Origin of the sequence: Streptosporangium sp. NPDC020072, from assembly GCF_040631445.1 — a bacterium.
GTDB lineage: Bacteria > Actinomycetota > Actinomycetes > Streptosporangiales > Streptosporangiaceae > Streptosporangium.
In genome coordinates, this window is sequence record NZ_JBEYAB010000021.1 from 115,344 (window position 1) to 160,409 (window position 45,066).

The window sequence follows — 45,066 nt, forward strand, 5'->3', positions numbered from 1 at the left end:
GGATAACGGGCAAGGAACTGCGGGTGATGAGCCTCGCCGGCGACCGGGAGGCGTCGCAGCGTGACCTGTGCGGACTGTCCGGCCTCGACCGCACGACGATGGTCGCGGTAATCGACAAGCTGGAGCGGCTCGGCTACGCCCGGCGGGCCCGCAGCGCGGCCGACCGGCGCAAACAGCTCGTCCTGCTGACCGAGGAGGGCAGACAGGCCGTCGAGGAGGCCGTGACGCGGATGACCGAGGTGGAGGCCGACTTCCTCTCGCCCCTCGACCCGGCCGAACGCGAGCTGCTCAACGAGATGGTCGCCCGGCTCTACACGGTCCACAGCACCTCGTGAGATTACTGACCGTTTTGGTGTGACTACATAGGGAAATGGTTCCTTATGTGGATAGCGGGGGCGGCCCCTGGACTGAAGATCGACTGGGCCAGGATGCCCACCTACAACACGATCATGGCGGTCGCGGCGGGTGTGGGGCTGGTCCTGGTGGTCGCACTCGGGCACAAGGTGCTGCGCGGCAGGATCAACGACCACTTCGAGGGCTGGGCGCTGGCCTTCGGGGTGCTCGGCCTGATCCTCACGACGACCGGCCTGCACATGACGCTCACCTGGCCGCTCGCCGGGCAGGGCTTCCCCTTCGACAACATCGTCTTCGGGGAGCCCGCACTGGCCTTCGGGGCGCTGCTGTTGTTCGCGGCCTTCTACCTGTGGCGCAAGGGCGTGCTGCTGGCCGCCGCGCTGGACCGCCCCGCCCTGCTCGCCCGCACGGCGGGCCCCGTCTCCCTGTTCGTCGCGGGCATGGGGCTCGGGTGCTTCGGCATCGCGGCGGCCGGATGGACCTACACCCTGTTCGCCGCCCCGCCCCAGGAGCCCATCTCCGGGGCCTTCGCCGACATGCCGTTGCTTGAGGCGACGTTCATCTCCGGCCTCTACGTCCTGGTCGGCCTGGGCGCGGTGCTCTTCCCGCTGGCGCTGCGGGCCAAAGGGGGAGGGCTCACGACCGTCGTCGGGGTGTGCTGGGGGGTGGCCGGAATCGCCTTCACCCTGTTCGGGGCGCTGAACTACTTCACCCACATCGGCCTGATCGTCAACACCATGTAGGCCGGGGTCAGGCCAGGGCCCGGGACAGTTCGACGGCCGAGGCGGCCACCCGGGGGCCGACGACCTCGGGGTCCAGCGGGGTGAAGGAGACCACGCCGACCGACGCCTCAAGCCACGGCAATCCGGGCACGGGCGCCGCGATACCCCTGGCCCCCTCCTGGAGGTGCCCCTCGGTGACCACATGGCCCGTACGGCCTTCGCGCAGGGCGAGCACGGCCAGTCCTGCGGCCCCCTTGGACAGCGGGTGACGCGACCCCTCGCGGTAGGCGACGTGCATGTCCGTCCACGACGGTTCGACGACCGCGACGGCCAGCCCGTCCTCCCCCTCGGCGACCGTGAGGTGCGCGGTCGCCCCGACCTCCTCGGCGAGCCGCCGCAGGGCGGGCAGGGCGCCCTCACGCAGCAACGGCTGTACGGCCCTGGCCAGGACGAGGACGCCGAAGCCCAGATGGAGACGGCCCTCACCGTCCCGCCTGACGAACCCCTCGTTCTGCAGGGTGGTGAGCAGGCGGTAGACCGCCGGGCGGCTCAGCCCCAGCTCCGCGGCCAGTTCGGTCGGGGTCCGGCCGGGCCTGCCGTCGGAGAGCAGGCGCAGCAGGCGCAGACCGCGCTCAAGGGTCTGCGAGGACTCCGCGGCCATCAGGGCGTCCACAGGGCTGGGAACATGCCCCGATTATCCGTGGTGTCCCAATGTGATGTCCGCGCGGCCTCCGCCGTACGGGACCGTCGGTATGGCATTTCGGTATGGCCAAGCTGAGCTGACTGGGATATGGCGGGTTTCTGGCTATTTCCTGACTAAGCCTGTTGAGGGATCGGAGATCTGTATAGGGTGCGAAACGATCGTTTTGACTGGATCACCGGGAGTTCGGGACATGCGAATCAACCTGCGACGGACTCTTGCCGTCGGCGCGGCCGTCGCGGTCATCGGAGCGCTGGCGCCGGCTGCGGCGGCCTTCTCACAGGACGACGATCGCAGCTGTAACGATCTGATGGGTGACGACGCCCCCGCCTTCATCGTGTGCCGCTGGCTGGCCAAGCCGGACGAGGCATACGACATCGTGAAGTTCTGGAGCGCGAACGACAACGCCAACCTCAAGTCCGCCACCGCCACCGACGGCCAGTTCATCGACTGCTCGGCCCCGGGAAGCTCCTGTCCTCAGCTTGAGGGCGACGGCACCGTGGGCGACGAGAACACCCCGCTCCCCGAGGGCGCGGACGCCGACGGCGCGCCCGAGTGCGAGGCGGGCCAGGAGTGCGCGGTCGGCGGCTACCAGGAGGGCGGCGACGGCACGCAGAGCGCGCCCGAGCAGAGCAGCGGCCTCAAGCCCACCGGCCAGGCGAACACCGCCCAGAACGCCACGGCCCAGACCGCCCAGCAGGCGGCCGCCACGGTCCCGACCCCGCAGGAGGTCACCGCCGCCGCGCAGGGTCCCGTCGGCCAGGTGATCACCACCGCCAAGGGCACCGGCCTGCGCGTCTGGATCGACACCGAGCTGGCCGACGACTGGAAGGCGGGGGCGCAGAACTTCTCCGCCGCCGTCAAGCGGGTCGCCGCCCTGGCCGCCCGCCCCGAGGTCGCCGGAATCCGGTTCAGCTCCCAGCTCGGCTACAACTCGACCTTCAAGACCGACGACGAGGTGCTGGCCTTCGTCACGGCCGCCTCCGCCGCGCTGCGCCAGGCCGCGCCGGGCAAGCGTCTCGGCGTCCACACGGTCGTCCCCGAGCTGGCCTGCGGCGGTGACGAGGCCTGCAAGACCGAGATGCGCAAGCGCTACCCGCTGCTGGCCCCCGAGCGGGTCGAGTCGCACCTGATCTCCGGCCGGGTCGACCAGCTCTCCCTCGACAACGGCCTGACCTACGGCGGCTACACCGCCTGGAAGATCACCCCGGAGCAGGCCCAGGCCAACCAGTGGATCCAGGTCCGCGCCCGCGCCTGGGACGCCCTGGGCCAGGTCGCCGCCGAGGAGACCGGCCTGGTCGGCCAGGTCACCGCGGAGCAGATCGCGGCCAGGGTCTCCAAGCCCGTCCTGGACGGCTCCGCCCAGCAGGTGAACGTCTGGACCCGGGTCCAGGACGCCAAGGGCACCGTCACCCGGCTGACCGCCTGGGACGAGTTGAAGAAGCTCGCCCCGATCCAGCGTCGCATGGCCGCCGTCTACACCCCGGCGACCCCCGAGGTGGACACGGCGACCGACCTCAAGAAGATCGCCGAAACCTTCAGCCAGGTCTACCTGACGATCGCCTGACCCTCCCAGGCCGAACGCGGAAACCCCAGCCCACGACCCGAACCGTGGGACTGGGGTTTCGTGTTTCCACCGAACGGAGGAGCGCCCTGGGGCCGGTCAGAAGACCGGGCGCCAGGAGCTGCCCACGCCCTTCTCCGCCTCGAAGGCGGGTCTGGCCGTCACCGTGTCGTAGATGATGTGCAGCGCCGTGACGCGCCCGTCGTCGGCCAGTTCGAGGACGTCGACGCACTCGAAGTTCGCCGGTTGCCCCGAGGGCAGGGTCCAGTCGAAGCGGAACCAGATGGTCACCAGCGGGGCTCCGGTGACGGTCCTGCCCTGCGTCGTGCCGAGCAGCAGCAGTTTGGCGCGGCCCGTGTCGGCGAACAGCGCGGGGTAGAACTCCGCCGCGGGCATGGGGCCGTACAGGGGGGAGTGGACGATCCCTCCCTCCTGGTACAGGCCGAGCACGGCGTCGAGGTCGCCGCGTTCGAGCCCGTCAAGGTAGGCGTGAGCGAGTTCTTCCGGGGTCACGGTCTTTCACCTTCTCTGAGATCGTCGCTGTTCGGGGTCGTGAGGCGTTCGAGGATGTCGAGGTCGAGCTCCATGGCGCTGGTTCCCGGCGGCAGGTCCATGGCGCCGACCGTGTCGGGACTCAGCTGCCCGGCGTGGCCGAGCACGGTGGGACCCGCGAGCAGCGCGACACAGCGTCCGGGCAGCCACGGCGGAGGACCTCCCTCCCGGGTGGTCAGCCGCAGGCCGTCTCCTGAGGCGCCCGCGACCGTGCGGGCCGCGTCGACCAGCTCAGCCCAGCGGGGTTCTCCCGCCAGCGCGGCCGCCAGGTGGTACGGCTGCGCGGGGACGAGGTCCCGCAGCGCCCGCAGGTCGGCCTCGCCGGGCCGCGCCCCGGTGGGCACGCGGGGCGCCCGAGCCATGAGGACCGGGGAGGTGAAGACCGTGCCCTGCTCGAACAGGCCGAGGTTCGTCCGGCCGCGTGCGACGTCCCGGCGCAACGCGCCCAGCAGGCCGGGCAGCAGCGTGGTGCGCAGCTCGGGTTCGCCGGCGTCGAGCGGGTTGACGAGCGTGAGGGTGCGTCTGCGCGGGTCGTCGGCGGCCAGGCCGAGGGCGTCCCAGGTGGCGGTTCCGACGAAGGGGGAGGTCACGGTCTCGACGTATCCGGCCGAGGCCAGCGCCCTCCCGGCCGCCCGCCTGACGGTTCCGGGGCGGGGCGGACCGGGCGGCTCCTCGGGCAGCGGCGTCTCACCGAGGGCGCGGATGTCGTCGAGGCCGTGTTTGAGCATCAACGTGCGCTCCACACCCACGCCGAAGGCGAATCCGCCGTACTCGGCCGGGTCGACACCGCAGGTCGCCAGCACCCTGGGGTGGACCATCCCGCAGCCGCCCCACTCGACCCATCCCGCTCCCGAGCAGGTACGGCACGCCCGTTCGGGAACGCCGCGGCAGACGGCGCACACCACGTCGATCTCGGCGGACGGCTCGGTGTAGGCGAACCAGTGGGGCCGCAGCCTGGTCACCACGCCGTGGCCGAACACCGCCGACGCGAAGTGGTCGAGCGTGCCCGCCAGGTCGGCCATGGTCAGGCCGCGGTCCACGACCAGCCCCTCGACCTGGGTGAAGACCGGGCTGTGGGTGGCGTCGGGCGGGTCGGGGCGGAAGACACGCCCGGTGCAGATCATCCGGATCGGCGGAGGGGAGGAGAGCATGCGCCTGATCTGCACCGGGGAGGTGTGTCCCCGCAGCACCAGGCCACAGCCGCGTCCGTTGTCCGACGGGTCGGCGACGTAGAAGGTGTGGTCCCGGTCGCGGGCGAAGTGGCCCTTGTCCATGTTGAGGGCGTCGAAGGCGAACCACTCGGCCTCCACCTCGGGCCCGTCGGCGACCCGGTAGCCCAGGTCGGCGAAGACGTCCACGATCCGTTCGGACATCACGGTCACCGGATGTCGGGCGCCGGGCGGGGCGCAGGAGACGTACGGCGAGGCCGTACCGGTGTGGGGGGCGGGAACACGCCCCCCGGTCGCGGCTATCATCATCCGTCCTTCAGGGTCCAGGCGGCGATGCGCTCGTGGACCAGGTCCATCTGGTCCCACGCCCGCCTGCAGGTCTCGGCGAGCGCGGGAAAGGCCGAGGGGGGCAGGGCCGTCAGGTGGGCCCTGCCGACGTTCCTGTGGTCGTCGTCCGCCTGGGCGTGCAGGGCGAAGTAGCCGCCCTCCTCCTGGAAGATCTCCGAGGTGGTGAGACCGAACAGGTGGCCGCTCGACTCGACGACCATGTGCACGAGCACGATCCGCTGGGCCTCGTCCATCTGGTACATCTGGGCGACGAACCAGCTTCCCGCCGCTTCGAGGATCGGGTCGTAGACGTCGGTGCCCGCGTCGTACTGTTCGAGCAGCAGGCGGTCGTGACCGAGCTCCTCGCGCAGATGCTCGCCGTACTCCGCGCGCAGACGCTCCTCGGAGCAGGTGGCCTGGCGGGCGTGGAGCATCCGCTGGAAGTAGGTCGCCCACACGTAGAGAGCGGCCAGGAAACGCGCCCGAAGCACCGGTTCCCTGGTCAGCCTGCCGCTGTCGAACAGGGTGAACAGCGCGTTGCCCCGGTGGCGCAGGAGCAGCGTCTCGTTCAGGCGTTCGAGCTCGGCCAGCGCCTCCCCGGAGCCGCCGAAGCTCGCTCTCGGCGTGTGCCCGTCCTCGTAGAGACCGGCCCCCTCGAACTGCACGGACAGACCGTGGAACTCCTCACCGGGACGGGTGCGGAAACCGTGGTCGCTCTCCGGAGGCACACACACGACGTCCCCCTCGGACAGTTCGCGTTCGTCGGAGCCGAGCAGCAGCACCGAGCCGCTGCAGACCAGGATCATGGACTTGGTCGGATGCCGGTGCACGGCCAGGCTCTCCCCGTCGCGCAGCCGTACCCAGGCGAAGGACGGTCTGCCCGCCTCGGGCAGGAAAGCGGCCAGGGCGTCGTTGCGGCGGAAGTCGCGTTGCTGGCCGAGCTGGTGGATGTCGCCGTCGATCCTGACCGAGGTAATGGCGCGGATGTCGTGACGGGCGACGGTCGTCACGGACAGCGCCGTGGTCGTCTCGGTGCTCATGCCTGGAGTCCTCTCCCCCGGATCGCGGCGATCCCGCCGCGTGCCATGCGGAACGTCGTTTTCCTCACACCGACCGAGGGCTCCTGCGCCGTACCGGCGGTCCCCTTGAGTACGGCGAGCAGCCGGGTGTTGTCCATGGGCCGTCCCACGGAGACGCGCACGTGCCCAGGCCAGCCCATCGGCTCGGGCAGCGTGTCGAAGCCGGCTCGCCAGAGTTCGTCGGCGAGGGCGTGTTCCCCCTCGACCGTGACGAAGCCCGCCTCGGCGAAGACGCGCCCGACTCCCGGGCATCCGGCGAGCCCGACCGCCAGCCGGTCGCGCTCCCCGGTGAACGCCGCGATCCGTTCGCGCAGCCGCGTCGGCCGTGACAGCTCGGCGACGGCCCGCGCCGCCACCGGTCCCGGCAGGGCGTACGGCAGCCGCGTCTTGCGCAGCGCCGTGAGCAGGTCGGGATGGGCGAACACGGCGCCGAGACGCAGAGCCGCGAGGCCGAGCGCCTTGGACATCGACCGCACGACCACGAGGTTGGGGTGCTCGGGGATCAGGTGCCGGTACGACACACGCCCCGAGCACTCGACGTAGGCCTCGTCGATCACGACCAGGCCGTGGAAGGACCCAAGGAGCGCCAGGACGTCCCGCCGGTCCAGGCAGGTGCCGGTCGGGTTGCCCGGGTCGCACAGGATGACGCCCTTGACCGGGAGTGAGGCGAGCCGCTCGACGTCGAGCCGGTCGAGCCGCTCTCCCCGTAACGGGACGGGCAGGCGGGCGATCCGGTAGACCGTGGCCAGTTCGTCGAAGAGCGCGAAACTGGGCGGGGTCACGGCGACCGCGTCCGAGGCGGGTTCGAAGAACGTCCTGAAGACCAGGTCGAGGCCGTCGGCCGCGCCTCGTGTGATCAGGACGCTTTCCGGCCCCCACCGCCACCTGGGGCGGGTGAGGCCGTCGGGCACGGGCTCGACGACGTCGAGCGCGCGGGTGTAGGCGGCGACCAGGTCGTCGTTCCCGTTGTCGGGATAGTGGCGGTGCGGTCCGCCGAAGGGATTCTCGTTGTCTCTCAGATTGACCAGGTCGTGGCGTTCCCGGCGGGGCGCCGTGGGGAACGTCGGTCGCATCGACCGGATCACTTCACGTGCGAGACCTCCGGCCATGTCTCACCTCCTGCGGAGAAAGCCGGATGGAGGACCCTGGAGACCGATCGGTCGTATGCCTGGGAATCTCCGGCTGGCTCCGCGCTGTCGCGGTGAGTCGGCGGGAGGTCGGCGAGGGGACGACCGATCCGCTGCGCAGGATTGGGGTCAGCTCACGCTGGAAAGCTGAACCGGGTGTGCGTGTGGGAGTCTTTCGTGGTGCGTACGGTGCTCGGAAAAGGCGTTCAGGGGGGCGTTTCCGGGGGCACGGTGCTCATGGGCCGTGCCGTGAGCGGGCGGACGACGTGACCGTGTGACGCATTGAACCTCACCTCATCGCTACATTATGAAGCTCATTGGCTACTTTAAGTTATTAGGTCGTGAATGGAGAGTCAATAGCCCGCAAGGGCAGGAGCGAATGCTTTGCCATATCGCCGATGCACCACCGAATTTCAGCTATTCAGGCGGCGTATTAGTGGATAAATCCACTTGAAGTGGTAAATGTCCGGCGACTATGGCGGAAGGCCGGGCGGGGGGCCGTCCCGGCCCCCACGGCCCTCGATGAGGAGAAACGGGGGAAATCAGCCGAGATATCCGGCGAATTCCTCCAGGGAGATGAGGCCGTCGCCGTCCTGGTCGATCCTGGCCACGGCCTCGGCCGCCCCCTGAGGGGTGAGCGGCTGACCGAGCACCTCCATCAGCCGTGCGAGCTCGGGCGCCGAGATGAGGCCGTCGCCGTCCACATCGATGATCCTGAACGTCGTCGCGTAGTCTTCCGCCACGGTGTGTCTGCCTTCCAGAGGTCGGGGGGAACCGGATTCCCAGCACATTAGCGGCCCGTCCCCTCCCCGAGGAGGGGCCCGCCGAACCTTGGCGCGGGCCCCGCCCCGGGCGTCCTGAGAAGGCTCAGAGGACCGCTCCCGACCCCTCCCTCGTACGGCTCCGCGTGGCCTTGGGACGCGGCGGCGCCGCCTTGCCACGCCGCTCGAACTCGATCGCCAGCGGCGCCGCGACCAGCGCCGAGGACAGCGTGCCGACGACGATGCCGATCAGCAGCGCGACCGCGAAGTCGGTCAGCGAGTCACCCCCGAGCACGGCCAGCGCGCCGAGGATGAACAGCGCGCCGAGACCCGTGTTCACCGTACGGGGCACGGTCTGCAGGATGGCGGTGTTGACCACCTCGGCGAACGGCGCCTTGCGCCGCGCCCCCCACAGTTCGCGGACCCGGTCGAAGACCACGACCTTGTCGTTGACCGAGTAACCGATCACGGTGAGCATCGAGGCCAGGAAGACCCCGTCGATCGGCTTGCCCAGCCAGGCGAACGCGCCGATCACGGCCGCGGCGTCCACGACCAGGGCGAGCACCGTCGCCAGACCGAACGTCCAGCGGAACCGGAAGGCCAGATAGGCCAGCTGCGCGGCGAGCGCGACACCGAGCGCGATCATGGCGTTCCTGCGCAGCTCCTCGCCCAGGCTGGGGCCGATGAGCTCGTCACGCTGCTTGGTGACCGTACCGCCCCCGCCTTCCAGCGCCGTCTCGATACGCGCCTGCTCGGCCTCGCCGATCCGGCCGGTCCGCACCGAGACGCCCTCGTCCGAGGACTGCACGACCGCGTTCGGGAACCCGGCCTCGGAGACCAGTTCGCGGGCGGCGTCGGCGCTCAGCGGCTTGGTCGTGGAGTACTCCATCAGCCTGCCGCCGGTGAACTCGACGCCGAAGTCCAGCCCCCTGACCGTGATCCCGCCGATCGCCGCGACCATCAGCGCCGCGGTGACCAGGAAGTACGGCATCCGCCTGCGCATCAGGGCGGGCTGACGCTCGGTCAGCCACCTGCGGACCCGGCCGACGTCCGCCAGACCGGTCAGCTTGGGCCGCCTGGCGACCGGGGACAGGTTCACCGCCCACTGGGCCAGCACCCGGGTGACGACCATCGCGGTGAACAGCGAGGCCACGACGCCGATGACCAGCGTGACGCCGAAGCCCCGCACCGGCCCCGAGGCCAGGAAGAACAGCAGGCCGGCGGCCAGCAGCGTCGTGATGTTGGAGTCGGCGACCGCGCTCCACGCGTTGCGGAAGCCCTTGTCGAGCGCGGGCCGCAGCCGGGGCTTGACGGCGTACTCCTCCCTGGCGCGCTCGAAGACCAGCACGTTCGCGTCGACGGCCATGCCGATCGCGAGCACGAAACCCGCCAGACCGGGCAGGGTGAGCGTGGCGCCGAGCGCGACCAGCGCGGCGTAGGAGATCAACGCGTAGCAGAGCAGGGCGATGGTGGCGATCGCCCCCGCCAGGCGGTAGGTCACCACGATGAACAGCGCGGTGAGCAGCACGCCGATGACGGCGGCCTGGGCGCTGGCCAGGATGGCCGCGGCGCCGAGCGTCGGGCCGACGGTCCGCTGTTCGACGATCTCGACGGGCACGGGCAGCGAACCGCCCTTGATCAGCGCGGCCAGGTCCTGCGCCTCCTCGACGCTGAAGGAGCCGGTGATCTGCGTCGAACCGCCCGTCAGTCCGACCCGGCAGCCGACGCCCTCGTTGACCTGCGGAGAGATGAGGACCTTGTCGTCGAGCACGATGGCGACCCTGCGCTTGGGGTCGCCGGGGGCGTTGCAGGCGGCCTCGCCGGTCAGCTTCGCCCACTCCTCGCCGCCCTTGTCGCGGAAGTCCAGTGTGACGAACCAGCCGCCGCCGCTCTGCGGGTCCGTCCCCGCCTCGGCGCCGCTGACGCCGTCCCCGGTGAGCCTGGCGGGGCCGACGAGCAGCTTGGCGCCGTCCTCGTCGGGGATGACGAGCTGGCCCTTGCCGGGAGTCGTCTTCTCGTCCGCCATGCCCTCGACGGCGTGGAAGGTCAGCTGCGCGGTCTTGCCGATGACCTCGGCGGCCCTGGCCGGGTCCTGCACACCGGGCAGTTCGACGATGATGCGCCGCTCGCCGGAACGCGACAGCGGGGCGTCCGCGACACCGAGCGCGTCGGCCCTGCGCCGCAGCACCTCAAGGGTGCGGTCGGTGGCCTCGGCGTCGGCCTTGGCGGTCGGGGAGTCCCTGGTCTCCAGCACGATCTGGGTACCGCCGCGCAGGTCGAGACCGAGGCGTGGCGTCATGGTGAACGCCACGAAGAGTGAGATGGCGATGACGGCGAGCGCCGTCACCGCGCGCACCACGGGGGCACGCGACATGGAAGCCTCCACAGGCTTGGAAGAAGTCCTTGGGTTACGGCCCGCGGGTGCGCCGGAGCGCCGTTGAGGCATGACCAGGGCATGAGCAAAGGCACTGGCAAAGGCACTGGTCAGGGTGCCGGCAGGGCATCCGCGGGCGCGCCGGGACGTTCGCGGGTACGGCGAAGCCCGGAAAGGTGTTCCGGGACGTCCCAGGCGGTTCGACCGTCAGGGAACGGGCCGGACGGCGCCGTCACTCCGGACGTGCCGGGGTGCTTCGCCGTCCTGAACGTCCCGGACGGTGTCGTCCGCCCGGCGTGTGGCCGGGCGGTCAGGTGGCGCTCAGGCGCCTGTGGAGGTGGCCGGAGGGGCCCTGGCGGGGCCGGTCCCCGGTGCCGGGGGTGGGAAGGGCGCCTCGCCCGTGGCGCGGGGCCGTGGCCCGGTCGGCAGCAGGGCGGGCGTGAAGTCCGCCTGCGGGACGACGGCCGGGTGACCGCCGCTTCCCGCCGGTCCGGCCAGGAGCGAGAGCAGGGCGGAGGTGAGGGTCCCCGGGATGTGCGGGCGCTCTCCCGCCGACGACTCCTGGGAGAGCGGGCGCCGCTCCGCGATGATCGCGAAGTGCCGGGGGGCGGCGGCCGTACCGGTGAGCGAGGCCGGGGAGGGGAAGGCGCCGGGGCCGGCCGCGACGAGCAGCGGGAACAGCAGGCTGAGCAGCCACCCGAAGGGTGCGCCGTGCCTGAGCTGCCGCATGGTCCCCTCCACAGTCCGGCCTCCACCGTAGCCGTACCGGCGCCATAAGGGGAACGATCACTACTTAATACCCCCATAAACGGGTAAAGCCCGGGTAGTGCGGGCGCATGCGACTGACCCACACTGCTGATCTGTGGTGGAAGAACGCCGTCGTCTACTGCCTCGACGTCGAGACGTACAAGGACGGCAACGGCGACGGCGTCGGAGACTTCAGGGGACTCACCCAGCAGATCGACCATCTCGACCGTCTCGGGGTGACGTGCATCTGGCTGATGCCCTTCTTCCCCACCCCCGGCCGCGACGACGGCTACGACATCACCGACTTCTACTCGGTCGACCCCCGCCTGGGCACCCTCGGCGACTTCGTGGAGTTCATGCGGACCGCCAGGGACCGGGGCATCCGGGTGATCGCCGACCTGGTGGTCAACCACACCTCCGACGAGCATCCGTGGTTCCGGGAGTCCAGGTCGGGCCGGGACTCGCCGAAGCGCGACTGGTACGTCTGGCGGGACGAGCCAGGACCTTTCGACCCGAAGGCGATCGTCTTCCCCGACAAGGAGGACAGCATCTGGGAACTCGACGAGGGGAGTGGCCAGTACTACCTGCACAGCTTCTACCGCTTCCAGCCCGACCTGAACGTGGGCAACCCCGAGGTCCGCGACGAGATCGCCCGCATCCTCGGCTTCTGGATGGAGCTGGGCCTCTCCGGCTTCCGGGTCGACGCGGTGCCGTTCCTGATCGAGGGGGCCGGCGGTGACCCGCACTCCTTCCTGGCGGACCTGCGCGCCTTCATGAACCGCCGCGACGGTGGCGCGATCCTGCTGGGCGAGGTCAACCTGCCCTACCCGGACCTGATGGCCTACTTCGGTGACGGCAACGGCAACGAGGTCACCATGTGCTTCGACTTCATCGGGATGCAGCGTCTGCACCTGTCGATGGCCCGGGGTCGTCCCGCCGCCCTGGCCGAGGCCCTGCGCGAGCGGCCCGCCCCGCCGAAGGACTGCCAGTGGGCCACCTTCATCCGCAACCACGACGAACTGACCCTGGACAAGCTCACCGACGCCGAGCGTCAGGAGGTCTTCGACGCCTTCGCCCCCGAGAAGGACATGCAGGTCTTCGGCCGGGGAGTACGGCGGCGCCTGCCACCGATGCTCGACGGCGACCGGCGGCGGCTCGCGCTGGCCTACAGCGTGATGTTCTCCCTGCCCGGCACGCCGGTGCTCTTCTACGGTGAGGAGATCGGCCTCGGCGAGAACCCGGAGGGGGAGGGCCGGATGGCGGTCAGGGTCCCCATGCAGTGGACGTCCTCGGGAGGGTTCTCACCCGTCGCCGAGCGGACCCCCGTCTCCACCCCGGCAGGGCCGTACGGCCCGCGCGAGGTCAACGTCGAGGCCCAGCGCCGCGACCCCGACTCGCTGCTGCACTGGATCACCCTGCTGATCGAGCGTTACCGGGAGTCTCCGGAGCTGGCCTGGGGCGCCTACCGGGTCCTGGAGACGGCGGACGAGGCGGTGCTGGTCCACCGGGCCGACGCCGAGGGCGGCACCGTGGTCGCCGTCCACAACTTCGCCGACCGCGAGGCGAGGGCCGAGTTCGTCCTGGACGGCCTGGACGAGGGGCAGGTGCTGACCGACCTGCTGGTCGACGGCACGCTCGACCTGCCTCCCGACGGAAGGGTGAGCCTCACGCTTGAGCCGTACGGCACGCGCTGGCTGCGGGTGTCGGCGCCCGACGAGCCCCTTGAGGACGCCTCGGCCAAGGGGAGCTGACCGCCGTGGGAGGCGGCCGTCGTGGGCCGGGTGCGGGGCCACCCGTGGGACCGCATATGCTTCGCATGGCCAGATTTATGGATTTAGTGGGACTTAAAGGGAGAAATTGACCGTGTACAAGGAGTTCGCCGTCGAAGCCGTGGTGTGGCTGATCCCCGTCGTCGTCCTGCTGGGCCTGGCCTTCATGATCACCGCCTGACCGATCTCCGCTGGCGGCTGCTCCGAACTTCGGCTTTGATGACCACATGTTCGGAAAAGCCCGGGAACAGCCGCTGAACGGCCACTGGATTCGCCTGAATCGGATCACCGGCGGGGTCGCCGTGACCCCTCCGCACCTCTTCCCGCTCGTCGTGCCGCCGGCCATGACGGCGGCGGTCCTGGCCGGGCGCCGGGCGCCCACGGGGAGCCGAGGACGACCTCGGCTCCCGGCCAGGACGCTCAACCACGCCACGGCCAGGCGGGGACGCCTCAGCGTTCGGCCAGGACGATCACCGAGTCACCCTCCCCGAGGGTGACCGGGCGGGACTTGTCGGGGTTGAGGACGACGCCGAAGTGCGGCGCCTCGTTCGCCCGCTCCGCCAGCCGGTAGCCGATCGCCGTCTCACCCCGGCGTCTGGCCGACTCGATCACCGTGGCGAAGCCGACCGGCGTGTCCTTACGGACGTACCGGGTCGCCGGGCGCGGGTAGATCTCCGACCCCCTGGAGTCGAAGAGGTAGCCGAACACCTCCGCCAGGTGCCGGTTCTCGGCGAGCTGGGCGAGCAGCAGGCCGATGACCGTGTCGCTGATCACGATGTCGTCGGCCTCGGTGACCTCGGCCAGGCTCCGGTTGTTCTCGTCGTGCATCTCGCTGACGATCGAGTACCGCTCGCCGAGCGCGGTCTGCATGTCCCTCAGCTGCAACAGCGTCATCAGGGTGCGGGTGTCGGCGTGCTCGGCGGGGTAGCGGTCGTCGGAGAGCACGATCACGTGCTGGTAGACGCCCAGGCCCAGCGATTCGAGCGCGTAGCGGTCGGTGGTCTCGCACTCCTTGGCGTTGACCGTCAGGTTGGCCAGCCCCTCGAAGGGGATCGCGGCGTCCGGATGGTCGGATGCGATGTCCAGCGCGGAACCGGGTGCCACGTAGCCGTCGAGGTAGTGGACGACCTGGCGGCCCCTGCCGTTCCAGTTGAGCACGAGCGTCCGCTCGGGGCCGGGCCTGACGTGCGGGGCCTCGACGATCGCCTCCTCGTCGGCCTCGGCGCCGCCCTCGGCGAGGTGGATCAGCGAGTCGTCCTGGGCGATCACGATGACCTCGTCCCGCGCCGTGATCACCGTGTCCGCCGGCGGGTTCAGCATGACGCCGCCGGGGCCCCGCAGCCCGATGACCGTGGCCGTCCGGTAGGCCGGGAGCGCCTGGCCGTACGTCAGGCCGGTGAGGTCGGGGTCGGAGCGCAGGTAGATCTCTCCGGCGTCGAAGTTGAGCAGGTCCATGCAGACGACCGACATGCCCGACTGCCTGGACGACTGCACGATGAGCCGGGAGGCGGTGTCGTCGGAGTCCACCAGGTGGACGTCGGGGCCGCCCGCGAGCCGGGCGGCGGCCATGTTCGCGGTGCGGGCGATCGCGGCGACCACGGGAGGGTGGTCGCCCGCCCGCTTGGCCAGCGCGAGCAGCGTCTTGATGACGTGCGCGTCCGGGTCGTCGCCCTGCGGGGACAGGACGACCACCGAGCGGGCGGCGTCGAGGTTCATCAGGTCGAGGTCGGTGGGCTCGGTCGGCCGCCCGGTCCTGCAGACCAGCTTGGTCCTGCCGAGGTCTCCCACGTGGCGGCGGATCTCGTCCTCCATCCGGGACTTGTCCCGGTCGGCGAGGACCGTGATGACCGACCCTCTGCCGCTCGCGTGCGCCTGGATCAGCTCGGTGACGATCGTGAAGACCTGCTCGGACCAGCCGAGAACCACGATGTGGCCGTTCTCGATGATCCGGGACCTGCCCTCACGCAGCTGCTCGAACTTGGTCTTGAGCCCGTTGGAGAGCACGCCGACCAGGGCGCTGACGATGAACAGGCCACCCATGGAGGCGATGAACATCAGGGCGACGAACAGGATGCTTCCGGTGTCGCTGGCGACCTTGCCGGGACTCAGCGTGCGCATCAGCGAGACCCACAGCATGCCGGGCAGACCGCTGTTGCGCGCGGCGTCCTTGGGGGTCAGCCACAGGCTGAGCAGGCTGACCAGCACGATCAGCCCCAGCGAGATGAGGGCCAGCCAGCCGATCAACGCCACCGTGCCCCGCGACATGGTGTTGTCGAACCAGTACCGCAACCGCTCCCGGACCGTCGGCCTTGACACGGACCCCTCCCCGTAGGTGAACACCGGACCAACAATCGCACAAAAGTTGCATGTCGCTCTGGTGTTCGCAAATTCATGAAATATAGCGCGTTTTCCGTGTTTCTCGTGCCGTGCCGGGGCGGGGCCGGAGCTTTACGGCCGCCGGGCCGGCAGCACGACGATCCGCCGCAGGTCGACGTGCCGGGGGCGGCTCGTCGCGCAGGCGATCAGGCCGGCGCCGTCCTCGGCCGAGAGCGCGCCGACGGCCTCGAACGTCCGGCCGAGCCGGCCGTCGAGGACCGGCTCCGGGCCGCCGGTGCGCACGACCGTGCCGGGCTCGGAGCCGGCGGGTGAACTCGCCCTGACCACGCGGGGCGCGTCCCTCAGCCGGTCGTGAGCTTCGTCCACGGCCCCGGGGGATGGTCGTCCCTGGGCAGCCACAGCGAGGGCTGCAGGTCACGCAGCCGGGGCGTCGCCTGGGCGTCCCAGGGGAACAGGCCCGCCCTGTCCGGCCAGACGACCTCCATGAAGGACAGCGGGGGCCTGCGGTAGAAACGCAGCGCCACACCGAACAGCGAGCGGTACCAGCTGTGGTCGACCGTACGCGTGACGACCGGGTAGTTCCTGATGACGTCGTCCCGCTCCTGGCCGTCCGCCATCAGGTGACCGGCCGCGACCCGGTCGGCGAGGGTGTTCAGGCAGCGGCGCATCACCTCGACGTCCAGCCCGAACATGGCCGCCTCCGGCGACCTGAAGGTGTGCCACAGCCCGACGGTGAACGCCCACCCGGGGCCGTCCTCGTCCTCGGGGACCATGACCACGGCCCACCCGTCCCGCTCGACCCTCCGTACGGTGCCGCGGTCGAACTCGTCGAGTTCCTCGTCGTGCGCGGCGCAGAGCGGACATTGGCAGATGAGCCGGTCGAACATGCCTCTGAGCGTAGTGGTCAGGTGGTCTGCCGCATTTGAGGGGCTTGCCAAGGTTGCGTGTGGGGGTGTCCCGGCCTCGCGAAACTGTCGGTGGCGGCCCCTAACCTGTCGGAGCAGGGTTCCCGCCGGGCCCCGCTGGACGACCCGAAGGGCCCACGCCGTGACGACCCACAACGACACCCTCACCGGTGAGCGCGCCGACCTGCTGGAGACGCTGAGCGTGCACCGGGCCTTCCTGCGGGGCACGGTCGCCGGTCTCACCGACGAGCAGGCCGCGACGCGCACCACCGTGAGCGAGCTGTGCCTGGGCGGGCTCATCAAGCACGTGGCGAACGTCGAGGCCCGCTGGATGCGCTTCGCGACCGGTGACCCCGAGGCGATGACGACGAACGAGACCGACTGGACCGGCCAGTTCCGCATGCTCGACGGCGAGACGCTCGAAAGCCTGCTCGCCGCCTACGAGGAGGTCGCCCGCACGACCGACGAGCTGGTCGCGACGCTCGACCTGGACGTCTCGTATCCCCTGCCGCAGGCCCCGTGGTTCCCGCCGAACGCGCGCAGGTCGGTGCGCCGGGTCCTGCTCCACCTCATCGCCGAGACCTCCCAGCACGCGGGCCACGCCGACATCATCCGCGAGTCCCTCGACGGCGCCAAGAGCATGGGCTGACCCCTCGCGGGTCCCGTTCCCGGGCTCTTTCGGCGGCGGTCCACCTGCCCGGTGGGCCGCCCGGCTCAGTCTGAGGACACACCTTCACCGCACGGCACGCCGCCCTCCGGGCCCTTCGGAGCCGCCCCCTGCGGGGTCCCGGCCTCGGCCGCCTCGAAGAGGCCCACGAGGGTCCGCAGCCCCTCCAGGATCTCGGCTCCGGTCGGCGCCTGCTCCGGGTCGGCCAGCCACTGCATCATCACGCCGGACAGCAGGGCCAGCTGCACCGAGCCGAGGGTGCGCGTCGTGCCCTCCTGGAGCGCGTCCTCCTCCACTCCCAGCAGGATCGAGGCCAGCCCCCGGCGGCCCTCCCGCTGGCCGTCGGCGAGATACCTCCGCAGCTCCGGTGAGTGCTCGGCCTGCACCAGCGCCTCGACGCTGGCCGCCCACAGTTTCCTGTGGGTGCCGAACGACTTCGACAGCCGTGTCCACAGGGCCTCGTACCGCTCCTCGGGGGTCGCGGTGAGGTCGTCGTAGACGGCGGAGGCCGTCTGCCCGGTCTCCAGGCCCCACTCGTCGATCGCCTGGATGAGCGCCGCGTTCAGCAGCGCCTCCCGCGAGCCGAAGTGGTAGCCGATGGCCGCCATGCTCACCCCGGCCGCCGCCGCGATGTCGCGCACGGTCGTTCGCGCCCACCCCTTCTCCTCCAGGCAGCGCCTCGCCCCGGCGAGCAGGTCCTCGCGATTTCCCATAGCGGGATGCTACTCGCCCTGTTCACGGCGCCACGCTCTCTTGCGCAAATGCATTAGGCATATGCATTGCGCAAATGCCCAAATCGCCGGTACCTTCATGACAGGCGAGAGAGCGGGCCGTACCGGCACCCGCTCGCGAAGCCGTACGGAAGCCGAGTTGAGGAGAGAGCCATGAACCATGTCATCGCGCCGACGGTGGCCCCGGTGCGGGCGGAGCTGGACATCGCGGGCCGCCGCCTGTCCTACGTCGACTTCGGCGGGCCGGGGCGTCCGCTGCTCGCCCTGCACGGGCACCTGTCGGAGGGGACGAGCTTCGCCGCCGTCGCCGCCGGGCTGGCCCCCGAGTGGCGGGTCATCGCACCCGACCAGCGGGGGCACGGCGAGTCCGACCGGGCCGCCGACTACTCCCGCGAGGGCTACCTCGCCGACATCCTCGCCCTGCTCGACCACCTCGGCCTCGACCGGGTGGCGGTGATGGGCCACTCACTGGGCGGCATCAACGCCTACCACCTCGCCGCCCGTCACCCCGAGCGGGTCACCGCCCTCGTCAACGCGGACGCGCCGGTCGTCCTCGGCATCGACGGGGAGCCCAACCCGCTGGCGTTCCTGGAAAGCCTGCCTTACCAGGCGCCCACCCGTGAGGGGCTGGTCGAGGCGCTCGGCGAGGCCGCCCCCTACTTCACCGAGACCCTGCGGGAGAACCCCGACGGCACCTGGCGCCTGCCCTTCCACCCCCAGGACATGCTCGCCTCCGAGGAGCTCAACCGGGGTGACCACTGGGCCGCCTGGCTCGCCACCACCTGCCCCGCCCTCGTTATCCGGGGCACGAAGGGCAGCGTCATCCCCGCCGACCAGGTCCAGGCCATGATCGACCGCCGTCCGAACACCCGCCTCGCCGAACTGGCCACCGACCACTTCGTCTACGCCGGCGACCCCGAGGGCTTCACCGCGGCCGTCCGTGAGTTCCTCGGCTCCCTGGCCTAGGGTCCCGGGGTCAACCCCCCGAGGCGTTCGGCCTTCGAGCGCAGGTAGCGCTGCTCGGGGATGCTGGCCGTGTGCCGGGCGGCCAGGAGGTACTCCTCGTGGGCCGCGCGCGGGTCGTCGGCCATCTCCAGCAGGTGGGCGCGCACCGCGCGGAAACGATGGTGCCTGGCCATCCGGTCGTCGCCCTCCAACTCCTCAAGGAGCAGCAGACCGGCCCTCGGTCCCTCGGTCATGGCGACGGCGACGGCCCGGTTGAGCGTGACCATCGGGTTGGGCGTGAGCCGTTCGAGGATCTTGTAGAGGATCGCGATCTGCGTCCAGTCGGTGTCCTCGGGGTCGGCCGCCTCGGCGTGCACGGCCGCGATGGCGGCCTGGAGCTGGTACGGGCCCAGACCGGAGCGCGACATGGCCCCGGTGACCAGCGCCGTGCCCTCCGCGATCGCGGCGGCGTCCCAGCGAGACCTGTCCTGCTCGGCAAGGGGAATCAACGCGCCGTCGGCACCGGTCCTCGCGGGTCGCCGCGCCTCGGTCAGCAGCATGAGCGCCAGCAGCCCGGCCACCTCACCGTCTTCGGGAAGCCGCCGCAGCACCGCGCGCGTCAGCCGTACGGCCTCGCGGGTCAGGTCGGTCCGGTGCAGGTCGGGGCCGCAGGTGGCGGTGTAACCCTCGTTGAAGATCAGATAGAGCACCTGGAGGACCACGCGCAGCCGTTCGGCCCGCTCGTGCTCCGGCGGCTCCTCGAAACGCGCGCCCGCGGCCCTGATGCGCTGCTTGGCCCGGCTGATGCGGGGCGCCATGGTGGCCTCGGGGACGAGAAAGGCACGGGCGATCTCCGCGGCGGTGAGCCCGCCGACCGCGCGCAGGGTCAGCGCCACCTGGGAGCCCGGGGTCAGCGCGGGGTGGCAGCACAGGAACAGCAGGGTCAGGGTGTCGTCCCGGTCACCCCACGAGTGCTCGTCGGGCCCCGGCGCGACCTCGGGGAGCTGCGCCGCGACGGTGGCCTCGCGGCGGCGCCTGGCCTGCTCGGCGCGGAGCAGGTCGACCAGGCGGCGGGAGGCGACGGTCGTCATCCACCCGCGCGGGTTGTCGGGGACCCCTTCGACCGGCCACTGCTGCGCCGCGGCCAGCAGCGCCTCCTGGACGGCGTCCTCGCAGAGCCCGAAGTCGTCGTACCTGCGGGCGAGCGTGCCGAGAACCTGCGGCGCGAGCGAGCGCAGCAAGTCCTCGAATCCGTTCGCGGCTGTCATGCCCCTCCGCTCACCTCAGGGCGGTCCGGCCTCCAGTGTCACACCGGGCTTCCCGCGGAGAACATGATGGGCCGGACCTCGATGCCGATGCCGGGTACGGAGGCGTCCGGGATCATCGCGGCCAGTTCGAACGCGCGCTCCCTGCTCTCGCAGTCGATCATGTAGAAGCCCGCGAGGTACTCCTTGGTCTCCAGGTAGGGGCCGTCGGAGACCACCGGGACACCGCCGTTCACCCGGACGACGGCGCTGGTCGAGGGGCCTTCGAGCACCTGGTGACCGACCAGCTCGCCGGACTCCTCGACCGCTTTGATGAACGGCTGGTGGCCGTTCATGATCTCCTTGCGTTCCTCCTCGGTCAGCGAGTCCCAGATCTCGGGGTTCATGTGCATGATCAGCAGGAACTTCACGGGGTTCTCCTCTCGGCCCGTACCGGCTTTCCACGGTGAGGTCGGAGACGGCGTCGAATTCTTGACTCCCCGGCGCAAGATCTGAGAACCCGTTCCGACCTCTCAGTGAGAGGTAACCCTATCTGTCACCTCCTCACCAACGGGACGCATCCACGAAGAGGAGCCCAATATGTCCGTCAGTAATACGGAGGAGACCGAGCCAAAGGCGACAGGCCGCACCTGGATGGGGCTGGCGGTGCTGGCGCTGCCCACGCTGCTGGTCGCGCTGGACATGAACGTGCTGTTCCTGGCGTTGCCGAGGCTGACCGCCGAGCTGGGCGCCGACAGCGTCGAACAGCTGTGGATCACCGACGCCTACGGGTTCATGGTCGCCGGACTGGTGATCACGATGGGCACGCTCGGCGACCGGATCGGGCGGCGCAAGTTGCTGCTGACCGGGGCGGTGTTCTTCGCGATCGCCTCACTGGCCAGCGCCTACGCGCCCAACCCGACGGTGCTGATCGCGGCCAGGACGGTGCTGGGCATCGCGGGCGCGACGGTGATGCCGTCCACCCTGGCCCTGATCACCAACATGTTCCGCGACGGCCAGGAGCGTGGCAAGGCCATCGCCGTGTGGGCCACCTGCAACTTCACCGGCGCCGCGCTCGGCCCGGTGGTCGGCGGCATCCTGCTCGACCACTTCTGGTGGGGGTCGGTGTTCCTGATGGCCCTGCCGATCATGGTGGTCGTGCTCATCGCCGGGCCGCTGGTGCTGCCGGAGTTCCGCCCGCCGCAGGCCGGACGGCTCGACCTCACCAGCGTCCTGCTGTCCATGCTGGCGATCCTGCCGATCGTGTACGGGATCAAGACCCTCGCCACCGGGAACGGCACGGCCACCGTGTCCGTCGTGGCGATCCTGGTCGGCCTGGTGTTCGCGATCGTCTTCGTCCGCCGCCAGCTCCGCCTGGAGAACCCGCTGCTCGACCTGCGTCTGTTCACCCGGCGCTCGTTCGCCCTGGTCGTGCTCGCGCTCTCGCTGGCCGGGATCGTGATGGCCGGCGTCGGCCTGCTGGTCACCCAGTTCCTGCAGAGCGTGCTCGGCTACTCCCCGCTGGTCTCGGCCCTGTGGTTCGCGCCGATGGGCCTTGCGGTCGCGGTCGGCACGATGGTCACCCCGGCCTTCACCAAGTCCCTCAAGCCCAGCGTCGCCATCGCCGGTGGCCTGGCGGTCTCCACGCTCGGCGCCGCCGTACTGATCGTGGTGAACTCGACGTGGGGGCCGGTGCCGGTCGTGATCGGCATCGCGATCCTGGCGGTGGGCACCGGGCCGCTCTTCACGATCGGCACCGGGCTGGTCGTCGGTTCGGTCCCGCCCGAGCGCGCGGGCTCAGCGGCGGCCATGTCGGAGACCGCGAACTTCCTCGGTGGCGCGCTCGGTCTGGCCCTGCTCGGCACGATCGGGGCGGCCGTCTACCAGCACCAGATGACCGGGGCCGTCCCCGAAGGGGTGCCCGCGGCGGCGGCGGAAACCGCCCGCGAGACCGTCGCGGGGGCCTCCTCCGTCGCGGCGAGCCTGCCCGCCGACCAGGCCGGCGAACTGCTGCGGCAGGCGCACGGCGCCTTCACCGCGGGCCTCAACGCGGCCGGTGTGCTCTCCACCGTCATCTTCGGTCTCTTCGCCGTTCTGGCCGCGGTCTTCTTCCGCAGGGCGGGCGGTGAGCAGAGCTGACCACGCCCCGAGTCCCCGGTCCGCCGTGTCGGGCGGACCGGGGCCCGGACAGCCGTCTCACACCGGCGCGCCCACCTGACCACCGCCGGGCCTGGCCCGCCGGGCGCCGCCCGCCGTACCGAACCGGCGCATGACGGGTCCCTCGAACAGGCGGAACGTCAGCCACGACACCAGAAGCGTCACGGCGAACAGCAGCGCGCTGACGGCGAGGGCGACCGGGGTCGGCCACGCCTCACCCGCGCCGAGCAGGTCGTGACCGGTGATCAGGATCAGCCGGTGCCACATGTAGAAGGCGAAGGACACCTCGCCGAGCCACACCCACACCCGCCCGGAAAGACCGGTGCGCCTGCCGTCGCGGTCGGCGACGGCGCCGTTGGCGATGACCAGCCCGAGCGGGACGCACAACGCCGCGACGAAGGCGTAGGTCGGCGGGATCAGCGGGGTCAGCGCGTAGACGACCACGCTGAGCAGCACGGACCCGGTGTAGCCGAGGGGGATCCTCCTGCCGGTCAGCACCATCTGGGCGAGGAGGATGCCGAAGACGAAGTCCAGCATCCGCACCGGCGGGAAGTGGTAGATGAACCAGGTCTCCCACTCGGTCACCCCGAGGATCGGGTACGGCTGCTGCGCGGGCAGCAGGCCGGAGGCGAGCGGGACCAGGAAGATCACCGCCACCACGCCGACGGCCCACATCCACAGCCGTTCCGGCCTGATCCTGCGCACGAGGCCGAGCAGGAAGGGGAAGCACAGGTAGAAGAACGCCTCACAGGAGAGCGACCACGCCACCGGGTTGACGCCGGTGATGGTCCGCGCCTGCGGGAAGAACGCCTGCAGCAGGAACAGGTTGCGTACGGCGTCCGCCAGGCCGACGGCGTTTCCCACCAGCAGGGTGATGACCAGGACCGCGGCGAGGAAGGTCAGCACGTGGTTCGGATATATCTTGAAGAAACGCCGCCGCCAGAACCTCCGCGGCGTGTCGTCGGGGCGCGCCGACCAGGTCAGCACGAATCCACTGAGCACGAAGAAGAAACCGACACCCGCTCCTCCGCCGAGGGCGAGCATTTTGAAGAGCATCGGGTGAGAGGCGCCGGAGGCGAAAATCCCCTCGACCATCACGTGCAGGGCGAAGACCATGGTTGCGGCGACGAATCGCATTCCCGTGAGTGAGGGAAGACGAGACGGAAGTCCGGTTGGGCGGGGTTCTGACAGGCTCGACGACTCGACCATGTGGCGCGACTCCAAACAGGCCCCCTCCCGTTCGGCGGGGGAGAGCCGGTGTGCGGTTGGTGCGAACTCTCCGTGCCGTTCCGACGGCCGGGCGGGGTTTTTCGAGTGCGAGGTCCGGTTACCGACGGCAGGGCTCTGAGCAGGGACTTCTCTCAGGTCTTCCAATCCGGTACGGCATGGTGACGCCTCCTCATGGCCTTCTCCGTGGCTCCTTCGCGGCCCTTTCGCGGCTCTTTCCGTGTGCGGGCGCTCGGTGGCCCGGCACACCCGTCGCGGCACCCGTCCCCGATCCGGGCCGTCCGCGAGGAGCCGTCCTCACGGATATGTCGGAGCCGGGGTCGCGTTCTTGACGTCCGCCGTCGTTCTTTTCGGGCTTCACAGCATTTTCAAAGAAATCGGGCCGGAGAAGTTGTGGCACTGTCAAGGAACCGCGGTCGGTTCCGACCTTTGAGCGGGAGGAAATCTCCGCCGGGAGACCGGGGCCCGCCCCGGCCCGTCGACTTTCGGGAGAGTGACCGCCGATGACCGCCACGCAGGAAGTAACTCCAGGAAACCTCTCGTCGCTGACCGGCCTGCGCGCCGTCGGCATGCTGTTCGTCTTCGTCGCCCACGGCGCCGCGGCCTCGGTGTTCGCCGACAAGGGCGTCGCCGCCGGTTACAACACCCTCATCGACAACGGGGTCCTCGGCTTCCTCGCGGTCTCGTTCTTCTTCGTGCTCAGCGGGTTCGTGCTGACCTGGTCGGCCAGGCCGGGCGCGCGCCGCTTCTGGCGGCGGAGGCTGCTGCGCGTCTTCCCCAACCACCTGGTGGTGCTCGTCGTCTCGGCGCTCACCTTCGTCGCGGCAGGGGAGACGATCAGGCTCGTCCCGGCGGTCGCGAACGTGTTCCTGGTGCAGAACTGGTGGCCGGACGCGGACCTGATGTACTACCAGCTCAACGGCCCCACCTGGACACTCTCCGTCGAGCTGCTCTGCTACGCGGCCTTCCCCCTGCTGTACGCGCTGGTCAACCGGATCAAGCCGGGCAGGCTGTGGTTCTGGTTGGCGGGCGTCGGGCTGCTGGCCCTGGCCATGCCGCTGCTGAGCGAACCGTTCCTGGCCGGGTACGGCCCGAGCAAGGTCTTCGGGGTCGGCTCGTGGCCCCAGCAGTGGTTCCTGTACTTCTTCCCGGTCACCCGCTCGCTTGAGTTCGTGCTCGGCATGATCCTGTGCAGGATCGTCCAGACGGGCCGCTGGGTCCGCGTCCCGGTCGCGGTCTCGGCGCTCTGCGTGCTGGCCGTCTACGTCGCGCTGTACTTCCTGCCGCAGAACTTCGTCTTCGCCGCGCTCTACCCCATCCCGATGGCCCTGCTCATCGGCTCGGTGGCGACGTCGGACCTCGCGGGCCGTTCCAGGGTGATGAACAGCAGGCTGATGGTCAGGCTCGGCGACCTCTCCTTCGCGTTCTACATCGTGCACATCCCGGTGCTGTTCTCGGTGCACGCCGCGTTCGCCGGGGAGTGGGTCGGATACGCCAACCACTACACCCGGACCCAGTGGAACACCCCGACCGGGATCGCCTTCCTCGTCGGCGCCTACCTGCTGTGCGTGCTCGCGGCCTGGGTCCTGCGGACCGTGGTCGAGATCCCGGCGATGCGCCGCTGGGGCGGGAGCCGTACGCGGGGGGCGTCTGGCCTGTCGCGGCCGAAGGCCCCGGGGCCGCAGCTCCAAGCGTGAACACCGTCGACCGTCACCCCTCCAGGAGAGAACCGATGACCGACGCGACCTATCCGACGCTGTCCTATCCGATGCGGCGCACCTGCCCGTTCGAACCGCCCCCCGGCTACGCCGAACTGCGCGAGCGCCCGACGATCTCCAAGGTCAGGCTGCCGACCGGTGCCCTGGCCTGGGCGGTCACCCGCTACCGGGACGTCAGGGCGATGCTGGCCGACCCGAGGTTCAGCTCGGACATGCGCCACCCCGGCTTCCCCGTCCTGTACGAGCACCAGGTGCCCGCGCCGGAGTTCTCGACCTCGCTGATCGGCATGGACGCGCCGGAGCACACGATCGCCCGGCGGGCCGTGGCCGGGGAGTTCACCGTCCAGCGGCTGCGCCGGCTGCGGCCACGTGTCCAGGAGATCGTCGAGGAGCACGTCGAACGCATCCTGGAGGGGCCGCGCCCGGTCGACCTGGTGCGGGCCTTCGCCGACCCGGTCCCGCTCATGGTGATCTGCGAGCTGATCGGCGTGCCGTACGCCGACCGTGACTTCTTCCTCAAGATCTCCTCGACCGTGATGAACGCGCCCTCGCCCGAGGAGGGCGGGCGGGCCATGGTCGAGTTGACGGACTATCTGGACGCGCTGGTCGGCGACAAGGAACGCGACCCGACCGACGACGTGATCGGCAGGCTGGCGGCCAGGCCGGGGGAGCCGGGCGTCCCCGGGCACAAGGACCTCGTCGGGATGGCCTTCATGCTGCTGATGGCCGGGCACGAGACCCCCGCGAACATCATCGCGCTCGGCACCCTGTTACTGCTCGAACACCCCGACCAGCTCGCCGCGCTCCGCGCCGACCCGGCGAGGACCCCGGCGGCCGTCGAGGAACTGCTGCGGTACTTCACGATCGCCGAGATCGCCACCTCCCGGGTCGCGACCGAGGACGTCGAACTCGGCGGCGCCGTCATCAGGGCGGGGGAGGGCGCCCTGGCCCTCATCACCGGGGCCAACCGGGACCCGGACCAGTTCGCCAGGCCGGACGAGTTCGACATCGGCCGCGGCAACCACCACCACGTGGCGTTCGGCTTCGGCGGTCACCAGTGTCTCGGTCAGCACCTGGCGCGCCTGGAGCTGCAGATCGCCTTCGACACGCTGTTCGCGCGGATCCCCGGCCTGCGGCTCGCCGAACCGGTCGAGGCGCTGCGCTTCAAGGACGAGGCCATCAACTACGGCGTCTTCGAGCTCCCGGTCACCTGGTGATCGCCGTCTGACCCCGGCCGCGCCGTCCGAGCAGGCGGCGCAGCGCGGTCGGGGTGTGACCAAGGTGCTCGCGGACGGTCCTGGTCAGGTGGGCCTGGTCGGCGAAGCCGAGGTCGGCGGCGAGGGCGGCGAGGCCATGCGCCGTGCCCTCGCCGCCCTCGTCGCTTTCGCGGTTTTCGCCGCCTTCGCCGTTTTCGATGCGCCGGATCACCCGGCCGACACGGACCCGGTTGCGGTATCGCGTCAGTGAGACGCCCATCTCCCGGGAGAAGACACGACTCAGCCGGTACGGCGAGACGCCCAGGAGAGCCGCCAGCGGGCACAACCCGGCCGCGTCGGGGTGGTCCGCGACGATCGCCTCGCGGGCCGCCGCGACGAGTGCCCGGTCGGCGGGGTTGGCCGGACGGCCCTGACGGTGGCCGGTGGCCGCGGCGACCAGCCCGAGCAACTCCTCGGTGAGCGCGTAGTCGACGTCGCCGCCGCGCGCCGCGGCGAGCAGCCGCCGGTGGGCCAGGTCGACCCGGGCGTCCACGTAGACCGTCGTGCCGGTCCACGGCCCGTCCCACAGACGCGGGGAGACGGCCACGGAGGTGCACAGGTCACCGCCGGCCGGATGGGCGAACCGCTCCTCCTCACCCGGCGCCGCGAGGTAGGCCATCGTCGGGTCCAGGTCGGCCTCGACGCCGTCGGCCCACCGCCTGAACCTGCCGCGCCGTACCAGGACCAGCCGGTGTGCCCCGCCGGGATCGGGCTCCGACCACCGGGTGTGGTGGGCGCGGCAGGTCACCGTGGACACGGCGAAGTGGGGGCGGACGGCGAGGGGCACGGCGGACAGCACGGGGGGACGTTACCCGGCGGGTGCGACAGAAACGGCCCGCAAGAATCTTCAAGACCATAACCGGCGTAGGCGGGAAGCTGGTTACGTAAACGACGACCACAGGAGCCACGATGACCGCTCTCGCGGGACCGACCGCCATCATCATCGACTGCGCCGACCCCCGGGCGCTCGCCGAGTTCTACGGCAAGGCCACCAGCTGGAGGATCACCTACAGCGACGACGAGACCGCCTACCTCGGGGACGGCCCGATCCAGCTCGCCTTCCAGCGGATCGAGGACTACCGGGGCCCGGGGTGGCCCGACGCGGCCAAGCACGCCCACCTGGACTTCAGGGTCGCCGACGTGGAGGCCGCGACGAAGGAACTGCTCGCGCTCGGCGCGACGAGGCCCGGTTTCCAGCCGGGTGGGGACGGCTGGACGGTCCTGGCCGACCCCGAGGGGCACCCCTTCTGCATCAGCGCGGGCTGAGGCTCCCTCAGCCCGGGGCGGGGACGTGCGAGGCGTAGAGCGCGCGGAGCAGGTGGTTGAGCCGCTCGCGCTCGCGCCGGTCCAGCGCGTGCAGGAAGCGGTCCTGCTCGGCCGCCGCCGTGACGGCGAGGGCGCCGAGCAGGGCGTTCCCGCCCTCGGTGAGGGCGACCGTACGGCGGCGCCGGTCGGTCTCGTGCGTCCTGCGCTCGACGAGCCCCCTGGCGGCCAGGGAGTCGAGGACCGGCACGATGTTGCGGGCGTCCACGGCGACCAGCTCGGCCAGGCGCCGCTGGCCGATGGGCCCCTGCGCGCCGAGCGTCGCGAGGACGACGTACTGGGCCTGGGTGAGGTCGTGGCCCGTCAGGAAGGCGGCCCACGACCGCGCCGCCAGCGACCCCAGCCGCGCCAGCAGGAAACCCGTGCCCCGCTCGAAGTCACTCACGCGGTCCAGCCTAGCCGATAGACATGTTTCATGTCATTTGGTAGACATGAAACATGTCTATCGAGGAGCGGCACACCCACGTGCCGATCGCCGGATCCCCGCTGCACGTCGTCGAGACGGGCGACCCCCTGGGCAGGCCGGTGCTGTTCCTGCACGGCTGGCCGGAGTCATGGCGAACCTGGCGGGGCGTGATGGAGGCGGCGGGGACGGACGCCAGGCTCCTGGCCGTCGACCTGCCGGGGATCGGCGACTCCACGGGGCCTGCCCCCGGCGGGTCCAAACTCCGCCTGGCGGGGATGGTGCACGAACTCGTCCTGAGCCTCGGCCTCACCGACCTCACACTGGTCGGTCACGACGCCGGAGGCATGATCGCCTACGCCTACCTGCGACGGTACGGCGCCGCCCGTGTGGTGATCATGAACACGGTGATCCCCGGTGTGGCCCCCTGGAAGGACGTCCTGGCGAACCCGTACATCTGGCACTTCGGCTTCCACGCCGTGCCCGCCCTGCCGGAGACCCTGGTCAGGGGACGCCAGGCCGCCTACTTCGACTACTTCTACGACGTGCTTTCCGTCGACCCGGCGAGGATCACCCCGGAGTCACGCCGCGCCCACGCCGCCGCCTACGCGCGTGACACGGCGCTCACCGCGGGGTTCGACCTCTACCGCGCCTTCCCCCAGGACGCGCTGGACAACGCGGCCCTCGCCGAGGCGGAACCGGTCGGCACACCCCTCCTCTACCTGCGGGGCGACGGCGAGGGCGGCGACATCACCGCCTACGCCCAGGGCTTCAGGGAGGCGGGCGTCCTGCGGCCGGTCACCGCGCTGATCCCCGGCGTCGGCCACTTCGCCCAGGAGGAGGCACCCGCCCAGGTCTGGAAGCTCATTCACGACTTCACCAGGTGACGGGCAGCTCGCGCACGCCGTAGATCACCGAGTCGACACGCAGACCGAGCTCCTCGACCGGACGGGCCAGAGCGAGGCCGGGGAAGCGGGCGAACAGCCTGGAGATCGCGACCTCAAGCTCGACCCTGGCCAGGTTCTGGCCGAGACACTGGTGCGGGCCGAACCCGAACGCGACATGGAACCTCGGGTCACGCCGCAGGTCCAGCCGGTCGGGCTCGGGGAAGGCGCGCTCGTCCCTGTTGGCCGACAGCAGGGAGAGCACCACCCCCTCACCGGCCTGTACGGTCACCCCGCCCACCTCCAGCGGCGCCGTCGCCATCCGCGCCATGGGCCCCTGCGTGATCGTCAGGAACCTCAGCAGCTCAGCCACCGCGGGACGGACGAGAGCCGGGTCCGCGCGCAGCTCGGCGAGCTGCCCGGGATGGTCGAGCAGGGTCAGGACGCTCAGCGCCAGCGCGTTCGCCGTGGTCTCGTGCCCGGCGATCAGGAGCACCCGCGCCATGCCGAGCGCCTCGTCATGGGTGAGCTCGCCGGCGTTCACCCGCGCCGCGATCCTGCTGAGCAGGTCGTCCTTCGGCTCACGCTCCCTGTCGGTCAGGAGCCGGTCGAGATAGACGGCGATCTCGGCGAAGGCGGGCCCCGCGACCTCGGGCGGGTTGGAGGACAGGATGGCCGCGCTACGGGTCTGGAAGAAGGCGTGGTCCTCGTACGGCACGCCGAGGAGCCCGCAGATCACCAGCGTCGGCACCGGCAGGGCGAAGCGCCGGACCAGGTCGGCCGGGCCGCCGCCCTTCTCCAGGTCGTCGAGCAGGCCGTCGACCACGCCCTCGATCGTCGGCCGCATCGTCTCGACGCGCGGGACGCTGAACTCGGAGGTGAGCATCCGCCGCAGCCGTCCGTGCTCGGGGTCGTCCATCCGGGTGAACGACAACTCACCCGGCTTGGCGCCGGGCAGCAGCTGGGGGAAGCCGGCGAGCCTGTCGTCGGCGCTGATCCGGGGGTCGGCCAGCACGGCCCGGACGTCGGCGTGACGGCTCAGCACCCAGTGCTCCTCGCCGTCGGCGAAGTGAAGGCGGCAGGGCGGTTCCCCGCGGAGCTCGGCGAGTTCCGCGGGGACGCCGTACGGGTCCGGTCGGTGGATGGGAAACGTACGTGCGGTGGGCCGGTCCATGGTGCCCCTTCCTCACAGGCGGGAGGCAGTGTCCCTCAGTCAACCGGCTCGAATCATATGCAGCCGGTAATGCCTGGAGAAGGGGCGAAAAAAACAGAGCATTTTCCGATAAATGGACTTGAAAGGGGCGGCTTTTCTGTTCTCTCTTCCTGACACCCGGGGAGCAGACGGTATAGCGGCGGCCGTGAGCGCGGCCGTACGACATGGGCCTGGATGGCGGCCGGTGCGCCTACGGTGCGGGCGCGGATTTGGGCGCGGCATGGAGCGCCCGGATCCGCCCGGCTCAGCCGGTCACACGGCCTTGAGGCAGTGATCTTCGACGATCTCCAGCTCTCTGGCGTAGATCTCGCGCAGCCCTTCCCAGCCGTGGTCACGCGCCTTCTTCCCACGGATTGGACCCACCGGGTATCCGTCGAGAAGGTGTTCGGCGACGTTGAAGCACAGGTGCCACCCGGCCGCGACCTCCGGCATCCACCTGCGCTCCTTGAGCGTGTGCCGCAGCGTTAATCGTGTCCCGGAGCCGAGCGCGGCCAACTCCCAGCGCAGCCGGTCACCGCCCCAGGTGTATTCGAGCAGAGTCGGCGGTTCCGCGCGGCTCACGAACTCGGACATCCCCGCGGAGATCCCCGGCCCGTCGTCGAGCATCGTCAGCGTCGTCTCACCGACCGTCCCGAGGTCCCTGTCGGCGGTGTAGGGGGACCATTCACCCAGTTGGGCGGGGTCCGTGAGCGCTGCCCACACGCTCTCTGGCGAGTGCCGCAGGTCCCGGACGAAGACGAGAGTCCACCGTCCCCCGTCGGTCTGATAGCCGACCTCGGAGTTCGTCACTGCTCCTCCTGGTTGTCGAGATGGCGTTCAAGGGCGTCGAGATGCCGCTCCCACAGCCGGCGGTACGGCGCGAGCCACTCATCGAGCGCCTCGAACCGCCTGGGCTCGATCCGGTAGATGCGCTGCTGCGCAGCCGTACGACAGGAAATGAAACCGGCCTCCCTCAACACCTTCAGATGCTTGGACATGGTTGGCTGACTGACCGCGAGCACGTCAACAAGCTGCCCGACACTGCTCTCCGCCCTGAGCAGCCGATCGAGGATCCGTCTCCTCGTCGGCTCAGCAAGCACAGCGAACACATCCACAGGCACCCCCCAAATATGCCTCGCCGGGAATATACCTGACAAGCCCTACGGCAAGGCATGAGACGAACGATGGCCATCCAAACGGTGAAGTGCTGATTTCCGCATGGGACATCTGGGCCCTATTGAGTTATCCCCAAACTCCTGAACCTGGTGCTTTCGGTCAGCTGGGCCAAGCTCAAACCAGATCATCATTCCGGCGGAGTCGCGATGGAACCCCCATTGGGTGGCGAGGACGTTGACGAGTGCGAGCCCACGCCCGCCTGCGGCGTCCGGCGTTGAGTTCCCCTGACAGGGAATCCTCAGGGAACCCGAGTTCTGGACGGCGATCAATACGCCCTGGTTGGTGAAGAACTCCCGATGACTGGATGCCGGGCCAGCGGGGTGTTCGGCGACGTCGGCGGCCAGCTCGCTGGTGAGAAGCATCGCGCTGCGGGCGGGACAGAAGGTGGGATTCGGGTTCCCAGCTTCTGGTCCACGGAAATGGGGATCTTGTAACGCCGCCGAAGCAGGTCCAAGACCTCACCTGGTGCCCCGGACCAGGACTCCCGGCTGCTCATCGTTCCCGGGGGGCCTGCCTTACGAATGTCCTCCGATATCCGTCATGTTCTCCAAGCAGGGCTTGAGTACCTTCGATCGATCTACGACCGTTGAGGAAACTTTCCCATGAAGACGGGTCGGCAGCAGCGCGCCGGACGAGCGCTGGGCAAGATCGAGGCTAGCCAGCGATCAGGGCTGTCGCTTTGCGGGCTGAGTCACGCGGCTCGTAGGCGCGAGTAGCGTTCAGCGAGAACTGCCTGTTGCGCGGCGATACATACTTACCTTTTCTAGCCTTCTGTCGGGATTTGTCTCAGATGTCCGGGGGCTCTGGGGCGCTTCGTTTCGCTTCCTGAAGCCATGTCGGCGGTGTCCGAACTACGGAGGAGGCTCAAACCGAGAATCCAGAAGCAGGTGTTAACTAGGCCGGATCAGCCCTGTTCGCTGAGTGCGTCAAGGACCGCCTTCTGGGCTTCCGCAGGCAGGCGACGATATGCCGTCCAGGCACGTTCCAAGGGAGTCGACCCGCGGCGGCCCCGCTCGATCCAGCGACAGAGGCGGCGTAGTTCCTGCGGGCCAAGGGTCCTGATGTCGGCGAGGACCTCATCCGTGCGGACGGGGCCACCGAGATGACCAGCACGGCAGCGCTTACACTCGGTGACGAGCATCAGCTCCTCGCTGCCGTCAGGGAGAACGATCTCCGTGCGGGTAACCGAGAGCACCGCGGTCTGGTTGGAATCGTCGAGGTACGGCTCGCCACCGGAGATCCCGCAGACGGTACACATGTAGTCGTCGCGTTGCAGGACAGCCTGCTTCTCCTTGGCTGAGATGGCTTTGCCGGGTGCGGCGGCACGCCGGGCCACCGGGTCCCAGACGGGCACTCCCGCCTTGACGAAGCGCTGGTCCTCCGCCGTGAGTGTCGCGTCCTCGGTGTTGGTGAGGATGACCCAACCGTAGTCGCGAAGGTCGCGCACGCGTCGGTCGATCTGTGAGACGCCTGGGAACGCTTCACGAAGCTGGCCTTTGGTGAATGTGTGCCCTTCGCCGACCACCTGCGTGAGCCAGAGCGCGGCCCTGATCATGGTTCCGGCCTTGTGCTGGGGGTCGTTCCAGGCGTGGGGAGGCATGTTGCTCGCTCCGTCTTCTCCAGGACCGGGACGCGGCTTCTGGATCATGTTAGGCGTTTCGCTCGCGATCCATATCATGGTGCCTGGATTCCTGAAAACTCGGGCCGCCTTGGAGGCAACGTCATGGCTGTGAAGTTCGGTGTTCCTCCCGAGGGCGAGAAGATCCGCTCCCTGGTCGAGGAACGCCTCAAGCAGGCCATGTCCGAGAACGGCGCCAAGATCACAGTTGACTGGCGGGGCGAGCAGAGACACCTCTACGTAATCTCGATGCCCGCTGACATGCTCTACTTCAATCCGGACACCCACCGGATCCGGGCCCAGAGGACTCTGGACCCGGAACGTAACCGGAGCCTGGAAGAGAAGCCTTGGAGCGATGCAGCCCAGGCTTATCTCCACGACCTTCTGAAGCAGAAGCCGTCCAATCCGAATCAGACGGATCCTGACTACATCACGCTGATGGACGAGCTCGAAGACTTCGGGCAGAAGGAGCCGGGCATCATCAGCCCGGACGGCATCCTCGTCGACGGGAACACCCGCTGCGCCGCCCTGCGGGACCTTGGGGTCAAGGACATCCGCGTCGGAGTGCTTCCTGCTGACACCTCTCGCCGGGACATCAACAGTGTCGAGCTCGCGCTGCAGCTCCGCAGGGACAAGCGGCGTGACTACTCCTACATCAACCGCCTCATCGCGATCGAGGAGGAGCTCGGCAGCGGGCGGCGTGAAGAGGATGTGGCTCGCGACTTCAACATCAAGGTGACCACTCTGCGGCAGGACCGTTGGGTCTATCAGATGATCAATGACGCGATTGAGCGCAGCCGCACCGACAGCGGTGTCAGTCTCCGGCTCGTCGACTTCGAGGAGCACCAGGAGAAGCTCAGGGAACTGCAACGGGACTTCGCGAAGAAGGCCGCTACCGACCCCGACGCCGCCGAGCAGCTCAAGGAGTCGAGGCTGGCGATGGTTGTCCTCAACTACCCCAAGACTTCCCTGCGCCTGGCCGAGGAAGACTTCCACAGCCGCTACCTGGACGAGCGCCTGCCGGTGGAGCTTCGCCCGATTGTGCAGGAGGCCAGCGCAGTTCAGATTCCTGGACTTTCCGGCGTTACCGTCCCGGACGCCACGGCCGCCGTCAAAGTGACCCGCGCTCTCACCGACAGGCTCCTGCAGGCCGAAGCGGCCAGAATGGCGGCGGACAAGCTGAATCCGCAGGCGGTTAAGGAAGCCGACCGGCTGATTGAGACGGCACGCAGGACGTTCGACGCGGCGGTGAAGCTGGCTGGCCAGAACGCCCAGCTTGAGAAGCGCAAGGTAGCTGTCCAGGAACGGCTGACCGATGCCGCCGACTACGTGAAGCAGTGCGCCGCCGAGTTCGCCGAGGCCAAGGCGAAACGCGCCCTCGATGAGGACGCTTTCGACGACGCGTTGCTGGAGCTACGTGACAGTCTCGTCCGGCTGGCCAGACAGGCCGGCCGGACGTTCACCTCGCCCGGTGACGGTGTGGAGTGGCTGCTCGCAGCGACGCGGGAAAACTGATGGGGCAGACCACGTCAAACGCCAGCCTTGAGATCGGCTTCGGTGACGGTGTCGCCAAGGCACGCCTGCGCGGGAGAAACGATCGCGAGGATGATCTCAGGCGGCTGGCTCTCAGGTTCCCCACAGGTGTTCAGCGCATGTCGGGCGTGCTCGAGGTGGATGTCGACGACCTTCTGGTGAATCTCGCTGCCCTTGCGACCTGGCCCGAGCCGGCCACGGTTGTCTGGGACCCGCAACTCGCGGACCTGGCGGCGGGTTCCGCGGCGGACGCCCAGGCCATGGGCCAGAGGATCGACGGGGCCAGCATTCCGGCCGCGGTGGAGCCGGACGACGTGCCTGAGCTCCTGGGGGCGTCCTGGACGGGCGATCTGACCAGTTTCCAGCGCCGGGACATCGCGCGGCTGCTGTCGCTCAGGCACGGGGCCAACTTCTCGGTGCCCGGAGCCGGCAAGACCCGTGTCGGACTCGCGGTCTTCCACGCGCTGCGCAGCAAGGGGGTTGAACGCCTCCTGATCGTTGGGCCGAAGTCCTGCTACGAGTCCTGGCTGTTCGAGAACGAGCGGTGTCTCGCTGATCCGCTGCGGATGGAGGTCTACGGAAAGGAGAACGACCCGTCCGCCGACGCCTTGATCGTCAACTACGAGAGACTTCGGTTCGACGGAGTGACCAACGACCTGGGGCAATGGCTGTCGGCGCGGCCTTCCATGCTCCTGCTCGACGAGGCACACCGGATGAAACTGGGAGCCGAAGGAGCGTACGGCGCAGCCTGCCTGGCGCTCGGCCCTCGGGCCAGACACCGGCTCATCCTTACTGGTACGCCGGCGCCCAACGGGGCCAAGGACCTGGAGAACCTTTTTGGGTTCGTATGGCCCGGCCATGGGCGTCAGAAGGTCATCCAGGCCATCGGGGGAGGAGACCTCACCAAGGCGAGCCAAGTGCTCCGTCCCCTGTTCACCAGGACGACCAAGGGGGAGCTTGGTCTTCCGCCGGTCACGACAAGCCTGCGGCCTGTGCCGATGCCGCCGTTGCACGAGGAAATCTACGGGGCGCTGTCAGGGCACTTCTCGGCGAGAGCCGCCGGCTCCGAGAACGATTTCCTCGCTCTCGGGAAAGTCACCGTGTACATGCTCATGGCCGCGACCAGCCCGGCTCTCCTTGCGGTTGGCACGACCCGCTATGAGCCGCTCGCCTACCAGGTGTCCCCGCTGGCGGTCCCGGAGGGCTCGCCGCTGTGGACACTGATGCGAGACCTGCCCAGTCACGAGATGTCCCCCAAATACCAGGAAGTGCTTGCGATTGTCGCTGACAACGCCTCGAAGGGACGCAAGACGCTTGTCTGGTCGACGTTCATCCGGAGCCTGAACACCCTGGGCCGTATCCTCGGCGATTTCAGGCCGGCCATCGTGCACGGTGGCACGGAGGACCGGGAAGCGGAGATATCGCGGTTCAGAAAAGACCCTGACTGCATGGTCCTGCTCTCCAACCCTGCGACCCTCGGTGAGGGCATCAGCCTCCACCACGAGTGTCATGACGCCGTGTACGTCGATCGTGACTTCGCGGCAGGCCGCTTCCTGCAGAGCCTTGACCGCATCCACCGGCTGGGCCTCGCGTCGGGCACCCAGACACGGATCATCGTTCTGGCGTCCGAAGGCACCATCGACGAACTCGTTGAGCAGCGTCTGGCGGAAAAGCTCCTGTTCATGGGCAGCGTCCTTGACGATCCCGCCGTACGGGAACTTGCCGACCTCTACGAGGAGCCTCCCGTTGGCGGCGGACTAGACCAGCGCGACCTCCAGGCGCTGATGGGCCACCTCCGTGCCGCTGCCGCCTGAACCTGTCCTTCGCGCAGCCATCCGCTGGCTGGAGAGACTTCCCGTCAGCGGATACAAGCGGTGCCGAGCGCTCTTCTCGACACACCCAGACTTCAGCGACGTCACGCCAACCCAGTACGACGCCGCGTACTCGTGGCTCAGAGAAGCGGGAGCGCTGAATGATGGACGCCGGTCGACACCGATCCCGCAGCAGGTCTTCGAGGCTGTACTTCTTGACCTTTCTTGGTTCCCGGACGCGGGCGAACTTGTTCGGAGCCCTGATGAGCTTCCAGAGGATGCTTTCCGGGCGGCCAAGATTCTCGGCCTCGACAGCACGCAGGCGTTCCAGCACCTTCACGCGTTCTGGGGCAAGGTCGACACCGAGCGGCGGATACGGATCGGCTCCGCAGGCGAGGCAGCTCTGGTCAAACTGCTGGAGGACTCAGTGGCAGCACACGTGGAGCATGTGTCCCAGCACTCGGACGGCTACGGGTACGACATAAAGGTGCAGAACGGGGCGTACCAGCTACACATAGAGGTGAAGACCACTCTTCGTCGGCACAGCCTGACCGTGTTCCTGTCCCGGCACGAGTACGAGACCATGGTTCACGACTCCGCGTGGCAGCTCGTTGTCGTACGTCTTTCCGGCGATCTGAAAGCGGAGGCGGTCTGCTCGGTGCGCGGGGAGTGGATCAGGCAGCACGTGCCTCAGGATCGTACGGTCAGCGGACGCTGGGAGTCGTGCCGTCTCAAGATTCCTTCGGCCGAAGCTACCAGCGGGATCGAGAGGCTCGCTCCGCTTCTCGCTGAGAGGAGATCGCCAATGGTTGACGGCAGTGCCGGATGGTGACCTTGAGCAGGCGGCGGATCGAGGATTCTGCGGAAGGCTCTACGCATCGCCCTGTCACCAGCTCTGATCAGGTTTCCTTGGAGATCCCAGCCTGGCTCCACACACGCTCGAACTCCTCCCTGCCAATCACCGATGGAGAGAACTCCTCCTCGGAAGCGATCTCCTCCAGCGACTCGATCGGAACCTCTGAGAGCCCGGTCATCGTGGTCTCCGTTTCCATGTCAGCTCGCTCCAGCCGACCATCACGGAACATCTGGACCTTGCGTGTTTCGTAGCCCTCGTCACCAACTTCGCTGTACAGCTCAACCGGTTCCTCGGGGAAGTCGTGATGCCAGTGCACCCTGAGATACCAGACCATCGTTCGACCCCCAGCTCACAATCCGGCTTGTGAGGTCGAGAGGTTCGCGGCTCGGGATCACGAAGACGTGCTCCCTGCCGTAGACGACCTCAAGCCCGGTCACGTCCACCTCAACGTAGTGGGTGAAGCGCCGGACCGCGTAGGGCACACGCAGGAAGCAGAGCGACAGCTGAGAGGCTGAACGGCTCCCGGGTGGGATGTCCGATACATACTGTCCGTCACCGTACCTGGCATCGTTCGTGTCAGGTCTTGCCAGGGAAGGGTTGAGTCTGCGGCTTTTCAGGATCCCTGCCAGGTTGGTGGCACTGGTGTAGTGCCACATCGTTTCAGCGGCGTACCGGCCCGGAGGCTTCAATGCGTGGCCGGGGAGCGTGAGTCTCGATCCCTGGGTTTCCTGGCCTTCTGTCATAGTTGAGATCAAACCAGCGATTTAAGGACGATGTGGCTGCGATCTCCTGAATTCAATTGCGAAATATTGAACGAAATTGCATGACAGGGAGTGCCGGTCGCGTAGCGCCTGGCGGCCACAAGGAGGCACCGGCGGACCCGGGTAATGGGGCGACGGAATGATCGGATGATCGGACAGTGCGCCGTAGGGGGGCGAGAGATTCTTGAGTCATACCTGCCGGTCCTGTCCAATATGCAAGAAAATGCATCGGAAGATGGGGGTAATGTCCAGATTGTCGGGCGTCGCATATGGCATGATCGTCCCGGTATGTTGATCTAGTTCGTAGGGAGTCCTTCTGCTATGTCCGACAACGTCGCAGGGGTAAACTTTCCTCCCGGGTGGGCGCGGCTCATTGATGAAGCAGTCACTTCCTCCGGCCGCCGTGCCAGCAAGATCGCTTCTTGCTCGATGCGTGTGGCCAAGGAGTTCTCGAAGCTTGACCTCAGTATCGAGGGGCACGGATTCGATGCGTCTTTGCTGAGCCGTATGCGTAGCGGTAAGGGACTCCAGAAGCCCTGCTTCGAGAAGCTGATCGTGCTGAAGCTCGTTTTGCTTTGCCTGAGTGATCACCCGGGATCGATCCGGGATGATGCCCGACTTGGAAAGATGATCGCTGAGGCGAAATTCTTTGCGGAACAGGTTTGGAAGGCTATAGAGGAAAGCCGGGAGGTGAATGATCCTTATCATGTGATGAACGCGAGACATGAGCGCACGGTAGAGCTGTTTGAAGCGTACGGTAAGGGTCTTCTCGCTCAGATAGGTAAGGGTGATGGAGAGGGGGCCGAGGCGAAGCTGGCGCTTCTCCACCAGCTTGCTGGGAATGGCGACGATGCGCGTTACTGGTCGAGCCGGGCTCAGCTGACGGATCTCGACTACTTGCCCGCATCGTCACAGTCGGAACTGTTTTCCCGGGCACGCCACTATGCTGCTGAATACCATCGAGCCTCCAGGGTGGATGTTGTCCGCATATATCTGGAGTACGCGGCGGGATCAGGTGACGGGGCTGCGGCACTCCTGCTTGGCGGGATGGCCGAGCTGGAGGAGGACTCGGAGAGCGCGATGAAGTGGTATCGCGACGCTGAAAGTCTCGGGTATTCGGGCGGTGGGCCGCGCGCGGAAGGTCTTGGTTAGGCACTGATCTGAAGTGGCCTGTTTTTGTGCTCCCCTCCGGGGGCGAGTCCTTTCGGTGGCCTGCCCTAACGTACCGCCAGGCGGCGAGCGCAAGGAGCCCAGGGCATCCGTCCGGCGGTGATCGCCGTGTGGTGGCCAGGATTCCGGCTCCTCAGCTCTGCGACTTGGGTGGGCTTTCACTGAAGCGGTCTCGGCCCTGTGGTGAGTTCGCCATGATCATTGACGCGCTCTCAGTCGTCTCTCCGGTCACTTGCGTTAATATCGCTCACATGTTCGGAGTAGGAGTGCAGTGCCGTCACCACCACTTCCACGGCGGTGGACAGCGACTCGTGCTCCCAGAGGCGGATGACACGCCACCCGGCAGCCTCAAGGGCCGCGTTGACCGTCCGGTCGCGCTCCATGTTCCGGCGCAGCTTGGGAGTCCAGTACCACTCGTTGGTGGTCGGCTGCCGTCCATGTTCGGGGCAGACGTGCCAGAAACAGCCATCCACGAAGACCGCGACCTTGCGGGCAGTGAAGACGATGTCTGGCTTGACCTTCACGCTCTCAAGGTCGAGCCGGAAGTCCTTCCGGTAACGGTAGCCCAGCCGGTGCAGTGCGCTGCGAAGCACTACCTCCGGCTTGGTGTTCGTCCTGCGATTGGCCTGCATGTTGCGCGATCGCCCCTCGTTGAGCGGGGCAGGGTAAAGCCCTCGCTCGTGGGCCTGCTTGCGGGCTTCGACCCTCTTATGGTCAGACACATCCGTTCCGATGGGCGCATGGTTGCCTGTCTTCCCGGTGAAGATACAGTTGCCAGCTCGTCCGCGTCGCATCCGGGGAATGAAAGGGGTCCTCGTGACCGAGCAGCCACTTCGCGTCATTGAGATCTGTGCTGGTGCTGGTGGTCAGGCGCTCGGTCTCGAAAAGGCGGGCTTCGAGCACGAGCTCGCCGTCGAGCTGGACGAGAATGCGGTCAACACACTGCGTCATAACCGGCCCGCCTGGAAGGTGGTCCAGGGAGACGTCGCTGATCCTGGCGTCTGGGACCCTGCCACCTATGCTCCGGGCCCAGGGCATCCTCCGGTCGATCTCCTGGCCGGCGGAGTGCCCTGCCCGCCGTTCACTATCGCGGGCAAGCAACTAGGGGCTACGGATGAGCGTGACCTCTTTGCCTGGGCAGTCGAGCAGGCCAACATCGTCCGGCCCAGGGCCTTGCTGCTGGAGAACGTGCGGGGGCTGAGCATGCCCCGTTTCGCGGGCTACCGCCAGCACGTCCTGGACAGGCTTCGAGAGTTCGGCTATGCCGCTGAATGGCGCCTTCTGCAGGCCTCGCACTACGGGGTTCCGCAGTTGCGTCCACGTTTTGTGCTTGTCGCCATGGCACCTGATGACTTCGCGCACTTCCACTGGCCTGAGCCGATTGGGGATCCCCCCACTGTGGGAGAAACACTGCTGTCTCTCATGTCTGTCAATGGCTGGAAGGGGGCGGAGAAGTGGGCGGAGAGAGCTAACAGCATCGCCCCCACCATCGTCGGGGGTTCCAAGAAGCATGGTGGTGCGGATCTGGGGCCTACCCGTGCCAAGCGTGCCTGGGCTGAGATGGGGGTCGACGCCCTTGGCATTGCCAATCACGCACCTGGGCCGGATGATGAATTCCCCAAGGGGCCCAAGCTCACGTGTGAGATGGTCGCTCGTATCCAGGGCTGGGACGAGAACGAGTTCCAGTGGACCTTCACCGGCAAGAAGACCTCAACTTACCGGCAGATCGGTAACGCTTTCCCGCCTCCGGTTGCCAAAGCGCTTGGTGTCTCCATAGTTGCCGCACTCAATCATACGACTGAGCGTCGTGAGCGTGACCCTGACAGGGACCACGACCCGATCTACCGTGTGCTCCGGGAAGCTGGCGTCTTTATGACAGCGGCTCAGATTCTCCGCGCTGCCAAACTGGAGCTGGAGGCGCATGAGCTGGAACGCAGGATCAGCCTTCTCAGCCGCGACTTTCACATCGACATAAGCAGCGGCAAATCGGGGACATCCTACAGGCTTGGTCAGTTCAAGGCATTCCTCGGCCAGGAGGACCATGTTCGTCATGATCAGTTCGATCTGAACCGCTCCAGGATCAGCTGAACCTCCTGTTGAAGATGAATTTCCGGAGCTGGGCCGGCTCGGGGGCAGGCTTCTTCCGATGTGGAAGCAGTTGATCGACCAGGGTGAATTTTACATTCGTTTACATTGCTGAGCCGAGCTTCAATCACAGTCCGGAGAAAAGACCAAGATGGGGTGTGCTGGCATTTCCGGTTACGAGCCCGCGGTCCAGAAAACGATTGAACTCCTCGCATGCAGTATCCGGTAACAGAGCATAGCTGTGGCAAGCGGCAAGGTTGTATGAGCCGGGACCCTGCCCCAGGATTTCCATGCACACGGGGCCAGAAGAACACCAGTGCGCGTTGTTTATCGCGTTACATATTACGTTGTTGAAGCGATTGGACTGTCCCATGCGGACCAGGTCCCAGTATGCCCTCGGAGTCGCCGGCGGCGGTATAGATGAGCAGGCCGCGCATACCTTCCTCCCAGAGGAGACATAAAGACGCTCGCACAGCGAGGCGGAGTTGTAGCCGCGTTCGTAACCAGTTGGTTGATGAGCAGGTGAACGAAGGTGTGGAGCAGCACCAGCCTTGGGCTGATGTCACGTTCGGCAAGAAGCAACTTTCCCGAATCGCTCCACCATTAAGCTCAGCCTGTCCTGCAGTTTTAGATTAGATTACGTTCCTCCATTCCTTGAGCCGTTCGGGGTTTAACTTCAGGTAAATTCCTTCGCTCGTGACTGTGTAGGTCGGCAGTCAAGATGGATCGTCGGTTGGCTTGCGACGGCGCAGTAGTTCCATACGAGCATCGTCATTCTCGAACAACGCCATCCCTATCGGCACTGCGGGGTCTCCCTGCAGAAGACCCAGAGCCGGTTGAATTCTGGCCGCTACGCTTGCTCGGCGGTAACTGTGTGATCAGCAGATCCTGGCCGGTCTGCCCGATGTCGGCAGGCCTAGGTCGGTTTAGCCTTCTGGCTTTCTGGCTATCGGGGATAGTCGCGGTAGACCGTCGGCTTCTTCTGGCTGCCTGGGAAGGCCATAATCAATATTTGGACGGTGGCGGCTGGGGTTTCGGTGTTTTCCTCTACCGCTTCGCGGCCGCGGATGTGGACTCGGACCCGGTAATCCCCCGGGCCCGCGACCGCGAGGTTGGGCATGCGTTTGCCGTCGCTGTCGACGAGGGACAGGGTGCCCTTGGCGGTTCGGTAGCTCACCTCGACGACCTGTTCCCAGCCCCGGGTCTCCACCGGAGGACGGCGGAGGTAGGCCTCGCCCGTCACGCACGCGCTCCCGGCCTCGTCGGCGACCCATACCTTCAACGTGCCGAGGCCGCCGCTGACCAGGTCGGCGACCATCTCGCTGGCGCGTCCGCCCTCGTCCCACGCGTGGATGTACCAGAACTCGGTCCCCATGACGGCTCTGGCCCGCCGTACCGGCCTGATCTTCGGACGGTGGCGGGGGTGAGCGGCGCAGCGCCGGTCCGCTGCGGCGGTGTAGGCGTCGTTCTCGGCCTTTCTGCGCCGGTCCTCTTCCTCGGTCGCCTGGGCCGCGCCGGGACACCGCTTCGCCAATGTCCCCGTTGGCGACGGACGGTCCGTCATCCGGCTCATCGCCTTCTCCGCGGCGGGGGAGCTGTTCCGTACGGTCGGCTCACACAGCCGGTCACCGTACGCGAGAAGTTCACGGTCCGGCATACCCGCCGGTTCGAGCACGTCCTCCCTGTATTCGCCTTCCCGGATCGCGCACAGAAAGTCCCGGTCGGGACCTTCGTCGGATCCGGCGCAGCCGGATACCTGGGGGCCGTTCGCGGTGTCGGTCGTCACGCACAGGACGATCGGCGCGGCGAGCACGAGGGCGACTCCCGCACGGGCGAGGCGGCCACGCCGGGCGCCCAAGGCGCGCGAGGCTCTCGGGGTGCGCAGGGCGAGCAGGATCAGAACGGCGGGGGTCAGGGCGTAGAGCTGTATCGCGGTGTTCCAGCCCGTTATCTCCGATGGGCCCCAGATCTCGGCGCATGCCGGATCTCTCGACACGTCGAGCATGAGCAGCAGCGGGGAGGGCAGGTTGCGGACAACCAGCAGTGCGACGGTCAGGTAGGGCAGGAGGCGCCCGAGGTGGGGACGACCGAACCGCCGGGCCAGCAGGAGGCCTCCCCAGGAGAGCGCGATCAGCGGAGCGGCGCCGTACTCCATGAGGGGGAGATTCCGGACGGGGTACAGCAGGGCCTGCGCCTCGGTGCCGAGCTCATAGCCCGCGCACGGACGGGCTACGACAAGGCTGGAATAGCCACCCCCTGACCGGTAGGACAGTGCCTCCACGATCCAGAACCAGGCGGAGGGAACCGTCGCGGTCAGGACTGCCGCCGCCCAGAGGGCCGTTGATCGTTTGGACACGGGACGGAAGGTTAACAAGCTTCTCCGACAAGCCCATTTATGCTGATAAATCCGTTGTTTCAGGTCAAGGACTGGACGAGTTCCGGGAGGATCGTGCCCAAGGGGGCGTTGAGGGTGAAGGTGGCGTAAGGGTCGCCTCGGGTCTCGCCCTGGTTGACGATCACCACGGGGATGCCGAGCCTGGCGGCGTGCAGGACGAACCGGCGGCCCGACAACACCGTCAGCGACGACCCGAGGACCAGCAGCAGGCGTGCCTTCGCCACGAGGGCGTAGCACGTGCGCACCCGGTCTGCGGGGACGCTCTCCCCGAAGAAGACGACGTCGGGCTTGAGCGTTCCCCCGTCGCACGCCAGGCACCCGACCACCCGGAACCCGCTGACCTCGGCGTCGTCCAGGTCGACGTCGCCGTCCGGGTTGATCGTGGTGGTCTGGAAACCGAAGGAGGGGTTCGCCTGCCGGAGGCGATGGTTCAGCTCCTCGCGCGGGGTCGAGTCGCCACAGTCGAGGCAAATCACCTGGTGCAGGCTGCCGTGCAGTTCGACGACCTCCCGGGCGCCGCCCGCCTGGTGCAGGCCGTCGACGTTCTGCGTCATGATGCCGGTCACCAGGCCCTGCCGCTGCAGGCGCGCGACCGCGTGATGGCCGTCGTTCGGCGCGGCCTGGGTCATCGTCCGCCAGCCGACGTGGCTGCGGGCCCAGTAACGCCGCCTGGCCGCCTCACTGCCCATGAAGGTCTGGTAGGTCATGGGGGTGTGCCGGCTCAGTGAGCCCTGCGGACCTCGATAGTCGGGGATGCCTGACTCCGTGGACATCCCCGCCCCGCTCAGGACGACGACGCCCCCCTCGCCCAGCAACTCTGCCAGCCTGTTCCTGCCCTCGTTCACTCTTCCATGGTGCCTCACCGGGCACGCCGTACAGGCCCGGCGTCAGAGACGATCGATCTTGGCTCGCGACGGCCTACCCTGGGCGTATGGCCCACGCGAAGACATCCTTTGTCTGTCTGCCTTGCCGTGCCTCGTACAAGCAGCCCTACCCCGGCCCTGGTCACCGGGACCGGCCCTGCCCGCGCTGTGCCACGGCGCTGATCCATGTCGGTTCCGCCTTCGCGGCCCCACGACGGCGGGACAGGGAGGCCTGGCGGGTGCTCTCGTTGTTGCTGCACTCGGGCGTCCGCTTCCACAAGAGCTGTTGCGGTGGCCCGGGCTACCGTCCGCGTACGCTCAGCGAAGCACGTGCACGGATGGCGTACGCCCGCACGAGCGGAGAGCCGTTCGCCAAGGCTCTGACGCGCTACGAACTGCCCTGACGAAGCACCGGGGCGGGGGGGGGGGGGCCCCCCCCCCCCCGGGGGGGGGGGGGGGGGTGGGGGGGGGGGGGGGGGGTTGGGGGGGGGGGGGGGGGGGGGGGGGGCCGTGGGGGGGGGGGGGGGGGGGGGGGGGGGGGGCGCCCCCCCCCCCCCCCCCCCG

42 protein-coding genes (1 of these 42 cut by a window edge) are annotated in these 45,066 nt (G+C 68.5%); 16 read left to right on the forward strand and 26 right to left on the reverse strand.

Features of this window, described 5'->3' with window-relative positions; all coding sequences use genetic code 11:
- Nucleotides 1–335 carry the 3' portion of a MarR family transcriptional regulator gene (locus ABZ470_RS38015; protein ID WP_362917648.1) on the forward strand. It extends 109 nt beyond the left edge of the window, so the window shows 335 of its 444 coding nt (coding positions 110–444); its start codon lies off the left edge, out of view; it ends in the stop codon at nt 333–335.
- Nucleotides 336–380: 45 nt separating this feature from the next.
- Complete coding sequence (locus ABZ470_RS38020; protein ID WP_352014246.1) at nt 381–1,097, forward strand: DUF981 family protein; 717 nt, start codon at nt 381–383, stop codon at nt 1,095–1,097.
- A gap of 7 nt (nt 1,098–1,104) precedes the next feature.
- Here the strand turns inward: ABZ470_RS38020 and ABZ470_RS38025 are convergent, their stop codons facing one another.
- Nucleotides 1,105–1,737 carry a helix-turn-helix domain-containing protein gene (locus ABZ470_RS38025; RefSeq protein WP_362917650.1) on the reverse strand — a complete coding sequence of 211 codons (633 nt, stop codon included), beginning with the start codon at nt 1,735–1,737 and terminating at the stop codon, nt 1,105–1,107.
- A gap of 232 nt (nt 1,738–1,969) precedes the next feature.
- Between ABZ470_RS38025 and ABZ470_RS38030 the strand changes: the two genes are divergently transcribed.
- Nucleotides 1,970–3,343, forward strand: coding sequence for a hypothetical protein (locus ABZ470_RS38030; protein ID WP_362779319.1), 1,374 nt, complete (start codon nt 1,970–1,972; stop codon nt 3,341–3,343).
- A gap of 96 nt (nt 3,344–3,439) precedes the next feature.
- Here the strand turns inward: ABZ470_RS38030 and ABZ470_RS38035 are convergent, their stop codons facing one another.
- The 7 genes from ABZ470_RS38035 to ABZ470_RS38065 all read right to left on the reverse strand — a co-directional run bounded on the left by ABZ470_RS38035 (nt 3,440) and on the right by ABZ470_RS38065 (nt 11,458).
- The gene (locus tag ABZ470_RS38035; protein WP_352014243.1) at nt 3,440–3,853 is read right to left on the reverse strand and encodes a nuclear transport factor 2 family protein; all 414 of its coding nucleotides are present in this window, start codon (nt 3,851–3,853) and stop codon (nt 3,440–3,442) included.
- On the reverse strand, nt 3,850–5,370 hold the full coding sequence (locus ABZ470_RS38040) for a hypothetical protein (protein ID WP_362917652.1): 1,521 nt from the start codon (nt 5,368–5,370) through the stop codon (nt 3,850–3,852). The genes ABZ470_RS38035 and ABZ470_RS38040 overlap by 4 nt, the downstream gene beginning before the upstream one ends.
- Entirely contained in the window at nt 5,367–6,428 is a 1,062-nt protein-coding gene (locus tag ABZ470_RS38045) for a cupin domain-containing protein (RefSeq protein ID WP_352014241.1), read from the reverse strand. The genes ABZ470_RS38040 and ABZ470_RS38045 overlap by 4 nt, the downstream gene beginning before the upstream one ends.
- Nucleotides 6,425–7,540, reverse strand: coding sequence for an aminotransferase class I/II-fold pyridoxal phosphate-dependent enzyme (locus ABZ470_RS38050; RefSeq protein WP_362917655.1), 1,116 nt, complete (start codon nt 7,538–7,540; stop codon nt 6,425–6,427). Before ABZ470_RS38050 ends, ABZ470_RS38045 begins: the two co-directional genes overlap by 4 nt.
- A 596-nt stretch (nt 7,541–8,136) precedes the next feature.
- Nucleotides 8,137–8,337, reverse strand: coding sequence for an EF-hand domain-containing protein (locus tag ABZ470_RS38055; protein WP_352014239.1), 201 nt, complete (start codon nt 8,335–8,337; stop codon nt 8,137–8,139).
- A 124-nt stretch (nt 8,338–8,461) separates the two neighbouring features.
- The gene (gene secD, locus ABZ470_RS38060; protein WP_362917657.1) at nt 8,462–10,729 is read right to left on the reverse strand and encodes a protein translocase subunit SecD; all 2,268 of its coding nucleotides are present in this window, start codon (nt 10,727–10,729) and stop codon (nt 8,462–8,464) included.
- A gap of 321 nt (nt 10,730–11,050) precedes the next feature.
- Complete coding sequence (locus tag ABZ470_RS38065) at nt 11,051–11,458, reverse strand: hypothetical protein (protein WP_362917659.1); 408 nt, start codon at nt 11,456–11,458, stop codon at nt 11,051–11,053.
- Nucleotides 11,459–11,565: 107 nt separating this feature from the next.
- On the opposite strand from ABZ470_RS38065, the gene ABZ470_RS38070 reads away from it, so the two are divergent.
- Nucleotides 11,566–13,227 (forward strand): alpha-amylase family protein, encoded by a 1,662-nt coding sequence (locus ABZ470_RS38070; protein WP_362917661.1) that lies wholly within the window; start codon nt 11,566–11,568, stop codon nt 13,225–13,227.
- A gap of 468 nt (nt 13,228–13,695) precedes the next feature.
- Here the strand turns inward: ABZ470_RS38070 and ABZ470_RS38075 are convergent, their stop codons facing one another.
- From ABZ470_RS38075 to ABZ470_RS38085, 3 genes are all read right to left on the reverse strand, one after another.
- The gene (locus tag ABZ470_RS38075; protein ID WP_362779344.1) at nt 13,696–15,561 is read right to left on the reverse strand and encodes a potassium transporter TrkA; all 1,866 of its coding nucleotides are present in this window, start codon (nt 15,559–15,561) and stop codon (nt 13,696–13,698) included.
- Nucleotides 15,562–15,693: 132 nt separating this feature from the next.
- Nucleotides 15,694–15,948, reverse strand: coding sequence for a hypothetical protein (locus ABZ470_RS38080; RefSeq protein ID WP_362917663.1), 255 nt, complete (start codon nt 15,946–15,948; stop codon nt 15,694–15,696).
- Nucleotides 15,924–16,469 carry a DUF4262 domain-containing protein gene (locus ABZ470_RS38085; RefSeq protein ID WP_352014233.1) on the reverse strand — a complete coding sequence of 182 codons (546 nt, stop codon included), beginning with the start codon at nt 16,467–16,469 and terminating at the stop codon, nt 15,924–15,926. The genes ABZ470_RS38080 and ABZ470_RS38085 overlap by 25 nt, the downstream gene beginning before the upstream one ends.
- Before the next feature lie 160 nt (nt 16,470–16,629).
- On the opposite strand from ABZ470_RS38085, the gene ABZ470_RS38090 reads away from it, so the two are divergent.
- Nucleotides 16,630–17,136 (forward strand): DinB family protein, encoded by a 507-nt coding sequence (locus ABZ470_RS38090; RefSeq protein ID WP_362917666.1) that lies wholly within the window; start codon nt 16,630–16,632, stop codon nt 17,134–17,136.
- A gap of 65 nt (nt 17,137–17,201) precedes the next feature.
- On the opposite strand, the gene ABZ470_RS38095 is transcribed toward ABZ470_RS38090, so the two are convergent.
- On the reverse strand, nt 17,202–17,867 hold the full coding sequence (locus ABZ470_RS38095; RefSeq protein ID WP_362917668.1) for a TetR/AcrR family transcriptional regulator: 666 nt from the start codon (nt 17,865–17,867) through the stop codon (nt 17,202–17,204).
- A 171-nt stretch (nt 17,868–18,038) separates the two neighbouring features.
- On the opposite strand from ABZ470_RS38095, the gene ABZ470_RS38100 reads away from it, so the two are divergent.
- Complete coding sequence (locus ABZ470_RS38100) at nt 18,039–18,851, forward strand: alpha/beta hydrolase (protein ID WP_362917670.1); 813 nt, start codon at nt 18,039–18,041, stop codon at nt 18,849–18,851.
- Here ABZ470_RS38100 and ABZ470_RS38105 read toward each other — a convergent pair.
- Nucleotides 18,848–20,098: a DUF6596 domain-containing protein gene (locus tag ABZ470_RS38105; protein ID WP_362917672.1), complete on the reverse strand. Its 1,251-nt coding sequence runs from the start codon at nt 20,096–20,098 to the stop codon at nt 18,848–18,850. The two genes, ABZ470_RS38100 and ABZ470_RS38105, sit on opposite strands and share 4 nt — an antisense overlap.
- 38 nt (nt 20,099–20,136) lie before the next feature.
- Nucleotides 20,137–20,505, reverse strand: a complete 369-nt coding sequence (locus tag ABZ470_RS38110) for a YciI family protein (protein ID WP_352014228.1) — start codon at nt 20,503–20,505, stop codon at nt 20,137–20,139.
- A 169-nt stretch (nt 20,506–20,674) separates the two neighbouring features.
- Between ABZ470_RS38110 and ABZ470_RS38115 the strand changes: the two genes are divergently transcribed.
- Entirely contained in the window at nt 20,675–22,213 is a 1,539-nt protein-coding gene (locus tag ABZ470_RS38115) for an MFS transporter (RefSeq protein WP_352014227.1), read from the forward strand.
- 57 nt (nt 22,214–22,270) lie between these two features.
- Here the strand turns inward: ABZ470_RS38115 and ABZ470_RS38120 are convergent, their stop codons facing one another.
- The gene (locus ABZ470_RS38120) at nt 22,271–23,368 is read right to left on the reverse strand and encodes an acyltransferase (protein ID WP_362917674.1); all 1,098 of its coding nucleotides are present in this window, start codon (nt 23,366–23,368) and stop codon (nt 22,271–22,273) included.
- 593 nt (nt 23,369–23,961) lie between these two features.
- Between ABZ470_RS38120 and ABZ470_RS38125 the strand changes: the two genes are divergently transcribed.
- Together ABZ470_RS38125 and ABZ470_RS38130 are read left to right on the forward strand one after the other, a co-directional pair.
- Complete coding sequence (locus ABZ470_RS38125) at nt 23,962–25,155, forward strand: acyltransferase (RefSeq protein ID WP_362917676.1); 1,194 nt, start codon at nt 23,962–23,964, stop codon at nt 25,153–25,155.
- A 35-nt stretch (nt 25,156–25,190) separates the two neighbouring features.
- Complete coding sequence (locus ABZ470_RS38130) at nt 25,191–26,393, forward strand: cytochrome P450 (protein ID WP_362779369.1); 1,203 nt, start codon at nt 25,191–25,193, stop codon at nt 26,391–26,393.
- On the opposite strand, the gene ABZ470_RS38135 is transcribed toward ABZ470_RS38130, so the two are convergent.
- Nucleotides 26,383–27,231 carry an AraC family transcriptional regulator gene (locus ABZ470_RS38135; RefSeq protein WP_362917678.1) on the reverse strand — a complete coding sequence of 283 codons (849 nt, stop codon included), beginning with the start codon at nt 27,229–27,231 and terminating at the stop codon, nt 26,383–26,385. The genes ABZ470_RS38130 and ABZ470_RS38135 overlap by 11 nt on opposite strands.
- Before the next feature lie 110 nt (nt 27,232–27,341).
- On the opposite strand from ABZ470_RS38135, the gene ABZ470_RS38140 reads away from it, so the two are divergent.
- Complete coding sequence (locus ABZ470_RS38140) at nt 27,342–27,698, forward strand: VOC family protein (protein ID WP_362779376.1); 357 nt, start codon at nt 27,342–27,344, stop codon at nt 27,696–27,698.
- Nucleotides 27,699–27,705: 7 nt separating this feature from the next.
- On the opposite strand, the gene ABZ470_RS38145 is transcribed toward ABZ470_RS38140, so the two are convergent.
- Nucleotides 27,706–28,140: a MarR family transcriptional regulator gene (locus tag ABZ470_RS38145; RefSeq protein ID WP_362917680.1), complete on the reverse strand. Its 435-nt coding sequence runs from the start codon at nt 28,138–28,140 to the stop codon at nt 27,706–27,708.
- 53 nt (nt 28,141–28,193) lie between these two features.
- On the opposite strand from ABZ470_RS38145, the gene ABZ470_RS38150 reads away from it, so the two are divergent.
- Nucleotides 28,194–29,045, forward strand: coding sequence for an alpha/beta hydrolase (locus ABZ470_RS38150; protein ID WP_362917682.1), 852 nt, complete (start codon nt 28,194–28,196; stop codon nt 29,043–29,045).
- Here the strand turns inward: ABZ470_RS38150 and ABZ470_RS38155 are convergent.
- The 4 genes from ABZ470_RS38155 to ABZ470_RS38170 all read right to left on the reverse strand — a co-directional run bounded on the left by ABZ470_RS38155 (nt 29,035) and on the right by ABZ470_RS38170 (nt 33,010).
- Nucleotides 29,035–30,216: a cytochrome P450 gene (locus tag ABZ470_RS38155; RefSeq protein WP_352014219.1), complete on the reverse strand. Its 1,182-nt coding sequence runs from the start codon at nt 30,214–30,216 to the stop codon at nt 29,035–29,037. The genes ABZ470_RS38150 and ABZ470_RS38155 overlap by 11 nt on opposite strands.
- Before the next feature lie 291 nt (nt 30,217–30,507).
- Nucleotides 30,508–31,044, reverse strand: a complete 537-nt coding sequence (locus ABZ470_RS38160; RefSeq protein WP_362917684.1) for an SRPBCC family protein — start codon at nt 31,042–31,044, stop codon at nt 30,508–30,510.
- Nucleotides 31,041–31,355 (reverse strand): metalloregulator ArsR/SmtB family transcription factor, encoded by a 315-nt coding sequence (locus ABZ470_RS38165; protein WP_352014217.1) that lies wholly within the window; start codon nt 31,353–31,355, stop codon nt 31,041–31,043. The genes ABZ470_RS38160 and ABZ470_RS38165 overlap by 4 nt, the downstream gene beginning before the upstream one ends.
- A gap of 959 nt (nt 31,356–32,314) precedes the next feature.
- Nucleotides 32,315–33,010 carry a hypothetical protein gene (locus ABZ470_RS38170; protein ID WP_362917686.1) on the reverse strand — a complete coding sequence of 232 codons (696 nt, stop codon included), beginning with the start codon at nt 33,008–33,010 and terminating at the stop codon, nt 32,315–32,317.
- A gap of 123 nt (nt 33,011–33,133) precedes the next feature.
- Here ABZ470_RS38170 and ABZ470_RS38175 point away from each other — a divergent pair, with 123 nt between their 5' ends.
- The 3 genes from ABZ470_RS38175 to ABZ470_RS38185 are packed head-to-tail and all read left to right on the forward strand — an operon-like array spanning nt 33,134 to nt 37,204.
- A complete protein-coding gene (locus tag ABZ470_RS38175; RefSeq protein ID WP_362917688.1) occupies nt 33,134–34,543 on the forward strand; it encodes a ParB/RepB/Spo0J family partition protein in 1,410 nt (469 codons plus the stop codon).
- Nucleotides 34,543–36,375, forward strand: coding sequence for a DEAD/DEAH box helicase (locus ABZ470_RS38180; protein ID WP_362917690.1), 1,833 nt, complete (start codon nt 34,543–34,545; stop codon nt 36,373–36,375). The genes ABZ470_RS38175 and ABZ470_RS38180 overlap by 1 nt, the downstream gene beginning before the upstream one ends.
- Entirely contained in the window at nt 36,359–37,204 is an 846-nt protein-coding gene (locus ABZ470_RS38185) for a DUF3883 domain-containing protein (protein ID WP_362917692.1), read from the forward strand. The genes ABZ470_RS38180 and ABZ470_RS38185 overlap by 17 nt, the downstream gene beginning before the upstream one ends.
- A gap of 67 nt (nt 37,205–37,271) precedes the next feature.
- Here ABZ470_RS38185 and ABZ470_RS38190 read toward each other — a convergent pair whose 3' ends face one another.
- Nucleotides 37,272–37,562 carry a hypothetical protein gene (locus ABZ470_RS38190; RefSeq protein ID WP_362917694.1) on the reverse strand — a complete coding sequence of 97 codons (291 nt, stop codon included), beginning with the start codon at nt 37,560–37,562 and terminating at the stop codon, nt 37,272–37,274.
- Nucleotides 37,507–37,971: an HYD1 signature containing ADP-ribosyltransferase family protein gene (locus ABZ470_RS38195; RefSeq protein WP_362917696.1), complete on the reverse strand. Its 465-nt coding sequence runs from the start codon at nt 37,969–37,971 to the stop codon at nt 37,507–37,509. The genes ABZ470_RS38190 and ABZ470_RS38195 overlap by 56 nt, the downstream gene beginning before the upstream one ends.
- Nucleotides 37,972–38,310: 339 nt before the next feature.
- Here ABZ470_RS38195 and ABZ470_RS38200 point away from each other — a divergent pair, with 339 nt between their 5' ends.
- Nucleotides 38,311–39,141, forward strand: coding sequence for a hypothetical protein (locus ABZ470_RS38200; RefSeq protein ID WP_362917698.1), 831 nt, complete (start codon nt 38,311–38,313; stop codon nt 39,139–39,141).
- A gap of 230 nt (nt 39,142–39,371) precedes the next feature.
- Here ABZ470_RS38200 and ABZ470_RS38205 read toward each other — a convergent pair whose 3' ends face one another.
- Nucleotides 39,372–39,953: a very short patch repair endonuclease gene (locus ABZ470_RS38205; protein ID WP_362917700.1), complete on the reverse strand. Its 582-nt coding sequence runs from the start codon at nt 39,951–39,953 to the stop codon at nt 39,372–39,374.
- Between the two features lie 22 nt (nt 39,954–39,975).
- Here ABZ470_RS38205 and dcm point away from each other — a divergent pair, with 22 nt between their 5' ends.
- Nucleotides 39,976–41,247 carry a DNA (cytosine-5-)-methyltransferase gene (gene dcm, locus ABZ470_RS38210; RefSeq protein WP_362917702.1) on the forward strand — a complete coding sequence of 424 codons (1,272 nt, stop codon included), beginning with the start codon at nt 39,976–39,978 and terminating at the stop codon, nt 41,245–41,247.
- A gap of 943 nt (nt 41,248–42,190) precedes the next feature.
- On the opposite strand, the gene ABZ470_RS38215 is transcribed toward dcm, so the two are convergent.
- Entirely contained in the window at nt 42,191–43,600 is a 1,410-nt protein-coding gene (locus ABZ470_RS38215; protein ID WP_362917704.1) for a hypothetical protein, read from the reverse strand.
- Nucleotides 43,601–43,659: 59 nt separating this feature from the next.
- Nucleotides 43,660–44,484, reverse strand: a complete 825-nt coding sequence (locus ABZ470_RS38220; RefSeq protein ID WP_362917706.1) for an NAD-dependent protein deacetylase — start codon at nt 44,482–44,484, stop codon at nt 43,660–43,662.
- Nucleotides 44,485–45,066: the final 582 nt, after the last annotated feature.

Bases quoted from the DNA above. Each gene is read 5' to 3' on its own strand.
- ABZ470_RS38205 (WP_362917700.1), bottom strand. From the start codon at position 39,953: ATGCGACGCGGACGAGCTGGCAACTGTATCTTCACCGGGAAGACAGGC.
- ABZ470_RS38120 (WP_362917674.1), bottom strand. From the start codon at position 23,368: ATGCGATTCGTCGCCGCAACCATGGTCTTCGCCCTGCACGTGATGGTC.
- secD (WP_362917657.1), bottom strand. From the start codon at position 10,729: ATGTCGCGTGCCCCCGTGGTGCGCGCGGTGACGGCGCTCGCCGTCATC.
- ABZ470_RS38100 (WP_362917670.1), top strand. From the start codon at position 18,039: ATGAACCATGTCATCGCGCCGACGGTGGCCCCGGTGCGGGCGGAGCTG.
- ABZ470_RS38175 (WP_362917688.1), top strand. From the start codon at position 33,134: ATGGCTGTGAAGTTCGGTGTTCCTCCCGAGGGCGAGAAGATCCGCTCC.
- ABZ470_RS38030 (WP_362779319.1), top strand. From the start codon at position 1,970: ATGCGAATCAACCTGCGACGGACTCTTGCCGTCGGCGCGGCCGTCGCG.
- ABZ470_RS38150 (WP_362917682.1), top strand. From the start codon at position 28,194: ATGTCTATCGAGGAGCGGCACACCCACGTGCCGATCGCCGGATCCCCG.
- ABZ470_RS38200 (WP_362917698.1), top strand. From the start codon at position 38,311: ATGTCCGACAACGTCGCAGGGGTAAACTTTCCTCCCGGGTGGGCGCGG.
- ABZ470_RS38095 (WP_362917668.1), bottom strand. From the start codon at position 17,867: ATGGGAAATCGCGAGGACCTGCTCGCCGGGGCGAGGCGCTGCCTGGAG.
- ABZ470_RS38195 (WP_362917696.1), bottom strand. From the start codon at position 37,971: ATGACAGAAGGCCAGGAAACCCAGGGATCGAGACTCACGCTCCCCGGC.
- ABZ470_RS38045 (WP_352014241.1), bottom strand. From the start codon at position 6,428: ATGAGCACCGAGACGACCACGGCGCTGTCCGTGACGACCGTCGCCCGT.
- ABZ470_RS38025 (WP_362917650.1), bottom strand. From the start codon at position 1,737: ATGGCCGCGGAGTCCTCGCAGACCCTTGAGCGCGGTCTGCGCCTGCTG.
- ABZ470_RS38115 (WP_352014227.1), top strand. From the start codon at position 20,675: ATGTCCGTCAGTAATACGGAGGAGACCGAGCCAAAGGCGACAGGCCGC.
- ABZ470_RS38065 (WP_362917659.1), bottom strand. From the start codon at position 11,458: ATGCGGCAGCTCAGGCACGGCGCACCCTTCGGGTGGCTGCTCAGCCTG.
- ABZ470_RS38050 (WP_362917655.1), bottom strand. From the start codon at position 7,540: ATGCGACCGACGTTCCCCACGGCGCCCCGCCGGGAACGCCACGACCTG.
- ABZ470_RS38140 (WP_362779376.1), top strand. From the start codon at position 27,342: ATGACCGCTCTCGCGGGACCGACCGCCATCATCATCGACTGCGCCGAC.
- ABZ470_RS38020 (WP_352014246.1), top strand. From the start codon at position 381: ATGTGGATAGCGGGGGCGGCCCCTGGACTGAAGATCGACTGGGCCAGG.
- ABZ470_RS38190 (WP_362917694.1), bottom strand. From the start codon at position 37,562: ATGGTCTGGTATCTCAGGGTGCACTGGCATCACGACTTCCCCGAGGAA.
- ABZ470_RS38085 (WP_352014233.1), bottom strand. From the start codon at position 16,469: ATGTTCGACCGGCTCATCTGCCAATGTCCGCTCTGCGCCGCGCACGAC.
- ABZ470_RS38180 (WP_362917690.1), top strand. From the start codon at position 34,543: ATGGGGCAGACCACGTCAAACGCCAGCCTTGAGATCGGCTTCGGTGAC.
- ABZ470_RS38125 (WP_362917676.1), top strand. From the start codon at position 23,962: ATGACCGCCACGCAGGAAGTAACTCCAGGAAACCTCTCGTCGCTGACC.
- ABZ470_RS38130 (WP_362779369.1), top strand. From the start codon at position 25,191: ATGACCGACGCGACCTATCCGACGCTGTCCTATCCGATGCGGCGCACC.
- ABZ470_RS38155 (WP_352014219.1), bottom strand. From the start codon at position 30,216: ATGGACCGGCCCACCGCACGTACGTTTCCCATCCACCGACCGGACCCG.
- ABZ470_RS38070 (WP_362917661.1), top strand. From the start codon at position 11,566: ATGCGACTGACCCACACTGCTGATCTGTGGTGGAAGAACGCCGTCGTC.
- ABZ470_RS38105 (WP_362917672.1), bottom strand. From the start codon at position 20,098: ATGACAGCCGCGAACGGATTCGAGGACTTGCTGCGCTCGCTCGCGCCG.
- ABZ470_RS38170 (WP_362917686.1), bottom strand. From the start codon at position 33,010: ATGCCTCCCCACGCCTGGAACGACCCCCAGCACAAGGCCGGAACCATG.
- ABZ470_RS38040 (WP_362917652.1), bottom strand. From the start codon at position 5,370: ATGATGATAGCCGCGACCGGGGGGCGTGTTCCCGCCCCCCACACCGGT.